53 protein-coding genes, 1 tRNA gene and 2 pseudogenes (2 of these 56 only partly in view) are annotated in these 57,067 nt (G+C 69.5%); 32 read left to right on the forward strand and 24 right to left on the reverse strand.

Annotated elements, in window-relative coordinates; translation table 11 throughout:
* Together FRANCCI3_RS05520 and FRANCCI3_RS26715 are read right to left on the reverse strand one after the other, a co-directional pair.
* Positions 1-659 carry the beginning of an NF041680 family putative transposase gene (locus tag FRANCCI3_RS05520; protein ID WP_011435553.1) on the reverse strand. Its footprint begins 781 nt before the window's first position, so only the first 659 of its 1,440 coding nucleotides appear in the window; it begins with the start codon at positions 657-659; its stop codon lies off the left edge, out of view.
* Between the two features lie 164 nt (positions 660-823).
* Positions 824-1,165, reverse strand: a pseudogene (locus FRANCCI3_RS26715) (transposase); the annotation flags it as partial.
* 303 nt (positions 1,166-1,468) lie between these two features.
* Here FRANCCI3_RS26715 and FRANCCI3_RS05530 point away from each other — a divergent pair.
* Positions 1,469-3,118 (forward strand): ISAzo13-like element ISFsp13 family transposase, encoded by a 1,650-nt coding sequence (locus FRANCCI3_RS05530; RefSeq protein WP_011435555.1) that lies wholly within the window; start codon positions 1,469-1,471, stop codon positions 3,116-3,118.
* A gap of 84 nt (positions 3,119-3,202) precedes the next feature.
* Here the strand turns inward: FRANCCI3_RS05530 and FRANCCI3_RS05535 are convergent, their stop codons facing one another.
* The gene (locus tag FRANCCI3_RS05535; protein WP_011435556.1) at positions 3,203-4,417 is read right to left on the reverse strand and encodes an ISAs1 family transposase; all 1,215 of its coding nucleotides are present in this window, start codon (positions 4,415-4,417) and stop codon (positions 3,203-3,205) included.
* Positions 4,418-4,547: 130 nt separating this feature from the next.
* Between FRANCCI3_RS05535 and FRANCCI3_RS05540 the strand changes: the two genes are divergently transcribed.
* The 12 genes from FRANCCI3_RS05540 to FRANCCI3_RS05590 all read left to right on the forward strand — a co-directional run bounded on the left by FRANCCI3_RS05540 (position 4,548) and on the right by FRANCCI3_RS05590 (position 13,835).
* Positions 4,548-5,384 (forward strand): IS5 family transposase, encoded by an 837-nt coding sequence (locus tag FRANCCI3_RS05540; RefSeq protein ID WP_011435557.1) that lies wholly within the window; start codon positions 4,548-4,550, stop codon positions 5,382-5,384.
* A gap of 18 nt (positions 5,385-5,402) precedes the next feature.
* Positions 5,403-5,846 (forward strand): hypothetical protein, encoded by a 444-nt coding sequence (locus FRANCCI3_RS05545; RefSeq protein WP_011435558.1) that lies wholly within the window; start codon positions 5,403-5,405, stop codon positions 5,844-5,846.
* Positions 5,847-5,932: 86 nt separating this feature from the next.
* Positions 5,933-6,898, forward strand: a complete 966-nt coding sequence (locus tag FRANCCI3_RS05550) for a cytochrome P450 (protein ID WP_201783450.1) — start codon at positions 5,933-5,935, stop codon at positions 6,896-6,898.
* A gap of 5 nt (positions 6,899-6,903) precedes the next feature.
* Entirely contained in the window at positions 6,904-7,368 is a 465-nt protein-coding gene (panD, locus tag FRANCCI3_RS05555) for an aspartate 1-decarboxylase (protein ID WP_011435560.1), read from the forward strand.
* Positions 7,365-8,324, forward strand: a complete 960-nt coding sequence (locus FRANCCI3_RS05560) for a class I SAM-dependent methyltransferase (protein WP_011435561.1) — start codon at positions 7,365-7,367, stop codon at positions 8,322-8,324. Before panD ends, FRANCCI3_RS05560 begins: the two co-directional genes overlap by 4 nt.
* Before the next feature lie 54 nt (positions 8,325-8,378).
* Positions 8,379-9,029: an acyltransferase domain-containing protein gene (locus tag FRANCCI3_RS28525; RefSeq protein WP_049760847.1), complete on the forward strand. Its 651-nt coding sequence runs from the start codon at positions 8,379-8,381 to the stop codon at positions 9,027-9,029.
* Positions 8,983-9,729: an acyltransferase domain-containing protein gene (locus tag FRANCCI3_RS23215; protein WP_011435563.1), complete on the forward strand. Its 747-nt coding sequence runs from the start codon at positions 8,983-8,985 to the stop codon at positions 9,727-9,729. The genes FRANCCI3_RS28525 and FRANCCI3_RS23215 overlap by 47 nt, the downstream gene beginning before the upstream one ends.
* A gap of 62 nt (positions 9,730-9,791) precedes the next feature.
* Positions 9,792-10,421 (forward strand): TetR/AcrR family transcriptional regulator, encoded by a 630-nt coding sequence (locus FRANCCI3_RS05570; RefSeq protein ID WP_011435564.1) that lies wholly within the window; start codon positions 9,792-9,794, stop codon positions 10,419-10,421.
* Complete coding sequence (locus FRANCCI3_RS05575; RefSeq protein ID WP_011435565.1) at positions 10,421-10,765, forward strand: DUF6204 family protein; 345 nt, start codon at positions 10,421-10,423, stop codon at positions 10,763-10,765. Before FRANCCI3_RS05570 ends, FRANCCI3_RS05575 begins: the two co-directional genes overlap by 1 nt.
* A gap of 27 nt (positions 10,766-10,792) precedes the next feature.
* Positions 10,793-12,208 (forward strand): MFS transporter, encoded by a 1,416-nt coding sequence (locus FRANCCI3_RS05580; protein ID WP_011435566.1) that lies wholly within the window; start codon positions 10,793-10,795, stop codon positions 12,206-12,208.
* A gap of 85 nt (positions 12,209-12,293) precedes the next feature.
* Complete coding sequence (locus FRANCCI3_RS05585; protein ID WP_011434857.1) at positions 12,294-13,466, forward strand: ISAs1 family transposase; 1,173 nt, start codon at positions 12,294-12,296, stop codon at positions 13,464-13,466.
* 9 nt (positions 13,467-13,475) lie between these two features.
* Positions 13,476-13,835, forward strand: a complete 360-nt coding sequence (locus FRANCCI3_RS05590; protein WP_011435567.1) for a hypothetical protein — start codon at positions 13,476-13,478, stop codon at positions 13,833-13,835.
* 166 nt (positions 13,836-14,001) lie between these two features.
* On the opposite strand, the gene FRANCCI3_RS05595 is transcribed toward FRANCCI3_RS05590, so the two are convergent.
* On the reverse strand, positions 14,002-14,379 hold the full coding sequence (locus FRANCCI3_RS05595; RefSeq protein ID WP_011435568.1) for a DUF3037 domain-containing protein: 378 nt from the start codon (positions 14,377-14,379) through the stop codon (positions 14,002-14,004).
* A gap of 127 nt (positions 14,380-14,506) precedes the next feature.
* On the opposite strand from FRANCCI3_RS05595, the gene FRANCCI3_RS05600 reads away from it, so the two are divergent.
* A complete protein-coding gene (locus FRANCCI3_RS05600; protein ID WP_011435569.1) occupies positions 14,507-15,340 on the forward strand; it encodes an IS5-like element ISFsp7 family transposase in 834 nt (277 codons plus the stop codon).
* Between the two features lie 342 nt (positions 15,341-15,682).
* On the opposite strand, the gene FRANCCI3_RS05605 is transcribed toward FRANCCI3_RS05600, so the two are convergent.
* The 10 genes from FRANCCI3_RS05605 to FRANCCI3_RS05640 form a co-directional block, all read right to left on the reverse strand.
* Positions 15,683-16,960 carry a hypothetical protein gene (locus FRANCCI3_RS05605; RefSeq protein ID WP_011435570.1) on the reverse strand — a complete coding sequence of 426 codons (1,278 nt, stop codon included), beginning with the start codon at positions 16,958-16,960 and terminating at the stop codon, positions 15,683-15,685.
* An 832-nt stretch (positions 16,961-17,792) separates the two neighbouring features.
* Complete coding sequence (locus FRANCCI3_RS05610) at positions 17,793-18,656, reverse strand: hypothetical protein (protein ID WP_236701472.1); 864 nt, start codon at positions 18,654-18,656, stop codon at positions 17,793-17,795.
* A 38-nt stretch (positions 18,657-18,694) separates the two neighbouring features.
* Entirely contained in the window at positions 18,695-19,735 is a 1,041-nt protein-coding gene (locus FRANCCI3_RS05615) for a thiopeptide-type bacteriocin biosynthesis protein (protein WP_011435572.1), read from the reverse strand.
* A complete protein-coding gene (locus tag FRANCCI3_RS05620) occupies positions 19,717-20,934 on the reverse strand; it encodes a lanthionine synthetase C family protein (RefSeq protein WP_011435573.1) in 1,218 nt (405 codons plus the stop codon). The genes FRANCCI3_RS05615 and FRANCCI3_RS05620 overlap by 19 nt, the downstream gene beginning before the upstream one ends.
* A complete protein-coding gene (locus FRANCCI3_RS05625) occupies positions 20,931-24,020 on the reverse strand; it encodes a lantibiotic dehydratase (RefSeq protein ID WP_011435574.1) in 3,090 nt (1,029 codons plus the stop codon). Before FRANCCI3_RS05625 ends, FRANCCI3_RS05620 begins: the two co-directional genes overlap by 4 nt.
* A 24-nt stretch (positions 24,021-24,044) precedes the next feature.
* On the reverse strand, positions 24,045-24,215 hold the full coding sequence (locus FRANCCI3_RS24210) for an FxLD family lanthipeptide (RefSeq protein ID WP_023840439.1): 171 nt from the start codon (positions 24,213-24,215) through the stop codon (positions 24,045-24,047).
* A 48-nt stretch (positions 24,216-24,263) separates the two neighbouring features.
* Positions 24,264-25,487: a methyltransferase, FxLD system gene (gene fxlM / locus FRANCCI3_RS05630; protein WP_373420615.1), complete on the reverse strand. Its 1,224-nt coding sequence runs from the start codon at positions 25,485-25,487 to the stop codon at positions 24,264-24,266.
* A 59-nt stretch (positions 25,488-25,546) separates the two neighbouring features.
* Positions 25,547-25,897, reverse strand: coding sequence for a hypothetical protein (locus tag FRANCCI3_RS27830; RefSeq protein ID WP_023840441.1), 351 nt, complete (start codon positions 25,895-25,897; stop codon positions 25,547-25,549).
* Between the two features lie 31 nt (positions 25,898-25,928).
* Positions 25,929-26,417 (reverse strand): hypothetical protein, encoded by a 489-nt coding sequence (locus tag FRANCCI3_RS27835; RefSeq protein WP_023840442.1) that lies wholly within the window; start codon positions 26,415-26,417, stop codon positions 25,929-25,931.
* The gene (locus tag FRANCCI3_RS05640) at positions 26,417-26,647 is read right to left on the reverse strand and encodes a DUF397 domain-containing protein (protein ID WP_023840443.1); all 231 of its coding nucleotides are present in this window, start codon (positions 26,645-26,647) and stop codon (positions 26,417-26,419) included. Before FRANCCI3_RS05640 ends, FRANCCI3_RS27835 begins: the two co-directional genes overlap by 1 nt.
* Before the next feature lie 34 nt (positions 26,648-26,681).
* Between FRANCCI3_RS05640 and FRANCCI3_RS05645 the strand changes: the two genes are divergently transcribed.
* From FRANCCI3_RS05645 to FRANCCI3_RS05655, 3 genes are all read left to right on the forward strand, one after another.
* The gene (locus tag FRANCCI3_RS05645; RefSeq protein WP_236701471.1) at positions 26,682-28,223 is read left to right on the forward strand and encodes a hypothetical protein; all 1,542 of its coding nucleotides are present in this window, start codon (positions 26,682-26,684) and stop codon (positions 28,221-28,223) included.
* 2 nt (positions 28,224-28,225) lie between these two features.
* A complete protein-coding gene (locus FRANCCI3_RS05650; RefSeq protein ID WP_011435577.1) occupies positions 28,226-28,798 on the forward strand; it encodes a GNAT family N-acetyltransferase in 573 nt (190 codons plus the stop codon).
* Between the two features lie 903 nt (positions 28,799-29,701).
* Positions 29,702-30,598, forward strand: a complete 897-nt coding sequence (locus tag FRANCCI3_RS05655; protein ID WP_023840445.1) for a restriction endonuclease — start codon at positions 29,702-29,704, stop codon at positions 30,596-30,598.
* Positions 30,599-30,935: 337 nt separating this feature from the next.
* On the opposite strand, the gene FRANCCI3_RS05660 is transcribed toward FRANCCI3_RS05655, so the two are convergent.
* A complete protein-coding gene (locus tag FRANCCI3_RS05660) occupies positions 30,936-31,265 on the reverse strand; it encodes a hypothetical protein (RefSeq protein WP_035730000.1) in 330 nt (109 codons plus the stop codon).
* A 507-nt stretch (positions 31,266-31,772) separates the two neighbouring features.
* Here FRANCCI3_RS05660 and FRANCCI3_RS05665 point away from each other — a divergent pair.
* Positions 31,773-32,321 (forward strand): HD domain-containing protein, encoded by a 549-nt coding sequence (locus FRANCCI3_RS05665; RefSeq protein ID WP_011435580.1) that lies wholly within the window; start codon positions 31,773-31,775, stop codon positions 32,319-32,321.
* On the opposite strand, the gene FRANCCI3_RS05670 is transcribed toward FRANCCI3_RS05665, so the two are convergent.
* Positions 32,309-32,779: an NUDIX hydrolase gene (locus tag FRANCCI3_RS05670; protein WP_011435581.1), complete on the reverse strand. Its 471-nt coding sequence runs from the start codon at positions 32,777-32,779 to the stop codon at positions 32,309-32,311. The genes FRANCCI3_RS05665 and FRANCCI3_RS05670 overlap by 13 nt on opposite strands.
* A 5-nt stretch (positions 32,780-32,784) precedes the next feature.
* Positions 32,785-33,573, reverse strand: coding sequence for a helix-turn-helix domain-containing protein (locus FRANCCI3_RS05675; protein ID WP_232234883.1), 789 nt, complete (start codon positions 33,571-33,573; stop codon positions 32,785-32,787).
* Between the two features lie 291 nt (positions 33,574-33,864).
* Between FRANCCI3_RS05675 and FRANCCI3_RS25545 the strand changes: the two genes are divergently transcribed.
* Positions 33,865-34,140 carry a hypothetical protein gene (locus FRANCCI3_RS25545; RefSeq protein WP_011435583.1) on the forward strand — a complete coding sequence of 92 codons (276 nt, stop codon included), beginning with the start codon at positions 33,865-33,867 and terminating at the stop codon, positions 34,138-34,140.
* Positions 34,131-34,628, forward strand: a complete 498-nt coding sequence (locus FRANCCI3_RS25550) for a hypothetical protein (protein WP_011435584.1) — start codon at positions 34,131-34,133, stop codon at positions 34,626-34,628. The genes FRANCCI3_RS25545 and FRANCCI3_RS25550 overlap by 10 nt, the downstream gene beginning before the upstream one ends.
* A 47-nt stretch (positions 34,629-34,675) precedes the next feature.
* Here the strand turns inward: FRANCCI3_RS25550 and FRANCCI3_RS05690 are convergent, their stop codons facing one another.
* A complete protein-coding gene (locus FRANCCI3_RS05690) occupies positions 34,676-35,164 on the reverse strand; it encodes a helix-turn-helix domain-containing protein (RefSeq protein WP_011435585.1) in 489 nt (162 codons plus the stop codon).
* Between the two features lie 184 nt (positions 35,165-35,348).
* Here FRANCCI3_RS05690 and FRANCCI3_RS05695 point away from each other — a divergent pair, with 184 nt between their 5' ends.
* From FRANCCI3_RS05695 to FRANCCI3_RS05715, 5 genes and pseudogenes are all read left to right on the forward strand, one after another.
* Entirely contained in the window at positions 35,349-35,753 is a 405-nt protein-coding gene (locus FRANCCI3_RS05695) for a hypothetical protein (RefSeq protein WP_011435586.1), read from the forward strand.
* A complete protein-coding gene (locus FRANCCI3_RS05700; RefSeq protein WP_011435587.1) occupies positions 35,750-36,076 on the forward strand; it encodes a hypothetical protein in 327 nt (108 codons plus the stop codon). The genes FRANCCI3_RS05695 and FRANCCI3_RS05700 overlap by 4 nt, the downstream gene beginning before the upstream one ends.
* Before the next feature lie 117 nt (positions 36,077-36,193).
* Positions 36,194-37,476, forward strand: a pseudogene (locus FRANCCI3_RS05705) (FtsK/SpoIIIE domain-containing protein); the annotation flags it as partial.
* 14 nt (positions 37,477-37,490) lie between these two features.
* Positions 37,491-37,790 carry a hypothetical protein gene (locus tag FRANCCI3_RS05710; RefSeq protein ID WP_011435589.1) on the forward strand — a complete coding sequence of 100 codons (300 nt, stop codon included), beginning with the start codon at positions 37,491-37,493 and terminating at the stop codon, positions 37,788-37,790.
* A 248-nt stretch (positions 37,791-38,038) separates the two neighbouring features.
* Complete coding sequence (locus FRANCCI3_RS05715) at positions 38,039-39,307, forward strand: tyrosine-type recombinase/integrase (RefSeq protein ID WP_011435590.1); 1,269 nt, start codon at positions 38,039-38,041, stop codon at positions 39,305-39,307.
* Between the two features lie 107 nt (positions 39,308-39,414).
* Here FRANCCI3_RS05715 and FRANCCI3_RS05720 read toward each other — a convergent pair.
* Positions 39,415-39,487 (reverse strand) — tRNA-Arg (locus tag FRANCCI3_RS05720).
* Positions 39,488-39,839: 352 nt separating this feature from the next.
* Here FRANCCI3_RS05720 and FRANCCI3_RS24225 point away from each other — a divergent pair.
* Both FRANCCI3_RS24225 and FRANCCI3_RS05730 read left to right on the forward strand, forming a co-directional pair.
* Positions 39,840-40,517, forward strand: a complete 678-nt coding sequence (locus FRANCCI3_RS24225; RefSeq protein ID WP_011435591.1) for a single-stranded DNA-binding protein — start codon at positions 39,840-39,842, stop codon at positions 40,515-40,517.
* A gap of 11 nt (positions 40,518-40,528) precedes the next feature.
* Positions 40,529-43,024 carry a glycosyltransferase family 39 protein gene (locus FRANCCI3_RS05730; protein ID WP_035958528.1) on the forward strand — a complete coding sequence of 832 codons (2,496 nt, stop codon included), beginning with the start codon at positions 40,529-40,531 and terminating at the stop codon, positions 43,022-43,024.
* On the opposite strand, the gene FRANCCI3_RS05735 is transcribed toward FRANCCI3_RS05730, so the two are convergent.
* Complete coding sequence (locus FRANCCI3_RS05735; protein ID WP_011435593.1) at positions 43,002-44,441, reverse strand: DUF1254 domain-containing protein; 1,440 nt, start codon at positions 44,439-44,441, stop codon at positions 43,002-43,004. The two genes, FRANCCI3_RS05730 and FRANCCI3_RS05735, sit on opposite strands and share 23 nt — an antisense overlap.
* Positions 44,442-44,699: 258 nt before the next feature.
* Between FRANCCI3_RS05735 and ettA the strand changes: the two genes are divergently transcribed.
* Complete coding sequence (gene ettA / locus FRANCCI3_RS05740; RefSeq protein WP_011435594.1) at positions 44,700-46,382, forward strand: energy-dependent translational throttle protein EttA; 1,683 nt, start codon at positions 44,700-44,702, stop codon at positions 46,380-46,382.
* Between the two features lie 41 nt (positions 46,383-46,423).
* On the opposite strand, the gene FRANCCI3_RS05745 is transcribed toward ettA, so the two are convergent.
* Positions 46,424-46,846, reverse strand: a complete 423-nt coding sequence (locus FRANCCI3_RS05745) for a globin (RefSeq protein ID WP_011435595.1) — start codon at positions 46,844-46,846, stop codon at positions 46,424-46,426.
* A 33-nt stretch (positions 46,847-46,879) separates the two neighbouring features.
* The gene (locus tag FRANCCI3_RS05750) at positions 46,880-48,784 is read right to left on the reverse strand and encodes a glycoside hydrolase family 13 protein (protein ID WP_011435596.1); all 1,905 of its coding nucleotides are present in this window, start codon (positions 48,782-48,784) and stop codon (positions 46,880-46,882) included.
* 397 nt (positions 48,785-49,181) lie between these two features.
* Here FRANCCI3_RS05750 and FRANCCI3_RS05755 point away from each other — a divergent pair, with 397 nt between their 5' ends.
* Positions 49,182-51,323 carry an ATP-binding SpoIIE family protein phosphatase gene (locus tag FRANCCI3_RS05755; RefSeq protein WP_011435597.1) on the forward strand — a complete coding sequence of 714 codons (2,142 nt, stop codon included), beginning with the start codon at positions 49,182-49,184 and terminating at the stop codon, positions 51,321-51,323.
* 62 nt (positions 51,324-51,385) lie between these two features.
* Here the strand turns inward: FRANCCI3_RS05755 and FRANCCI3_RS05760 are convergent, their stop codons facing one another.
* The gene (locus tag FRANCCI3_RS05760; RefSeq protein ID WP_011435598.1) at positions 51,386-52,918 is read right to left on the reverse strand and encodes an SDR family oxidoreductase; all 1,533 of its coding nucleotides are present in this window, start codon (positions 52,916-52,918) and stop codon (positions 51,386-51,388) included.
* 129 nt (positions 52,919-53,047) lie between these two features.
* Positions 53,048-53,563: an HNH endonuclease gene (locus tag FRANCCI3_RS05765; protein ID WP_011435599.1), complete on the reverse strand. Its 516-nt coding sequence runs from the start codon at positions 53,561-53,563 to the stop codon at positions 53,048-53,050.
* A gap of 418 nt (positions 53,564-53,981) precedes the next feature.
* On the opposite strand from FRANCCI3_RS05765, the gene FRANCCI3_RS05770 reads away from it, so the two are divergent.
* The 3 genes from FRANCCI3_RS05770 to FRANCCI3_RS05780 all read left to right on the forward strand — a co-directional run.
* Positions 53,982-55,310: a mechanosensitive ion channel family protein gene (locus FRANCCI3_RS05770; protein WP_011435600.1), complete on the forward strand. Its 1,329-nt coding sequence runs from the start codon at positions 53,982-53,984 to the stop codon at positions 55,308-55,310.
* A 136-nt stretch (positions 55,311-55,446) separates the two neighbouring features.
* Complete coding sequence (locus FRANCCI3_RS05775) at positions 55,447-56,166, forward strand: response regulator transcription factor (protein ID WP_023840451.1); 720 nt, start codon at positions 55,447-55,449, stop codon at positions 56,164-56,166.
* Positions 56,163-57,067: the 5' portion of a sensor histidine kinase gene (locus tag FRANCCI3_RS05780; protein ID WP_023840452.1), read on the forward strand. 778 nt of this gene lie beyond the right edge of the window; 905 of the gene's 1,683 nt are visible here — the first part of the coding sequence; its start codon is at positions 56,163-56,165; the stop codon falls past the right edge of the window. The genes FRANCCI3_RS05775 and FRANCCI3_RS05780 overlap by 4 nt, the downstream gene beginning before the upstream one ends.

Consider the following 57,067-nt stretch of genomic DNA (forward strand, 5'->3'; position numbering starts at 1 on the left):
ACCTCGACAGGCAGGTCGGCCAGGACGAACGCCAGCCGGGTCACGTCGTACCCGGCGTCCATCACGATCAGGATGTTCGGGTCTCCGTCGTGCCAGTGCCCGGCGGCGATCAGCCGGCCCACGACCGCCCGGAGCTGGTCGGCGGTCACCGCTGTGGCGTCGTCGGTGGGGCCGAGGCGAACTGCGTCCAAGAGCGCGGTCCACGACGTCCGGCCGGACTCGAGGGCCGCGACGAACGAGTACGGCCAGCCAGGAATCAGCTGGGACTGGTTCTTCGCGCGACCATGAACATGGCAGAACAGCCGCTCCGCGCTGGTCGAGGCGTCCGAGCGCAGCCATGGGCTGACATCGACGGCCAGCACGAGTCGTCCGTCAGCGGCCGCGGGCAGCGGAAGGTCCGCGAGCGCACGTCGCAGCCGGGCGATCTCTAATCGGCCGCTGTTCAGCCCGTCGTACAAGGCTCCATGGCCGCGACGGTGCTCCGGGGCCAGTGTCAGGTCGACCAGCGTCCGGACCGGGCCGTCGGTGCACAGCACCGCCTCCGCCGTTTCGAACAGCGCGTCCGCTCGGCGGGTCAGGCAGTCGTAGAACTCCAGCCGGAAGCGACACAGCCGTCCCAGAGCCTCGACGCGTCCTGGTTCGTCCTGCACACTGCCCATCACGACCTTCGGCTTGATCCGGCTTCTTTGGCGAGAGCACGATCTTCCGAAGGTCGTCCCATGTCACGAGGACACGCCGACCCGCCCCACAACACCAGCAGGTATCGCGCAGCGTGACACCCGGCGGTTAAACGACAAGCTCAGAGCCTGTTTGGAATCTTGATCTATTGGGGGTCGGGGGTGGATCCAGGTCGCCAGCGGGGTACGGGTGTCCCTCGTACGATGCGGCGGGCCATCGTGCGGATCAGTGCCCAGCGGAAGAAGGACTCCGAATGCGCGGTGCGGCGTTCGTAGTCGCGCGCGAGTCGACGGTGGGCGGTCGTCCAGGCGAACGTGCGCTCGACGACCCACCGTCGCGGGAGTGCCTCGAAGGTCTTCTGGCCGGGTTTCTTCTTCACGACCTCGACCGTGGTGGCGAGGACGTCTTTCGCCCACCCGACGAGGGTGCCGGAAAAGCCCGCGTCGGTGAACAGGTGCCGGCAGCGGCGGTGATCGAATAGCGGGTCACCCGGCTGTCGCGTCGGCGACAGGACGCAGGCGGCGTTCGGACAGGTGCACCGCCATGCGTCGTCTGGCCTGGTTGCCAGGGCAGGCCAGGCCCGCGTCCCGGCGGCCGGGCCTGTGCCCAGCGGGTGTCGGGGAACCGGTCGGTCGCGTCGGCGAGCTGGCGGGCGTAGGCGAGCGCGTCCGCACTCGACTTTCACGGCCTCCCCCCGACAGCCCTGGCAGGCCACCCCCACCCCCTGGGAGTCGCCGGAAAATAACTCCGGTCTTTGATCTACGCGGGAGATCGTGGGACGCTCCGGCGTGTGGAGCGGATCAACGAGGTGGTGCTCGCGGAGAAGTTCGCGGTGCTGTTGCCGCATCTGGATGAGCGGCAGCGCCGGCTGGTGCTGGGTGCGGACGCGCGGGCGTTCGGGCATGGCGGGATCCGTCTGGTGGCCCGGGCGGCCGGGGTATCGGTGGACACGGTCTCGCGTGGTGTCGCCGAGCTGGGGGCGGGCGCAGCCTCGACGGGCCGGGTGCGCGCGCCGGGTGGGGGTCGTAAGGCGTTGCGGGAGAAGGATCCGGAGCTGGTGGCGGCGCTGCTGGCGCTGGTCGAGCCCGACCAGCGGGGGGCTCCGGAGTCGCCGTTGCGGTGGACGGTGAAGTCCACCCGCCGGCTCGCCGAGCAGCTCACCGCACGTGGGCATCCGGTCGGCGCGGATACGGTCGGTGGGCTGCTGCGGGCGGAGGGGTTCAGCCTGCAGGGCACCTCACGCACGACCGAGGGCGCACGTCACCCTGACCGGGACGACCAGTTTCGCTATATCAACGAACGGGTCAAGGAGTTCACCGCGGGCGGGCAGCCGGTCGTCAGTGTGGACACGAAGAAAAAGGAAGTCCTCGGTGACTACGCCGTCGCCGGACGGGAGTGGCACCGTAAGGGGCAGCCGGTGCGGGTCCGCGCCCATGACTTTCCCGAGAAGGGCGCGCAGAAGGCAGTGCCCTACGGGGTCTACGATCTGGCCGCCGACACCGGCTGGGTGTCGGTCGGCTGCGACGGGGACACCGCCGCGTTCGCGGTCGCGACCCTGCGTCGCTGGTGGGACGGGGAAGGCCGTCACCGCTACCCGACCGCGACCCGGCTGCTGATCACCGCGGACGTCGGCGGGGCCAACGGCTACCGGGTACGTGCCTGGAAGAAGGAACTCGCCGACCTCGCCCGCACGACCGGCCTGCAGATCACCGTGTGCCACTTCCCGCCGGGCACGTCGAAATGGAACAAGATCGAGCACCGGTTGTTCTCCCGGATCAGTACGAACTGGCGTGGCCGGCCGTTGACCAGCCACGAGGTCGTGGTCAACACGATCGGCGCGACGACGACTCGCACCGGGCTGAGCGTCCACGCCGAACTCGACCCCGGCTCCTACCCGACCGGGCTGACCGTGCCCGACGAGGTCATGGACGCCCTACCACTGACCGCCCACGACTGGCACGGCCCGTGGAACTACACCCTCGCCCCGGCGCCACCCCGCGCCGTCTCGACGCCGGCGTCCCGGTACGTCGAGACCGGCCAGCCCGACGACCGGGCCCCGGACTGGCTACACCATCCGACGATCACCGGGATGAACGGCGGCGAGTACGCCACCCTGCTCGCCTCCGTCGAGCAGTACATCCTCGACCACCCGCCCATCAGCCTGCACCCCAAGCGCGCCCGTCACCGGGTCCTGCGACGCGGGCCCCTGTCGCTGTCCGACCGGCTGCTGGTCACCGTGATCCACCACCGGTGGACCACCCAGCAGCAGGCCCTCACCCGTCTGCTGGGCTCACCCCGCGGAGCCGTCGGCGACGCGATCCACGAGATGACCCCAGTCCTGGACGGCCTCGACCGGCGGATCCAACCCGCGCCGATCACCGCGCCCACCGTCCAGGACCTCACCACCCTGATCCACAACATCAAGAACGGACCTTATTAATCGGCAAGTCCCAGGGCTCCGGCACGCTCGCGTTCTGATCGGTTCTGTCGGTAGATCGTCGGTGGCGGTGGTCTGTCCGGGTTGTCAGGGGAAGCCGTGAAGGTCGAGGGCGGCGGTGGCGGTCTTGTGGGCGCGGCGGCAGGCGGGAACGCTGCGATGACCGGCGCGACGCAGGGTATCGGCGACGGTGGCCCGGAACAGCGCGAGGACGGCGGGACCGCGGCCGGTCCGGCTGGTGCTGGAGTCCTCCCCGAAGGTCACGTCGCGGACGTAGTGCTGTTTGACCTCGATGTGCCACTGGCCGCGGGCGAGATCGGCCAGCAGCGCGGGGCTGGCCTGGTCCGCGGTCGCATCAGTGATCGCGTAGATCGTCTCGTGGCTGGCTGGCTGGCCTTTCTGCCGGCGCCAGCGTCTGATCCGGATGGCCTGGGCCGCGTGTGGGAAGTCGAGGTGGGTGACGGTGGCGACCTTCAGGGTGCGGGTCTCCTCCCGGCCATGACCCCGGTCGCGGGTGAGGTCCGCGGTCGGGATCTCCGTCCACGGCAACGCGGCCAGGAACGCCCGTAGCTTCGGCTGGTTGTGTTTCGCGACCGCCAGGTAGTGGGCGTTCTTCCGGACGACGAGCCAGTCGAGGTTGGACCGCACCGTGTGCAGGGCATCGAACGACACGAACGCCCCGGCCAGCTCCAGGGGTGCCAGCAGCGCACGGAACTCGGTGGTCTCGTTGCTTTTCGCGTCGATCTCCCGCTGGCCGAGGAGCGCCCCGGCGCCGTGGGCGGCGACCCCGAGCAGGTGGACCTGGCTCCCGTCCGCGCGTTTCGCGCCTCGGCTGGTCTTCCCGTCCACCGCATACGCCCGCACTGGCACCGCCTGGTCCCCGGCAGGCGGACGAACCGGGGCGGACGGGACCGCATCGGTGAGGTCAGCCGGGGTGTCGGCCAGCGGCGGATCAAGCAACGCGGTGGCGAGCGCCTGGTCATCGACGGTGTTGAGGAACCGGCGGATCGTGGCCTCGTCCGGCAGCAGGTGCCCGTCCCACGGATTCCACGGCAGCCGTAACCGGACTCGTTCCGTCCAGCTCGTCGCCGCCAGCCACTCGGTCACCGCCGCGACCCGGTCATGCCCGGCCGCGGTCACCGCGCACAACCAGACCGCTGCCAGCACCGGAAGCGGATAGACCAGCCCTCGGGCGGACCGATGATCCGGTATCGCCGCCAACCGTTCCCAGATCCCCGCACGCGACACGGCCCCGGCTCCCACCACCACGGCCGCGGCACGGGACAATGCGCCCACAGACACGCCGCACTCCAGACCACGCAGACGTCAGTGGGCGTTCTGCACGCTTTCGCCGGGTCTCAGCTTGAGTTGATCTCTGGGGTGCGGAGTTGATCGTCTTGCGTTCGCCGGCTGGCGCGTTCTGCTGGAAGACATGGCAGAACGCAAGCCGTACCCCAGTGACCTGTCCGATGAGGCGTGGGACCTGATCCGCCCGGTCCTCACCGCGTGGAAGGCCCGGCACCCCTCGGCCAGCGGGCACGAGGGCGGCTACGACATGCGGGAGATCGTGAACGCGGTCCTCTACCAGGCCCGGACCGGCTGCCAGTGGCGCTACCTGCCCCACGACCTGCCCCCGACGTCCGCGGTGTACTACTACTTCGGCCAGTGGCGCGACGACGGCACCACCGAGACGATCCACGACCTGCTGCGCTGGCTGGTCCGTGAGCACCACCGCAGGAAAGCCGACCCGAGCGCGGTCGTGCTGGACTCCCAGACCGTCCGGTCCTCCACCAACGCCCCGAAGGGCACGACCGGCCTGGACCCGGGAAAGAAAAGCCCGGGCCGTAAACGCGGGATCGCCGTCGACACGTTGGGACTGCTCATCGCCGTGGTCGTGGTCGCAGCCAGCGTGCACGACAACACCATCGGCACCGCCCTGCTGGACCGGGTCGCCGCCGCCGCCCCGCCGGTGCGCAAGGCGTGGGTGGACGCCGGGTTCAAGACCACCGTCGTCGAGCACGGCGCCGGTCTGGGCATCGATGTCGAGGTCGTCGGACGCGAGCCGGGAGCGCGGGGGTTCACCCCGCTCCCGAAACGGTGGCGGGTCGAGCAGACCCTGGGCACGTTGATGCTGCACCGGCGGCTGGCCCGGGACTACGAGGCGAAACCGGCCAGCGCGGTAGCGATGATCCACTGGTCGATGGTGGAGGTGATGGCCCGCCGGCTGACCGGGGCGGCCACCCCGACCTGGCGTGACCCGCCGGTCTGACCGGCGGGAGTGTCGGGAATGACGAGCGGAGTGCCGGTGCGGGAGGTGCTGGAACAGATCGAGGCTCGGCGGGCCCGCGCCGGGCGGGCCGTCGAGGAGCTGCGGGAGGAGATCGCCCGGCTCACCGGGCAGCTCGCCGCCGCTGAACGTGCCCTGGAACGGTTGGAGATCACCCGGGAGACGGTGCTGGACCTGGCCGCCGAGAACGACGCCGCACCGGCCGAGCCGCTGCCGCCGGGGTATCGGGAGGTGCTGGCCGTGTTCACCCGGGGCGGGAACGGGCTGCACGCCAAGGACGTGTGCCGGGCGCTGGGTGGCGGCACCGAGCCCCGGCATGTCGAGAGCATGCGGGCCCGGCTGAAACGGCTGGTAGAGCGGGGTGTTCTCACCGAGCCCGATCCCGGCCTGTTCGTCCTGCCCCAGCCCGACCCACCGGCCACCCCAGAGATCAACTCAAGCTGAGGCCCGACGAAAGCGTGCAGAACGCCCACTCAGACCTCCGCATGAGCTCGCGTGGCGACCTTCTGCGATCGCCCATCCCGCTGCCGATGGCAGGCGAACGCACCGAGCCGGCGCCGGGCATGTTCACCGCGATGGATCCTCCGGAGCACACCCGCTACCGGCGGCATATCGTCGAGTGGTTCTCGACGCGTCGGACCAGGTCCCTGGAGCCGCGGGTGATCGAGATCGTCGACCAGCACCTGGACGCGATGATCGCCGGTGGCGGTCCGGCCGACCTGGTGTCGGCGTTCGCCGAACCGGTGTCCGCGCTGGTGATTTGCGAACTGCTGGGAGTGCCCGTCGAGCAGCGTGAGGTGTTCGGCGCGGCTATCGCAGCGTTGTTCACCGTTCACTCCAGCGCGGAGGAGGCCATCAGCGGCTGGCAGAACATCGGTGGACTGCTGATGGGTCTCATCCAGGCCAAGCGGGTCGCATCGGCGGACGACCTGCTGGGCACGCTGGTGGCCCGGGGTGAGCTCAGCGACGAGGAGCTGATGACGATCGGCAGTGTGCTGCTGGTCGCCGGGCACGACACCAGCACCAACATGATCGCGATGGGAACGTTCGCGCTGCTGGAACATCCCGAGCAGTATGCGGCGCTGGCCGCGGACCCGGGCCTGGCGCCCGGTGCTGTCGAGGAACTGCTTCGCTACCTGACGATCGTGCACGCCGGCTCGATCCGTGCGGTCTCCGCCGATCTGGAGTTCGACGGCCACCAGCTGACCGCGGGTGACGCGGTGTCGCTCTCCCTCGCCGCGGCCAATCGGGACCCCGCACTGTGCGACGCTCCCGACCGCCTCGACATCACGCGCGAGCCCGTGCCGCACCTGGCCTTCGGGCACGGCATCCACCAGTGCGTCGGACAGCAGCTATCCCGATTGGAGCTGCGCATCGCGTTCGAATCGTTGGCGCGCCGCCTGCCGAACCTTCACGTGGCGGTGCCGACCAGCGAGATCCGTACCCGCTCCGAAATGATCATCTACGGTGTGCGAGAGCTGCCGGTGACCTGGTGAGTGTAATGATCTACCGCGAGATGCTCAAATCCAAAATCCATCGTGCCGTCGTGCGACAGGCCGATCTTCACTATGTTGGTTCGATCACCATCGACGCCACCCTGATGGCGGCCGCCGGCCTGTGGCCGGGAGAAAAGGTCGACGTGCTGGACATCACCAACGGTGCGCGGCTCAGCACGTACGTCATCGAAGGTGAGGCGGACAGCGGGACCATCGGCATCAACGGCGCCGCCGCTCACCTGATCAGTCCAGGCGATCTGGTGATCATCGTCGGCTATGCGTTGATGGCCGAGGAGGACGCCCGCTCTTACCAGCCCAACGTCGTGTTCGTGAACGGCGACAACCAACTGGTGCGCATGGGCACCGACCCGGCCGAGGCGTACGACGGCGTCGGTCTGGTGCGCGGTGACACCAACAGCCCCCAGCCCTCCCTTTCCGAGCAGGCCGGAGACCCGCGGAGAGCGCAGTGAACACTGCCGAGATCATGACCGCCTTCACCAGCGGCCTGGCCGACATCAATCTTGCTGAGCCTGACACGGCTCGCGGTGGTGAGAAGGCTGCGGAAAGAATGAAAACGGCCAGCTCGACAATCTATGACATGGCCGCCACCCTCTCGGCGAAGGGGGACCTGTGGAACTGGGGGATGTATGACCCTGAGATCGTCGACGAGATCCGGGCTCGGTTGCCAGGGTTCGGTGAGTTCGGCACGGACGGCTTCAGCGAGCAATTGTACTTCCTGGCTCTGCGGGACCTGCCGATCGGTCTGGACGACTACGACGGTCGCACGGTGCTGGAAGTCGGCTGCGGCACCGGGGAAGGCCTGAACTTCCTTTCCCGTATCGCCCGTGGCGCACGGATGACCGGCCTGGACCTGTCGCCGCGAGCCATCGCCAGGGCTTCGGCGACCCTCGCGCGTGCGGACGTACTGGAGTTCGTGCACGGCGACGCCGAGAAACTGCCTTTCGTTGACGGCTCCGTGAACATACTCGTCAACATAGAGAGCTCGCACAACTATCCTGATCTCGGCAGATTCCTCCGGGAGGTGGAACGTGTGCTCAGCCCCGGCGGCATCCTCACCCACATTGACGTCTTCACGCGTCAGCGTTACGCGGCGATGCGCCGGATGACCGCGGAGATCGACGGCCTGACCTGGGTCACCGACCACGACATCTCCGACCGGGTTCGCGCGGCGATCGGCCGCCGGATGGCGTCCGACAGCCATTTCCACGCCACGCTCGCGCGGCAGCGGATGAACCCGATGGCGCGCAGGATCGCGGCACACAGCCAGATCCTGATGTTCGGCGGCATGTTCGCGGGATATCAGCCGCCCGCCGTGATCAGGCTGCTGAGCAGGATCGGGATCGTGCCCTGGGTGAGCGGCCTGCCGATGGAGAGCTACCGTCACCAGGTAGCCGTCCGCCGGTGACCTCGATCGGTGCCCGGACCAGGAGCGGGCGACGTGCGGCCTGATGGGGGAGACGTGGACACACGATTGTTCGCTGTCGCGGCAGACACCGAGGACGGACTGGCGGAACTCCTGCGCACGCACCTTGACCGAGTGCGTGCGCGGGCGGGCCTGCCGGCGCTGGCCTGGTACTGGCATGACGCCGTGGTGCGTACCGCCGGAGCGGGGCACCGCCTGACCTTCGTTGTCGATTCGTACGCTGATCTCGCTGAACAACTGGCCGCCGCCCTCGCGGGAGAAACCGACCGCATTCCTCCCGATGTGACGGCACGCCGGCCCGGCCTGGTGTTCGTCTTCGCCGGGCAGGGCGCCCAGTGGTACGGAATGGGCCGCGAGCTGCTGGCCGCTGAGCCGGCGTTCCGGGAGGCGCTCCTTCGCTGTGATCAGGAGGTTCGGCGTTTCGCCGAATTCTCGGTGGTCGAGCAGCTCGGTTTGGACCCGCCAGCGTCCCGGATGGACGAGATCGACGTGCTGCAGCCGACCATGGTGTCGTTGCAGATCGCCCTGACGGCTTTGTGGCGCAGTTGGGGGATCGTGCCGGATGCCGTGGTCGGCCACAGCATGGGGGGAGATCGCGGCCGCGCATACCGCAGGCGCGCTGGGCCTCCGAGATGCGATAATGATCGCCTGCCGGCGCAGTGCGCTGCTGCGCCGGATCTCCGGTAGGGGGGCGTTGGCCACCACGGAGCTGTCCCCCGCCCAGGCGCATGCCGTCGCGGATGCCAGCGCCGGGCGCATCAGCGTCGCCGGCGAGAACAGCCCCCGGTCGACGGTGCTGGCCGGCGACGCGGCGTCACTCGCCAGGCTCGTCGATGATCTCACCCGGCGCGACGTCTACTGCCGCGTGATTACGGGAACCGTCGCCTCGCACAGCCACTACGTCGATGACCTGCGTGCGGATCTTGATCTGGCGTTACGGTCGCTGGCACCGGGACCTACGAGGATCGTGATGTACTCGACCGTGACCGGCGAGCCCGTGCCAGGAACGAGCCTCGCCTCACAGTACTGGATGCGTAACCTGCGCGAGCCGGTCCGTTTCGCCGCCGCGGTCGAGCGGCTCGGTGACACCGGCCATGAGGTGTTTGTGGAGGTGAGCGCGCATCCTGTCCTGTTGAGCCCGGTGCGGCAGACGCTGGCGCACGCCGGACGGCCGGCGCATCTGCTGGCATCCGGTCGGCGGCAGGCGGAACGGCGCTCGGTCCTGGCGTCGCTCGGCATGTTGTACGGCTGCGGGCGGGAGCCGCGGTGGGCGGCGTTCGCCCTGTCGGAACCCGGAGCCACGCTCACCCCTTACCAGGCGGCCGTGCTCGGCGCGGTCCGCCTGACCCGGCCCGCCTCCCAGCTGGAGACGAGCCCGGCACTCTGATAGGCTCTTGTATCTGGATGCACCTCTGTATCTAGAAGGAGCCTGTCATCGCGACCAGACGGTTGTCCCGAGAGGAGAGTCGGGAGCTGACCCGCGAGAAGCTGCTGCGCTCGGCGGCGGAGCTGTTCGCCGAGCGTGGCCTTGCCGGCACATCGGTCGAACAGATTGTCGAGCGTGCCGGTTTCACGCGAGGCGCCTTCTACGGCAACTTCGACGGCAAGCACGAGCTCGTGCTCGCCCTGCTGGAGAAGCGCACAGAGCGTGAGCTGGAGGAGCTGCGGGCGCTGGGCCGTGACGCCGGCTCGTTCGAGGGCATGGTCGAGCAGTTCCGGGCCTGGCATCGTGAGCGTGACCGTCACCTCGCGAGCTGGCTTGTGCTGCGCACCGAGCTGTGGCTCTACGGCCTGCGCAACCCGGGCGTCCTGCCGACGCTGACCGACCGGGAGGCGCGGACGCGGACGATCATCGCGGAGGCGCTCGCCCGCGACTTCACGTCTCGTGACGCGTCCCCACCTGCTCCGGTCGAGGTGCTCGCGTTGATAGTGCACGCGCTTGACGACGGCCTGGCGATCCAACGGGTCCTGTCGCCCGAGAGCAGCCCGGACGACGCGGCAGTCGACGCGGTGGACTTGTTACTGCGGTCGTGGGTCGCGTTGGGTCGCGAAATAGCTGCGGAGAAAGGGAACGACTGATGCCCGAGCACGTCTACCGGGTGCTGGTACGCGGACGGTTTGACAAACTTGACCCCCCGGCGCGGGAGAAGCTTCGCCGGAACGCCGACCAGCAGGATGTGCTCAACGCGTCGTTCACCGAAGAAGGAACGCTCGTCTACAACGAGTCCATCGTCGCCTTCACATTCCGCCTGGTCGTTCGAGTCGAGTTCGACGACAAGGCGGAGCAGCGGGCGCAGGATGCCGCCGAAGAACGGCTGATGGCAAGGTTCGACGAGATCGGCTGCGGCTATCGCGACCTCCGATTCGGAGTGACGGACATGGACAGTATGAAGATCAACCGGCCAGCGCGGGAGCGGCGCTGAGGCGGAATTCCGCAGAACAGGTAGATCATGGTCGATACTGAGCGGACCACCTGGCCGTCCGAGCCGGTACTGCAGGTGGCCCAGCCCGCACCCGACCCGAGGCGTTGGTGGGCTCTCGCGGTCCTGCTCGTCGCCACGTTCATGGACCTGCTTGACAACAACATCGTCACGGTGGCTATTCCGAACATCCAGCAGCATCTCGGGGCGTCGCCAACGTCCATCCAGTGGATGAACGCGGGCTATACTCTCGCCTTCGCTGTGATGCTGATAACCGGAGGTCGACTGGGAGATATTTTCGGTCGCAAGCGAATGTTCTTGACCGGTGTCGCCGGGTTTATGGCGGCGTCCGGAATGTGCGCGATTGCGCAGAGTCCGGAATTCCTCGTCGGCGCCCGGGTGGTCCAGGGGGGCGCTGCGGCCGTCATGGTGCCGCAGGTACTGGCGATCATCCACGTCAGCTTTGCTCGGGAAGAAGTCGGCAAGGTCGTCAGCCTATACGCGGGCATCGTGGGCCTGGCGATCGTCGCGGGACCGCTCGTCGGTGGTCTTCTGCTCCAGTGGAACCCGTTCGGCCTCGAATGGCGCAGCATTTTTGCGGTCAACCTCCCCGTCGGCGCGGTAGCGTTGGTGGCAGTGTCGGCGTGGATGCGGGAATCCAGGTCCCCGAATGCTCGCCGGCCCGACGGGATAGGGATGATCCTCGTCGCCGTAGGGCTGCTGCTCGTGCTTTTTCCGCTTGTGCAGGGGCGCGAGCTGGGCTGGCCGATGTGGAGCATTGTCGCCATGGTAATCGCTGTCCCAGTGTTCGCGCTGTTCCTACGGTATGAACGGGAAAAGGTGCGCCGTGACGATTCGCCACTGTTGGCGCTGAACCTCTTCAAAACTGGCAGCTTTTCTGTCGGTGTCGGCACGCAACTGTTGTTCAGCTGCGTGCCGGCTGGATTCTTCATCACCTGGACGGTTTATCTGCAGGGTGGTCTAGGCTGGTCGGCACTGCATACCGGTCTGACCACGATTCCATTCTCCGTCGCTGTTCCCGTGGCTGGCGGACTCGCGGTACGCTACATTTTTCCGAAGTATGGCCGTCGCTGCCTCATGGTGGGAGTGGCGGTGATGACGTCGGGTGTTCTTTCCTACGTGTGGACGGCGCATCACTTCGCCACCACCGTGACAGCATGGCATGCTGCCCCGTCTCTGCTGCTGATCGGTTCGGGCATGGGCCTGCTGGTCGCGCCACTGACCGGGATGATCCTGATCGATGTGCCGCCGCACGAAGCCGGCGCGGCCTCCGGAATCATCAACGCGACCGGCCAGCTTGGCGCGGCAGTGGGCGTCGCGCTGATCGGTGGGCTGTTCTTCTCCCAGGGCCTCGGCAAGTTTGCTGGTAAGCAGACTTTCGGCGTTGTGTGGGGCTTCCAGTGGGGTTGCGTAGCGCGCTTCTGACGCGAGGCCGGGGGCGTCATGGGTGCGGGCACGGCTCCTGGAGATCATGGAGGTTCCTACACCGTCATGATCGTCTCGAGGTGCCATGCCCGCCGCACCAGTATTACCGCCTGCCCCTGTTCTCGATCGGCTGGCTGCCGTCGGCGCCGGCAACCAGCCTCCGTCGCCGGCGGGTCTGCTGGCGGTCTTCAACCAGCTACCGGACCCCCGGAAGCCCCGCGGCAGGCGGCACAGCCTGGCCGCTGTGCTGACGCTGGCGACCTGCGCGGTGCTCGCCGGGGCGCGGTCGTTCACCGCGATCGGTGAATGGTCCGCCGACGCCGGCCAGGCGGTCGCGGGCCTGCTCGGCGTCTCTCGAGTGCCCGAGGAGTCGACGTTTCGCCGGGTACTCGCCGCACTCGACGCCGACGCCCTGGATACGGCGCTGGGAGCATGGGCCGCCGCGGCGACCACCCCGCCGGCCGGGACGCGGCGGCGGCTCGCGGTCGACGGCAAGACGCTGCGCGGCTCCCGCACGCCTGACAGTCCGGGCCGCCACCTGCTCGCCGCGCTCGACCACACCAGCGGTGTCGTGCTCGGCCAGGTCGCCGTCGACGCGAAGTCGAACGAGATCCCGGCGCTGCCCGTCCTGCTCGCCGACCTGGACCTGACCGATGTGATCGTGACCGCGGATGCTCTACACACCCAGCGACAGACCGCATCCTGGCTGGTCAGCCGGCATGCGCACTACATCCTGACGGTGAAGGCCAACCAGCCGGCGCTATACGCCCAGCTCGCCGCCCTGCCCTGGCGCCGGGTGAAGACCGCCGCGCGCACCGTCGAACGCGGCCACGGCCGCCGCGAGCGGCGCACCGTGAAGACCACCGAGGTCCGCGCGGGACTACTCTTCCCGCACGCCGTGCAGGCAGTGCAGGTCACCCGCCGCCGCCAGCCGCTCGCCGACGGGCCGGCCACGACCGAGATCGTCTACCTTGTCACCAGCCTGCCGACCCACCAGGCCAGCCCCACGCTGCTGGCCACCTACGCCCGCGAGCACTGGCTCGTGGAGAACCGGCTGCACTGGGTCCGCGACGTCACCTTCGGGGAGGACCTCAGCCAGGTCCGGACCGGCCACGCTCCCCAGGTCATGGCCAGCCTGCGCAACCTGGCGATCGCGATCCTTCGCCTGACCGGCGCCACGAACATCGCCCAGGCAATCCGACACCACGCGCGGCGCCCCGAACGACCACTAGAGACGATCAAGAGCCTTGCTTGCTAACCGACAACTTTGCCGGGGCCCTGGTTCTTCTCCGCCCTCGCCACCGGCGAGCCGGCCCGGACCGACCGGGTGACGTCGCAGGTCCAGCAGGCCCTGGTCAGCCAGGGGCACTCTTCCGGCGAGGTGACTCGGCTGATGGCCGAGCTGCGTCGGTGCGATATCCACCAGCCTGACCTCAGTCTTGTCCCCGCTGACTGCGGCGGGCGGGTGAGCGTCACCGATCGTGGGAGTCTGACGAACGCCTTGGCCAAGGTGCGCGCGGAGGAATTCGTCTCCGGATTCGTCAAGACCCTGTGGTGGATCGTGGGTGCGCTCGCCGTCGTGCTCTGTCTGCTCTTCCTGCTACCCGCCCGGCGCGGCGGGCCCTGAGAGCGGACGATCGGGCGTGTTGGCCAGGCGGGCCGCGGATTCGCCGACCCGGCGAATCCGCGGCCCGCCCGAGAGCCCCCGGGCACAGACCAGTTCCATCGGCCTCCGAACCAGAGCACCGCCGGCTGTCCGTGGCAGGTGCGGTCGATCCGCGGTCAGAGCCCGTTCACCGGACCACGCGGTCCATCAGCCGGTCCAGCTCTACCTCCGGTTTGGCAGTGATACCGCCATGCACGGCGCCGGGCTGAACGACTGTGCTGCGCGGCGCGGTGAGCCAGCCGAAGCGTGCCCGCGCCGATCTCGTGGCGGCCGGGCCGGCGGCGGGATCACCGGCACACACCATCTGGATAAAATTCAGCGCTGCCTGGATCAGCTCCACGTCGGCATTGGAGTCCAGCGCTCTGAGTCGTTCGGTATCAACGTTGATCGCCGCGGCCAAAAATTCCGCGGCAGGACTGTAGAGCAGTACACCGACGTTTATCCGCTCGCCCCGGTCGACCCTTGGGACAGCGAACAGAAGAGCATAGTGAGCCTTTCCCTGCAACGTTTGGTGACGCTCCGTGAGCGTCGCTGGGTGTGAGCGTCCCTGGGGGTGGAGACGATGAAGGCGCGGGGCTCCGGTAGGAAGTTGTTCCGACCAAAGAGCAACTCCGAAGGAACCCCACGCCTCGATGAGTTTCACATACACCGCCGAGCTGCCGTTCGGCGATCACACCGTTTTCCGTCTGGCGGGTCTTCTCGTGGCGGAGCGTCAACGTCGTGGTACCCGCAAGGGCACCCGGACGCTGTCCGCGTTGGAACAGGCCGTGATGGTCCTGCGCTGGTTCTGTGACGGCACCAGGGCCAGGCGGCTCTTCTCCGATCATGGGGTGTCCCGGTCGGTGGGCTACCGCTACCTGCACGAGGGAGTCGCCGTGCTCGCCTGGCAGGCCCCGGACCTGCGTGAAGCGCTGATGCGGGCCAGGGTCGCCGGCTACGAGCATCTCATCGTTGACGGCACGGTCATCGAGACCGACCGGCTACGCATGCCCGGCCCGACCGAAGGCGTGGACCTGTGGTGGTCCGGCACGATCTCCAACCACGGTGGCAACATCCAGGTGCTCTCCGCCCCGGACGACGGCTGGCCACTGTGGGTCTCCGACGTGCGGCCCGGCCGCGAGCACGACTCGACCGCCCTGAAAGCCTCCGGGGCGCTGCCGGTTCTCGCCGAGTGGACCGCCGACCTGCACGAGGTGCTGTTCGACCTCGGCTACGAAGGGCTGGGCAACCCGGCCGGGCCGCTCGCGACCGCGTACAAGAAGCCCAAGGGCGGCACCCTCACCGACGAACAGAAAGCGCACAACCGGATCCACAACGCGCTACGCGCCGTCGGTGAACGCGCGAACGCCCTGCTCAAAGGCACCTTCCGACTCCTCCACAACATCACGATCGACCCCTGGAAGATCGGACTTGTCGTGAAAGCCGCCCTCGTCATCCTCCACACCGAGCACCGCAGAACCGCCTGACACCCAACACACCAACACACCATTGCGATCACGTCACGTGACGAATCGTTACCGGGAAAGGCTCAGTGATGCGAGCCATCAGCGCGGCGCTGTCGACCGGCATCTCGCTGGTCTCGGATCCGGATGACATGGATGCGCCTTCGAGCGAGAACTCCTGGACTCCGGGTTCCGATCGGATGAGAAGGTCGTCGCCGGTCCCGAGCGACGTGACGGTGGGCCCCGGAAGCCAGAGCTGCCATCCGTGGGGCGGCCTGGGCCAAGATGGGTCTGGAACCCAACCTGGTGGGGGAGTCCAGCCTTCGGGGGGTGTGGGCCAGCCTGGCGGTGGGTTGAACCGCATGGTCACTGCCCACGCTGCCTGATGCCGCGGGAGGCGTCGGCGGGCTTGAGAGTGAACGGCGAAGGGGACAGCGCCGCGCCGAGGTACTCGAGGGTCTTCTGAGGGACGATCTCGTCCTGGTCGAGCCGGAACTTGCGGAACGTTGCGCGGTCTGCAGCGACGATCGCGAGCGGGATGGTCTCCGGAAGCCCGGTCGCAGGCGAGATCCGGTCGACCCCGACCGTCAGGGCAATCGAGTGGATCTTTCCTTGGCGGTCGGCGCCGAAGACGTCGTGCAGCGTGCGTACGGCGGTCTGGAAGACGGCGCTCGCGTAGCGGTCCTTCTGGACCGTCGCCGGCAGCTTGGTCGACGAGATCTCGTCCTTCCTCGGGGCGTACTTGTACTCCTTGACCGAGGGGACTGCGGATGGTTCAGGGACAGCGGCTGCCAGACGCAGCTCCCTGCTGGAGAGATCGAACTCGTAGTCGTGAGTGACTGGAAATGCATCCGGGTAGGCGGAGTTCGACAGGACGATCCCGACGTACTCGCGGATCGCCGCCTCGACGTCGAAGGCGAGATCATTGATCAGTCTGGTGAGTCCCCGGTTCCGCTCGTCGGCGTCGGCGTCTCTCCGACGACACGCTTCGACGTGGACCGCCCGCGCCGCGGCGAGCTTCGCCAGGCGAGCGTCCTCGGCACGCTGCCGCTGCTCCAGAGCGGAGACATGCGCCGTCCGTATCGCTGACACCTGTTCCCGCCACCGCCGCAGCGCCTGCTCGTGCGTGGTCTGAGCTTGAGCGATCGCCTGGGCATGTTTTTTCTTCGCCCCGAATAGGACTCCCGGTACTTGCGGCTCCTGGTAGACGGGTTCCGCCGGGTACACAGGAGCAGCAACGGGCGGTGTCGGGACTGCGAGAGCACCGGGCTCGAACGGTGGATGCACGACGGTCGTGACTTTCAAGGCCTCGAGATCAACATAGCTGTCGACCAGGAGCGCCGTGGCCAGAATGCCGTCGATCTCTTCGAATGTGCTCGCGAGATCGGCATTCAGCGACCCGACCTCGCTCAATCGCGCCGCGACGTACAGCAGGCCCGCTTCCTTCAGCAAGCGGGCCTGTTCTTTCGTGGACGCCTTGGCCGCCGCGGCGGCTGCGCGCTCAGCGGCCCGAGCCTTCTGCGCGGCTTCCTTTTCAGCGGCAAGGAGTGCACGGTGGGCCGCAGCCCTCTGCTGCCGCTGCCGCTTCTCGGCCTGCGCTGCCTGGTACTGCAACTCGGCGAATAGCCCCCGCCGCGTGGCCACCGGCACCCCCTCCGAACCAGGAACAACCTTGCGCTCAGCTACCGTATCCTCACGTCCCGACGATTTCTCGCGGTCACGACAGATCGAGACTGGTTATCCCGCGAGGCTCCGGTGGACGCCGCCGCCCCTTCCGGCCCCGGACCGCCGCGTCTCCAGCACGCGTTGGAATCCGGACAGTTCAGCGGGTCAACCGTCTTCGTAGCGGCCGGCATCTGGACAGTGCTGGCGCGCTGACCCTTGAGCACGGCGGGCCCGTCAGTGTCCTTGAAGACGGGAGGGCATCGACGGGTGCTGACAAGGAAGCCTGCCCAGATGGTCGTTGATCAGGCAGCATGCGAACCATCGACGGCGGACCGGCCCTCCGGGTGACGCCCCTACTCGGTGATCTTCCTGGCCTCCGAGTGGAACATTCGAACTTCGCGGGCTCGGCGGACAGGTTGAGCTCGCCGGACCGGGCAAGCTTGGGACGACGAGCCATCGTGGGTTGCGGAGGCTGTCCGGAGCGCAGCCACGGGGCAGATAGACCAGGGCCGTAGAGATCTGACGGTGATCTGACAGATGTTGCATACACAACAACAGTCAGATCGCCGTCAGGTCATTTTCGGCCCTGTGAGACCCTCCGTTGAATTGGCTTGCAGTCTCCGCCGGGTGTGGGGCAGCTGCACGTCCGGGCGCAGCGGCGATGAGAGCGTTCGTGGGCCTGTTCTGGCCAGTCCCGGGGTCCAGCGCCGTCTACCACCGCGCACAGGCGTAGGGGCAGGTGCCTTTGCCCCAACGCATGCCCGGAGCGCTGCCCAGCGGAGCTGTTTCCGAGCGTGGCCGTCTGCGCGGGTCATGTCTGTCCTGGCCTCGTGGCTGCGCCTTCTTGCTGGCGGGGTATGCCGCGGCGAAGAAGATGTGTGGCGCGTATGCGCAATAACCCCGCATGATCGATATCGAGGCCGGTCCCGGAGTGGACGGTGTCGAGTAGCTCGGCGATGACGGCCAGTTCGGCGTACCGGCCGCTCTCTGTGGAGAGTGCGTCTGCGAAACGCGCCTGAACCTGTGCGGCGAGCGTTGGCATGAACAGGCTGTGGCAGTAGAGGGTGGCGGCGTCATAGCCGGCGGGTGCCAGGCCCCAGCCTTCCCAGTCGAGCATGCAGAGGGTGGGGCCGCAGAGGTTGGCCCAGTGCAGGTCTCCGTGCGCGGTTACCCACGGTGCGGGCGAGGTGGTGGTGATCGGTTCGCCGAGAATCCTTGGCATGACGTCGTCGAGGTAGGACTGCTCGATGGTGCGCCGGTCGGTGGAGACCGTGGCGAGGATGCGGAAGGAACGGCGCAGTGCCTGGAACCATTGCCCTTTCGGTGAGTCGGTGAGCCGCCGCGGCACGGTCGTGACGGCGAGAGGTCGGACGTGGACGCGGTCGTATAGCTCGGCGCGGTAGTCCCAGCCGTCGTGGTGATGGTCGTGGATCGCGCGTAGCGCTGGGCGTGGGATGGATGCTGGCAGCGCCTGCTGTGCGGTGCGTCCGCCGTCCCAGAACGTGGTGATCTGCTGTCCGGCTTCGGTGGCGGCGATCCGTAGCCAGCCTGGGCTGTCGGGGGTCATTACCGGTCGGCCGAGGGTTCGTCCGGCGAAGCCCCACGCTTCCTCAGCCTGGGTCCGGTCGACCGTGACCCGGAGGGCGGCGCTGGCGCGCTCGTGCGCTGCGCGCATGCGGGTGACGGTGTCTGCGTCGTTCGGCGGCGGCCACATCAGCGTGCCTGCGGCGTTAGCGCTTCGGGGAGTGCGGGAGCGCGGAGGATTGTCTCGCGCGCTGTGGCGGCGAGTACGCCCTGGGTCTCGGCATTCAGGCCGAGGCGGTTCCAGTGGAAGATCACATGGTGGCCGAGGACGTCGCGTAGCCCGCGGCGCAGGGTCCCGGCGTATGCGGCCTGGCCAAGGGCCCGACCGGCATTGTGAAAGGCGCTGGCCCAGATTCCCAGGTTGGCCAGCGGTCGGTCCGCGCCGAACAGGTCGCCTGCCGGGTCGGTGTCGGTGGTCAGCAGCCTGCGTAGAGCGGTGGCCAGCCGTTGAATTTCAGCAGCGGTGGGTGATGTTGCTGGTGGAGGGCGTAGGCGGCTGACACGGTTGAAGACGTCGCCGCGTTCGTACCAGTCCAGGCCCGCGGTGCGCAGCAGCGTGCCGATCAACAGCATCGACAGTTCGCGGCGGCCGAGAGTCGGCGGGGTCCTGCTGGTGATCTCGCTGTGGATGCGGTCGAGGACGTGCCCGCTGTCAGCGGTGAACAGCCGGTGCGCGACGTCGGTGCCGACCTCGCCGCCGAGGGCGTACTCCTCCGGCTCGTAGATCCCTTCCGCCCAGGTGGGGATCGTTCCGGCCGCGGTCAGGTCGTCGAAGGCGGAGCGGAGGGTGGCACGAAGATCCGCCACAGATTGGCCACTGGCTGGAGAGAGCCGTAGCCGCCAGTCGGGCGACTTGCGCACGAACCACCAGGAGGCGACAGCGCCGGCGGCTTGGGCGTGGCGTAGGACAGGTGCCAGGTGGGTGGCTGCGACGGTCTCTGCGTCCGCTGGCTCGGGAAACGTGACACGCACCTGGAACCAGGCAGCACCTTGGACTGCGAGCGCGGCGCGACCTGCCGCCTGGTAGGTGGCGACAGCTGCGGCGAGCTGGTCGGGAGGCAAGGCGGCATGGGCTGCCGCAGTGGGTAGCGGGATGCCGGCCAGCACCGCGAGTACGGCCTGTTCGGTGCCGATGTCTCGGCTGGGGACGGTCAGTGGATCAGCAGGCATCTGTCCCATCCGGTGGCCGGTGCGCCGGTGGCGACGCTGTGGAGGACGAGGGCGATGCCGGCGTCTCCTTCGAGGAGCCCATCAGCCCGCCCGCTGCTCGAAAGGGCGCAGAGCAGGAGGGAAGCGGCGAGTGTCGGCAGGTGGCGGCTGAGGGTCTCGGTGGTGGCGTCGGCGGCGGCGCGGGCGACGGTTTGGTAGAGGCCTGCCCATCCGTGGCACAGTCCGGCTTCGGTGAGGTGGGCGAGTTGGGTGGAGTCGGTGAGGCAGGCTGCGAGTGCCTGTTCGGCGGCGTTCTGGCGGGTGGTGTCACCGGTGGCGATGCCGGCGAGTTGGAGGGCGCGGGCGATTCCGGGGGTGCCATAGCACCAGCTCGGACGGGCGGGGCCGGGCTGGGCCGGTCTCGCGGCCTGCTGATCGGCACGGGTGATCCACTGTGGCCAGGACGGACCGCTGGGGGAGTCGTGGCGCCATTGGTCATAGAAGGCGCACAGCGCGTTGATGGCGTTGGTCTGGCCGTGGACGCGTATCCCGGCGCGTGTGGCGAGCGAGAGCAGGGCCAGTGGGCCGGCGGCGCCGTGGGCCATGCCGAGGTTGGCGTGTCCACCGGCGAATTCGGCAGTGTTGCCCTGGGACGGGTCGTGGCTGCACCACCAGCCGGGGAGTTCCTCTCCGTCGAGGTTGAGAGGTGTGGTGAGGCGGACGAGGTAGGTGAGGATGCGGCCGAGGGCGTCGTCGCCGGGGGTGTGGGCGAGGAGGTGGGCGCCAATGCCGGTGAGCCCGCTGATGACGTCGTACTCGGTGAACCGTCCCGGTTCCCCCTGGTCGATGCGGGCGTTGGCGGCGTCGACGAGGCGGTGGGCGATGGTGGCGACGGCCTGATCGAGCGCGGTGCGGGCGGCGGTGTAGCGGCGGGTCTGCCCGGCTGCGATGTGAACGGCGAAGGCGACCGCCGGGGCGCCGGCGTAGAGCGAGCTGTTCATCGCCACGCTGAGGTGGCCGGAGATGGCTGCGGTCAGCCACGCCTGGACGGGCTCCCAGCGCTCGGCGCTGGCGTGCGCTCGCTCGGCGTGCAGGAGGGCGATGCCGGCCGCTCCGTCGGCGAGCGACTGCGCAGTCTGCCCGAGTTCTCTGGGGGATGGGACGGTGAGGCGGGTGGCAAGGCTTGCTGCGGTGGCGGCGGCCTGATCGCAGGCGATCATGAGACGGTCGCTTCCGTGGTCGCGAGGGCGCGTGCGGCTGTGGCTCGGGCGAGGGCGATGCAGGTCTGTTCGGCGGCGGGGTTCAGGCCGAGGGTTCGGACGACGTGCAGGTGCAGCAGCGAGGCCAAGGCCTGGTCAGGCGGGCGCTGCGCGGCGAGGGCGTCGCGGTAGGCGGCCAGTGCTGTGGCCCGCGGCTGCCAGGCGGACAGCACGGCGTCCGCCCCGGGAACGGCCCGCAGATGAGCGAAGCTATCTGCGGGGTTGGCCAGGTGCAACGTGGTGGTGCGTTCCGCCCGTGGGACGCGGGCAGGCTCGTGGGGCAGCACGTCACGAAGCCACCGCATGCCGGTGGACAACGCGCCGGTGAAGGCGATGGCCATATCGACCAGGCCGGCGACGGTGAGCGCTCCGACGGACAGGCGGGCGCTGGCGGCGAGACGGCGGGCGGCGAGGGCAGCGGCGGAGTCGGCGGAGAAGACGCCTTCGGCGGCGGTCATCGCCGGGCCATAGCCGTAGCGGCCGGTCTCCGGTTGGTAGGTGTCGAGGTGAAGGTGCGACAGCAGTCCGGCCTCGCGCTGTACCGCAGCCCAGGTTCCCAGCCGCGTGGCCGCCAGCCCGTAGCCGCCAGGTTCGTTGACGGCGAGGCGTAGCCGCAGGTGGGGCTCGGTGTCCCGGTACGGCAGGAACCACCACGCGGGCGGGTCGGGCCACGCGTCCAAGAGGTCGTGGAGGCGGGCGAGGAGATCGGTGGCCCGGTCGGGGTGGCCGTAGAGCCGGGCCGACAGCCACGGCGACACACCGGGTAGCTGGGCATCCGACCGAGCAGCGGGCACGGTTGCCGCGAGGCGCTCCGGTGCCGGCCCCGGCAGGGGTGCGGCGGTGGTGGCCAGCGGGATGACCAGTTCGTGGGCGTGGCCGGCGAGCCAGCCGAAGGCTTCTGGAGCGGCGTCCTCGTCGAGCCGGGCGGAGCCGTGCCGGTGCAGGTGATCGCGTAGCAGGGCGAGATGGGCGTCGACGTGCAGATCGAGGCGCAATCGGTTGTCGGTCTCGACGAGCTGGACCCGCGTGGGCACTGGGATCGTGCCGCCCCAGCGGGCCAGCGCCTCGCGCCATTCCTGCGCCGACTCGGCGCGGCTGGGCAGGTCGGCAGCTGTGAGATTCCAGTGGGCCGGGGCGAGCACGGTGCGCCGATGGACGAGTCGGGGAAGGAACGGCAGCCCACCGGCAGCGCCCCAGGAGAAGGGGATGGAGACGGCGACGCGGGCGGTGGGTAGCTCGCACAGGAACCGTGTCAGCGGGTGGGTGTGGTACTGGAACTCCACTGCGTGCGCGGCGGACGGCTCGACGAGACGCCGGTCGGGCAGCGACACCAGATACAGCCCCTCAGCGTCGGCACCGACAGCCAGATCGGCTGGACGCAGCACGCACGGACCGGCGTCGTGATGCTCGGCAAGCGTGATCACCGTGTCGGTGAGCCGCGGTGATCGGGCCACGCCGACGGTGGCTGCGGGAAGCGGCGGACAGGACACCTGCGCGGCTGTCGCGCCGGCCCGCATGGTGGGTAGGGCGGCGTAGATGTCGCGGAACCGGTCGAAGGACGCGGGGTCGAGCAGGTGCAGGAAGCGGCCAGTGGTGGTTGCGGCGGCGCGTCCGCCTCCGGTCACACGCAGGGTGAACAGGCCGCGGGACAAGGCCGGCAGGTCGTTGGCGTGGACCTCGGCGATGAGTTCGGCGTGCGGTGGAACCCGGTCCGGTGCGGTGTCGCCGGCCAGAGCCGCGATGGCGGCGTCGCCGAGGCGTGCCTCGAGCGCGCCGTCCAGGGCCGCCCGCTGCGTGAGGGCGGCCAGGCGCTGATCGCGGGCCGCGTTCCCGCGGGGGCGGTGGGAGCGTGTGGAGCCGCGGAAGGTGGCGGGCAGACCGAGGCCGGTGTCAGGGTTGACGGCTTCCAGCAGTGGGACGAGGGCGGCGGGACCGTAGCGTTCCAGGAAGGCTTCGTGCCAGTCCGCCCACTCCGGGGGAACGGCGGTCGGCCCTGTGAGCCGGGCGAGCGCCCGAGCGGCGGCCCCAGCCTCCTCGGCGACAGCCGCCGGCAGGACCACGTCCGCGTTCAACACGAGGCCTACGTCGAGGTCCGGGTCAGCGCTGGGAACAACGCGCCGTTGAAGCGTCTCTGCCTGCGTGCGCAGCGTGCGACGGTGCGAGGCGGAGCGCGTGTTGTCGTGGTGGGCGAGCAGGTCTTGTAGGTCGCGGATCACGTTGAGACGGCCGGCGAGTGGGGGCAGGTCGTCAATCCGGGCTGCGGCCAGCTGGTCGGCGACTTCACTGAGTGGATCGGTGATGGTTGTCGCCGGGCGTAGGGGCGTGTGCAGGAACCGGCGGCGGACCAACTCGATCACCATAGTCTCGATCTGGCCGGCGGCGGGAGCGGGTTTGTCGGCGGCGAGGCGAGCGACCAGCTCGGGGACGGGCAGCGAGCTGACCGCGTGGAGCAACGCCGCCTCCACAGCCCGGGTGCGGCGCACCGACACCTCGACCACCGACTCCGGCCCGGCGTCGTCGCCGGACCGGGCGACAGGGCCGATGAACAGTCGGTCGCCTCGGGCGACTGGTATTCCGTCGGCGGTGACCGGCAGCCGTCGCAGCAGCGTGTCGAACGCTTCCAGGTCGTCGGCGAGCGCGGCGAGCCAGGCGCCGCCCGGCCGGGCGTGAACCCGATGGTCGTCGCCGAGCCGGACGCGGGCCCGCGGGCCGAAATCCGCGGGCCCGACACCGGCGAACAGGCCGAATGGAGTGGCGCGCCCGGTCATCCGCAGTACGTAGCGGGCTGTCGCAGTGACAGCCCGCCGGGCGGTCCGCCGATCGTGGCACTGCCCGTCGAAGACCGACGCGACCCGCGCGGCCAGCGACGGGCTGGCGAGCCTCATCGCGTCGGCGAACACGGGCCGTGCCCAGATGTCCCGCAGCCAATCCGTCCAGCCGGCTACGGCGCCGTCGGTGGTGTCGTCGAGGTCTGGCCATGGGGGCAGGTCGACATCGGTGGGGACCACGGCCATCCGTAGCAGCGGAACGTCAAGGCTGCGGTACATCACGCACCTCTCAGCGGCGGAGGTTCAGTTCTGCTTGCAGCTGGTGCAGGCCGACGAGCAGGTCTTGCCGCAGTTGTCGCTGGTGGAGCGCAGCAGCTCGGGGATGACGGGTCCGCCGTCGACGATCTCGACGTCTAGGTCGTAGTCGCCGGCGAGGGGGAGCGGGGCCGGGGCGGTTGTGTGGGCAGGAGTCATGGCGATGCCTTTCCTTCGGAAGGGGTGGTGAACGCGTCGCTGTGTTGGTCAGGACCAGCTCAGGACGACGATGCGGTGGCGCTTGGCGATCACCCGGCCGGGCGGAAGTGCCTCTGCCGGAGTTGTGGCCGGCCAGACGCTGATCGTGGCCGGCGACGCGTCGCGGTGGGTTCGGTTCCAGGCCTGGACCTGCGTGACGACCAGGCCGGCGAGGCGGGCGGCGTCGGGCCCGTGGGCGTAGGCGCCGAACTCGTAGGTGTCGTCGCCGTCCTCGACCTTTCGCAGGGTGAGGTAGGCGAAGCTGTCCGCTTCCACGGCGGTGGGCGTGCCGATCGGGGAGACGGGGTCGACGAGCTCTCGAGCGGTCGGGGAACGGGCGCGGGAGAGCAAGCCGTAGTCGTCGAGGCTGCTGGCAAGCCACAGCAGCAGCCCGTCGAACGGTTCCATCCCGCCGAACCGCACTCCCGACCACGCCTCGACCCGCGGGGCGAGTAGCGCGGCCCGCAGTGCGGCGGCGTCGAGTTCGGGAGCCTGCTCGTCGAACCGCAGGCCCACGTCGGCATCGTGAAGCTGGACGAGGCGTTCGGGATGGGCGCCGTCGCCGCGCACGGGCACGAAGCCGGCCATCTGATGGTCGAGACTGACCAGAACGCCGTCGCGGGGGGTGAGCGCGACCGTCCGGCTCAGCCCCCGCATCCGCAGGGGAACGACGATCCGGCCGTCTGGGGCGAGCTGATCGGTCCAGGCGGGTGGGATGTCCCAGGCGCCCGCGGTGACGATGATCCGGTCGTAGGGCGCGTGCTCGGGGACGCCGTGCTCGGCGTCGGCCAGCACGACGTGGACCTGGTCGTAGCCTGCCGCTGCGAGGCAGTGGTGGGCTCGTTCGGTGACGTCGGCGTCGATGTCCATGGTCGTCACCGCACCGGTCGGGCCGACGAGTTCCGCGATCAGGGCGGCGTTGTAGCCCCCGGAGCCGACTTCGAGGACCCGCATGCCGGGGCTGATCCCGGCCTGTTCGAGCATCGTGGCCTGCAGCCAGGGAGCGGAGACCGAGCTGACGGTGATGCCGTGCTGGTCCTGCTTGGTCCGCACGATGTCGTCGGCGTAGGCGTCCTGGAGCGACACCTCGGGAGCGAACAGGTGCCGCGGCACCGCGCGGAACGCGGCCTCGACCTCCTTCGTTTTGATCGAACCCGCCGCGACGAGGTCATCCACGAGGCGGGCCCGCAGATCCTCAGGCGCGTGCTTCCCCGTCGGCTCCGGGCGGTCGATGATGCCCGTGCGCGTCGCTCAACACCGTTCTCCTCTCGCGATCGTCGGATGGTGGGGTCTCAGCCCCAGGTGATCAGGAGCTGGGCTGATGGTTTCGTGAGGAGCCGTCCGGCCGGCGCCGAGGCGCGGCCGGCATCGGTGGGGTAGACGCGGATGGTGGGGTCCGGGCCACCGCGCCGCTCGGCGTCCCACACGCGGACGTCGTGGGTGAGCAGGTCCGCGAGCCGGTACCGGTCGGGGCCGTACGCGACAACCCCGATCTCCACGCCGGTCCCGCCCGTCGGGGTGAAGGCCAGGAAGGCGAGGCTGTCGTCCGACCAGCAGGCAGACACCCCGGCCGACGCATCCGCAGGCAGTTCGGCTCCTGCGGATGCGTCGGTGCCGTGGAGCCGGCCGTAGGTGGGCTGCACGGTGGCCAGCCACAGGTCCAGGCTCGGCAGGTCATCTGCGGAGCCGGTCGTAGGGGGCGCGGAGCGGGAACCCGAAGTACCCGTCGTTGATCAGTGCCGTGACGTCGGTGTAGCCGGCTTTGTCCAGGCAGGCGTGGGTGCGGTGGACTACGGACTGGTCGATGTCGATGGTGGTGACGTGGCCGGTTGGCCCAGTCAGCTCAGCCAGCAGCGCCGCGGTGTAGCCACCGGAACCGATCTCCAGGATCCGCTGGCCGGGTTCGACCCGGAGCTGCTCGAGCGTCGCCGCGACGGTGGAGGGCCGCGACACCGCGCTGAGCGGTGCCCCGTAGACATCCCATTTCGTGACGACGGCGTCGTCCTTGTAGGCCTCCTCGGTGCCGGCGTCGGGCAGGAACAGGTCCCGGGGCACGGCCCTCAACGCGGCTACGACCGGGGCGGAGACGGGCTCCTTCGCCAGGACAAGGTCGACCATGGCCGTGTGCAGCAGCGCGATCGACGCCTGCGTGGAAGCAGGCATCACGCCACCTCGCCGAGCAGGTCGTCGTACTCGCCCCGCTTGACCGCACGGACGAAGTCCCCGAACGCGCCGGGGGTGGTCCGCACCGACGGGCCCAGACTCGACCTGATCAACACACGGTGCCCGTCGAGGGCGACTTCGACGGCATCGGGCACCGTCGGGTCGAGCGTGGACGGGCGCCGCCATCGTGGGACGGCCGGGACAGGCATGCCGGTGGGCGCAACAGACACGGGTTCCTCGAAACGATGCGATCGGTGTGGACGGGTGGAGCCCGCCGAACCCGGGCCGCACGACTCGGCCCAGGCCCGGCGGGAGCAGAAGCGGCGACACGACACGACCCGGGGTTCATCCGCCCTGAGCTGGTGGAACGGACGGGACCGGATCGGCGTGTTCACCGCGCGCAGCACCCATGACACACTGCGCCCAAACGGAGCAACAGAACGCAACGGCTCGTTGCGTGCATGCAACAGCTCGTTGCACCCACCTGCGAAGGCGTCGACGGGGAGGCCGAAGGTGCAAGCTGGTCAGCGAAACGACGCACTCGCCAACCTGGCCGATCTGCTGCGGACACTGCGTGATCAGCATCGGACCAACAACAGCCGGCTCGAAGCCCGCACCGGCTTCAAACGCCAGCAGATCTCTCGGGCCGTCAACGGCCAGGAGATCCCGTCCGCGGACCTCGCGGACGCGCTGGACACGGCGTTGGCCGCAGCGGGAGCCATCCGGCGATTGCGGGACGAAGCTGTCAGGGAGAAGCGGGCCCGGGACCTGGGGCTCGACCCGAGCAGGCAGGAGGAACCCGTGGACGCCAACCGTCGGCAGGCGTTCGAACTCGCCGCCGCGAGCCTCGTCGCCGCCCAGATGTACCGGGAGTGGACCTCGTCCGCCCCCGATGTGCTGACCCTCGACGAGATCGACGACGCGATCAACGCGCACACCGTCGCGTTCACCGTCGAACCGCACCAGCGGCTCGCGCCGAAGGTGTGGAAGACGTGGAAGTCGGCGCACCACCACCTGATGAACGGCAGTGGCCGGGCCCGCCCGCAGACCAGGCTCACCGTCGCCGCCGGCTACGCCTCCTACATGCTGTCGCGGCTGTCGTTCAACCTCGGAGACACCCTGGCTTCGCGCCGGTTCATCCGCCTCGCCGAAGACCACGCGAGCCAGACCGACGACGTGGTGCTGACCGCGTCGGTCGGGGAGATGGTGACGACGCTGGCGTTCTACGGCCGCCGCTACCAGGAAGCCGCCGTCTCGGCTCGGAAGACCGCGGTCGTGGCGGACAACCCGTACACCCGGGCCCGGATCGCCAGCTACGAGGCGCGGGCCCTTGGCGCGCTCGGCGACGTCGAGGGCACCCGGGCGGCGTTGAACCGGATGCGCACGTCGGTCACGGACCTGCCGCTGCAGCCCGGGATCAGCCCGTTCGGCCCGGCCGCCGCCGAGATGATGTACGCCGGGGTCCTGACCCGGATCGGCGGTGGCGTCGAGGCCGAGCCGATAGCCCGAGCCGCGCTCGCCGCCTACGAAGGAGGCCAGGCGGGCGGGTTCGAGGACTACGGCCACGCGCTGCTCGCGCTCGCGGCCAGCCTCACCGCCCGCGAACAGCCCGAGATCGACGAAGCCGCGACCATGGCCGGGAAGGTCGTCGACATGCTCGACACCCGGCCCACCGCCTCGGTCTCCGACCGGGTCGCAGAGATCGCCATAGCGTTCACCGGCCACCCCACCGTCGAACCCGTCCGTGACTTCTGGGACCGCTGGCAGGCACGCCCCCGCCTCGAACTGACCACGGGCCAGGCGTGACCATGACCCTCCACTACGGAACCCCGACCGTCGTCACCATCCCCACCGTGCTCACCGAACGGCTGGTGCTGCGCGGCTGGAAGGTCGTCGACCTCGACCCGTACGCGGCGATGAACGCGGACCCGGAGACGATGCGCTACCTGGACGGCACGTTCGACCGGGCCGGCACCGAGCGGCTGGTCACCCATCTGATCGGCATGTGGGCGATCCGCGGGCACGGCATGTGGGCGGTCGAGGACCGGGCCAGCGGGGAGTTCCTCGGCCGCGCCGGCACCTACTTCGCCCAGGGCTGGCCAGGCGTGGAGGTCGCGGTGTCGATCCGCCGCGACCGCTGGGGCCAAGGCCTGGGCACCGAAGCGATCACGGCGGCGCTCGACTTCGGGTTCGCCCACCTCGACGTCGACGAGCTGATCACCGCAACGCATCAGGAGAACGCGGGCATGAACATGATTGCCCGCAAGCTCGGGATGACCTTCCGTGAGATCGCCGACGTCGGCCCGTGGAAGGCGAACAACGTCCACGCGATCAGCCGTGCCTCCTGGGCCGCCAACCGACCCGAGGAGAGCAAAGGCTGACTTGCCCGCGGAACAGCTTCGTTGATCTCTGCGTCAGAGCGTCGCTGCTGTCATGGCGGTCGCGCCTGGCAGGGACAGCGCAGCGGTCCCGGCCGATGCGGTGCGCGGTGATGTTCATTTCCGTGAGCGAAACTACGTCTTCATCCTGATAAGTCGCAAAGGCCGGATAGGTCGGTTATGCCCGCCGGAGGGGGTTGCGGGCCCGCGACCTGCGAGAACAGCGTCGCCGAACGTCTCGTCCCTGGCTTTGAAGGCCTGTTCCGGGACGAATTGCGGGGGCGTGGGCGGGCTTGTCCCGGACGGCGGCATGGAGCTACGGTCGTATCCGCCCCCTTGACCGCCGGACACCGACCCGCTAGCGGGCGGCCGGTTCGGTGGGAGACGGGGTGGTGGTAGCAGCGAGGCGCTGGGACGCGTTTCCGGTCCACAGGACTGGTGACGGAGCGAGAGGGTGTCGCTGTGAGTCGGGTGGCTTGCGAGCCGCGCCCGGGAGATGGTGTCAACGTCCGCGGTCGTTGCTACAGCGGTAGCTACACCTGGCGGGACTCCCGACCGTCCGATTACAAGATCGGTACCATCCGTCCGTGCGCGTTCGCGAAAGCCTATACAGGCTGCTTGACGACCTGGCCACCTCGGCCTCCATCCGCTGACGTCCGTCGTTGTTCGCTGGCCCGGCTGTGTAGATGCCCATACCGCCGCCACTTCTCAGGAGTGGGCTGCGCTCCGCTGTCTCCACGAGTGCAGTGGCGTTCACGTTCGCTTGTGCCCGCAACGTCAGTCCCCAACTCCCGGCCTGGGAACGGACGCGGGCCATGCCGAGACGGTCGCCACCCCGCGCGTACAGGGGAAGTCGCGCGACGTTCTAAGATCGTGTTATGCGAGTATCGGGGAGGGGTGCGCCGGGTGACGAGCCCTGACGTCGGTGTGCCGACATACGATCAGCTGCTCTGGCCGACGATCAACGCACTGCGCGATCTTGGAGGGTCCGGCGCGATCTCGGAGATTAATGAACGAGTCATCGAGCTGGAGAAGTTTAGCCCAGAGCAGCAAGATCAGCTACATGGAGACGGGCCGCGGACGGAGATCGAGTATCGGTTGGCCTGGGCTCGTACCTATCTGAAGATGATGGGCTTGACCGACAATAGCAGTCGTGGCGTTTGGACGTTGTCGGAACCAGGGCGCTCCGTTGACAGGGCAGATATTCCCAAGATCCATGCTGAAGCCAAGCGTGCTTGGGCCGCTGAACGTGCCGAGAAGGCGCGCAAGCCGGCCGATTCAGAACCCAAGGCCACCTACGAACAGGCGACGTCGGACGACGGAGAAAAAGACCAGGAAATCGCCTGGAAAGAGGAATTGCTCGAAGCGGTGATGGCGATGCCGCCCGACGCATTCGAGCGCCTTGCTCGCCGGCTCCTCCGGGAGGCCGGGTTTATCAGCGTCAATGTCACCGGCGGCACCGGCGATGGTGGCATCGATGGGCTGGGAATCTACCGTCTCTCGCTCGTCAGCTTCCCGGTATTCTTCCAATGTAAGCGGTACAAGGGAAGTGTTTCTCCGAGCGCTGTCCGAGATTTCCGGGGGGCGATGGCGGGCAGGGGAGATAAAGGGCTTCTGATCACGACGGGATCGTTCACCTCTGCCGCTCAAAAGGAGGCAACCCGCGACGGCGCTCCTCCGGTTGATCTGATCGACGGGGATAGACTCTGTGACCTCCTTCGTGAATACAACCTTGGAGTCAAGGTGGAGATCGTCCAGCACGAAAAGGCCATAGTTAACCGAAGATTCTTTGACGACATTTGAATTGAACTCGCAGAAAGCCGGCAGTCTGCGCTAACATCCGGCTCGTCCGTCGGCTCTGGATGGCGAAGTGAGTAACCCGCGGATAAGAGATCTTCGGTGGTTCGTCTGCCGGTGTCCGTGGTCGTCCGCCGGTGCCGGTCACAGGCTCGGTCTCGTCCGCCGAGTCCGTGACCGTCCGCCGGTGCCGGTCACAGGCTCGGTCTCGTCCGCCGAGTCCGTGACCGTCCGCTGGTGTTCGCGGGCTTGGCTGCCACTCTGGCTGCCGTCCACTGCGGCCTGCTCCCTGACGGATGGAGGAAGTGCGCCCAAAAGAGCGCGGCCATCTCGGCAGCATCGACTACGGCAGCAGCATCTCCTCCTGGGGGTCGTAGCAGACCAGACGCATTGATGCCGCGAGTTCGGCTGTGTAGGCGGACACCTCCTCGGCCATGCTCCACACGACGCAGAGGTAGAGGAATGGCCCGGACGGCTGGGGTGTGACCGACCACGGGGCGGTGTCGTCATCCGGCCACCGGTGCGTCAAAGCCTCACAGTAGGCGGCGATGAGGTCCGTGGCGGGCGTCTCCGGGTCGTCGTCGTAGCGCTGGAACATCTCGTTGAACGCGGACCCTGCGGCCAGATTGTCTGCTGGTCGCTCGCCTTCCCAGCTCACAAGATCGAAACTCACGGGAGCAGTCTGCCATCTGGGTACGACATGTCAGGCCAAGGGCGGTGCCGCCCTCTGTAGGCGTCTAACGGCGTGGTGCGATCGGAAGCAACCTGGTCGAAGCCAAAACGATCTCGAATGGTGACCGCAGACAGGCTCGTCGCTGGCAGGCCGGGCGGGTCGGGCTGTCGGAGGAGCGAAGCGCCCTGGCACTGGTGATGGGGCTGTCGGCTGGCGTGCCCTCTGCTCGTTTTTTGCGGCTGCCCACCGGCGTGCGCGACGAACGTCCGCAGAACCGCGTTCCGTGCCCCGGCTGGTTCACCCCACGCTGACGACCGGCGCCCTTCGTCGAACGCCTCGGATGGTCTACGCGGTGCGGGGTGCGACGGGCCCGGCGAGCACGGCCGCCAGGCCGCGCGCAGGCGGTCGCGCGGCGCGGCCCGCACCGCGACTTGATCCTAACTCGGGTAATTCGGCAGTCTCGGGCTCTCGCTGACGGGCTGGTGGTGCTCGCCGTACCGTGATCGGGTGGAGGTAGCGGTTGCTGAGCGGTTGGCGAGCGAGCTGCTGACCCCGTTGGGGGATCGGTGGCGGCATGTGCAGGCCGTGGCGGCGGCTGCTTGGGAGGTGTCCGCGGCCGTCGATCCGGAGGAGCGTGACCTGCTCGTCGCGGCGGCCTGGCTGCATGACATCGGGTACGCCCCGCCGATCGGTCACCTACGGTTCCACCCCGTGGACGGCGCCCGGTTCCTCGAATCCCACGATGCGCCGAAGCGGCTGTGCGCGCTGGTCGCGCATCACTCGTGTGCCCGGTATGAAGCCGAGGAGCGGGGGCTGACGGCGGAGCTCTCCGCGTGGGAGCTGGAGGTGTCGCCGGTGATGGACGCGCTGTGCGCCGCGGATATGACGACGGGGCCACAGGGCCAGCGGTTCACCTTCGACGAACGGATCGCGGAGATCCTGTCCCGCTACGGCGACGGCTCGATCGTCCACCGGTCGGTCACCCGGGCTCGGGCGGACCTGCAAGCCACCGTGGAACGCACGACCGCACGGCTCGTGGCGGTTCAGCCGAGGTAGGGCGTGGCCCGGTTCTCCAGGTAGTGATCGATGCGGAGGCGCATCGATGGGTGGATGTTCAGCCCGTCCAGGTCCTCGGGCGCGACGAACTTGACCTCCTTCGTCTCGCTCGAGGTGCGTAGCTCTCCGCCAAGATTGCGGGTGGTGAAGCAGAGCGAGAACTGCTGGCGGACCTCGCCGTCGTCGTAGGCCAGGACATGCCGGGGGTTGGTGTAGACCCCGATGAGTCCGGTCACCTCGATGTCGATGCCGGTCTCTTCCTTGGTCTCGCGGACGGCGGCGTCGGTGATGGACTCGCCGAGGTCCATGCCGCCGCCGGGCAGGGCCCACAGGTTGTTGTCGGTCTTGTGGACCATGAGGATCCGCCCGGCCTCGTCGGTGACCACGGCGGTGACGGACGGGACGACGCTGTTCGCCTTGGGGGCGTTCGGGTCGTTGAAGTAGTCGATCCGTGCCAAGAGGGTCAGGCTCCTTCGGTGGTGGCCCAGATGCGTTCGAAGCTGGCGGCGTAGTGGTCGAAGAGTCCGCCGGGCTGGGCGCGTAGGTGCATGACGGGGGAGTGCGCGGCGGGGGCGCCGTAGACGTGGGTGTTCACCAGCATGTCGCCGTCGAAACGGTAGATGGAGTTGTAGAGCGTGGTGGCGTGTAGCCGCAGCTCGATTCCGGGCGCGTCGCGCAACGATGCCAGGTAGGTGAGGGTGATCCGGGTTCGGGCGGCGAGTCCGTCACCGATGCCCTCCTCGTCGCCTCGCAGGGCGACGGCGGGGGAGTCCGGGTCCCCCAGGGCGTAGCGGATGTTCACGCCTTCGGCGCCTTTGCGGCGGAGAACGGCGGTGAAGTCGGCGTGCCCGTCGGGGAGGAACAGGCCAGCGATGACGAGGACGTCGACCTGGTGACGCGCACCGGCGAACAGCGTCCGCCACAGCTCGGCGGGAACGGCGGCGCGGCTGGGGTAGACGCGCACGACATCGCTCGGCACGTCCGCGGCCGGCGACCCGGGCTCGGTCCGGGGCTCGGGGACGGCGCCCGGTCTTTCGGCAAGCCCGATGCGTCCGCGGGGGATGCCGATGCCGTCGGCGATGCGCTCGAAGATCTCCAGGCTCGTGACCTGGCGGCGGCCGTTCATGATGTCGCTGACGTGGGACTGCGGCAGGCCGCACACGGCGGCTATCTGCGTCTGGGTGGCGCCGGTCCACTGGCGGTAGATCTTGAAGACGGTGCCGATGTCGCGGCGGGCGAGTGCGTCGGCCATCTCGGGTCGCTCCCAGAGTCCCGGCGGGGTCTGGGGTAACGGACGACGGACGGACACCATGGCGGCCTCCGGACGGTAGGTGCTCCGACCGTCTGTCCTCGATCGGGCGCGCAGAGCATATCCGGTCTCCGTATAGATCGGAAGTCTCGGTGTATACGGCCGGCGGCCTTCCGTGACCGGCTGTCCGGTTGGACGGTGGGCGGGCGTCGGTTCCGCTGCGCGACGGACACCTGTTGCGGGCCGGTTCCGGCGCTTTGTCGCACGCCACCGACCAGTGGAGGACGGATCGTGATGTTCGACAGGGGGAGTGGAGGTGACCCGGGTCCGCCGCTGTTCGGCATCGTCCGCTTCGAGCCGGGCGGGGACCGCCGGGTACGGGACACGGTCATCACCTTCCCCGGGGCGACAGCGGCGGATCTGTTCGCGATCGAACAGGGCTGGCACGACTACCAGGTCACCTCGCTCCGCTTCTTCGTCCACGACGTGCGGCCGGCGGCCGTCGACTGGACGAGGTATAGGTCCGATGATCTGGCGGCGCGCTTCGCGGACCGTCGGCGGTGGCCGTGAGTGCGGCGGCCCGGTCGGGTCCGTTCCTTCCGCCGGTGCCCGCGGCCGGTGACGGCGCCGGTGGTGCGGGGGAGATGCTGTCGGCGGTCGTGATGATGCCGTGGGGGCCGGACGAGTGGGCGCTCGTCGTCCAGCCGGGCTCGGACTCGGCGGATCTCATGCGGGCCGTGTCCCGGATGCCGGGCGGGTTGAAGTACTCCGAATCGTTCGGCGATGTCGACGTGGTGCTCGTCTACCGGCTGCCGGATGGCGACAGTGCGGCGGCGGGAGTCGGGGGCGAGGATCCGGGCCCGTCCCGGCGGGGATGCGGAGGTGCGGCCGTGCGGACGGCGCTCGCCCTGGGCCTGACCCGGCCCGACTCGCGGTGGATGACCCGTGGGGAGCGGGCGGCCTTCCGGGCGGGGCAGGCCGAAGCCTTCGAAGCGGTCCGCCGGACCGTGCTCGACGCGATCGGAGTACCGGTGGCCAGCACCACAGCGCCGGGCTGATTGACTCGGCGACGTTCCGGACCTCGACGGGCCGGCTCGGGCGGGAACTACTCCGCCGGGGTCGGCCCGTCGTCGTTGCCTCGGGCGCGGCCGGGCTGGGTCGCTCCGGCTGCTCCGGCGGGCGCGATGCGCTCCGAGAGGTCGGCGAGACGCTGTTCGATCCGGAGCAGGACGGCGAGAATCTGCCGGTCGGTGCCGGTTCCTGCCCCTCCTCGGCCCGCGCGGCGGCCTGATGTCGCTGCTGCCGGCTGCTCCGGCTGCTTGCCGGGAACGAGCACGCGGACCAGGTGGTCGTCCGGCCAGTCCAGGGCGCGGGCGATGGCGGCCAGCGTGGCGTCCTGGACCCGGCGGCCGTGGGCTCCGCGCTGGAGTTGGCGAAGCGTCGCGACGGACACGCCGGATGCGGTGGCGAGTGCTTGCTGTCCCATCCGCTTCTGGTTCATCCTGGCGTTGAGGGCGTCGGCGACAGCCTGCCAGTTCTCACCCTCGACCTTGCCTCGCGCCGTGTACGGCGGAACCCCCCGTTCGCTTGTCACTCGTCAAAGATAACGTTGTCGTGGAAACGCATTCTAGACGGTCACCGGATAATTTCCATCCGCACTCCGTATACATAGATACGAAAGCGCTTGGCGATCGGTTCGTGAGCGGTTCAGAGTAGGTGCTGCCCGACAGAAACCGGACTTCCGGTGGCGGGGCTGACCCTACGGAGGTAGACGGACTATGGCGATACCGCGACGCATTCCGGTGCGTTTCGAGGACGTGTTCCCGGCGGGGGCGTTCGTCCTCGGCGTGGAGGCGGCGAACGACTACGACAAGGTAAAGGCGAACGCTCCCGATCCACAGGAGCGCGACCCGAACACCGGCGAGCGGGTCTGGGCGGTCCGCGTGCTGGACCCCGACCCGGCGGCCCGGCAGGCGGAGCTGAAGGTGAAGGTCGCCGCCGCGGTGCAGCCGGTCCTGCCGGAGGCGATGCCGGGCACGCCGTTCCGGCCGGTGCAGTTCGAGGGGCTGACGATCACACCGTGGGTGGACATCAACGGGAAGTTCCCCAAGCAGGGGTACGCCCTGCGCGCGGTGGGCCTGCGGCAGGTCGGCCCGCTGCGGCGGACGGGGGCGGCGGCGTGAGCGGCGAGCCGAAGCAGTCGTACGCGACGCTCGGCCTGTCCGTCGGCGCGGACTGGTTGGTGACCTGCCACACCTACCCCGACCGCGCGCCGATCCTGGTCGTGGACGCGGGGCGGGTGAGCCTGAGCGTGTCGGCGCTGGGGCGGGAACCGGACGCCCGGCATGTCGACTTCGCGTACAAGCTGCTCGCGGCGGTCAACGACTACCTGATCGCCTACGAGAAGTTCCAGTTCGAATCCCAGGAAGCCACGGAATCCGCCGAAGCGGCGGCGGTGGCGGTAGCGGCTCCGGCTGACGACATGGCCGGGCCGCGCGCCGCGTAGTTTTCCCGCCGGTCGTCGGCATCACGAGGAAACGAATTCCCGTTTCTCGCCTTTCCCTCTTCGTTCGTCAATCCCGTCGGTCTGTGTTTCGTGCGCTCGAAAACAGGTGGTATTGCCATGTCCAGAATCAACGGTGACCAGCGATTCCCGCGGGTTCCCTCGCGGGTCGACAAGGTGCGCGTGCCGGTGTGGATGCTGCTGGTGGCGGTGGCCGGCAAGCTGCTGTGGCTGGCGCGCGGGGCTGCTGGCGTCACCGCGTCGCCGTGGCGTTCGTGGTCGGCCTGCTTCTGGTGGTGAACCGGGTGGGGCTCGTCGGCCTGGCCGTGCTCGTCGCGGCCTTGGTCCTGGTGGCGGTCGCGTGGTGGCGGGTGCATCCGCGGTCCTTCGGGCCAGTGGCCTGGTGGGTGTGGGGACGGGCGCGGCTGACGTTCGTCTACCGGTGGCGCTGGAAGCCGGCGATGGTGCACACCGACCTGGCGATCCGCATGCCGACGTCGACCGGTGATCAGGTGACGTTCGACGAGTACTTCCCGCGGATTCGGAAGATCCGTTCGTCGCGGTCGGTGGACGTGCTGCGGGTGGAGCTGCTGCCGGGGCAGACCCCTGCGGAGTGGGCGGAGCAGGCCGAAGCCTTGCGGCACGTGTTCCGGGCTCGGCGCTGCCAGGTGCGGGCGGAGACGTTTCGGTTCGTCCGGGTCTCCTTCCACCATCGGGATCCGCTGACCCGGCCGGTCACTCCGCCGGACCTGGACGACACCACCGATCCGGACGACTCCGCCGACGATGCCGGCTCTGACCCTGCCGGCTCTGACCCTTCCGGAGCTGTTCCCTCCGCTCTCGTCCGCCGTGGCGGGCGTGCGTCGCGGCTGCTCGCCGGGCTGTCGGCGGTGCCCGTCGGACGGTGCGAGGACGGCCGTCCCTGGACGTTGCCGGTCCGGGGAACTCACGTGCTCGTCGCGGGGGCGACCGGGGCGGGTAAAGGCTCGGTGCTGTGGTCGCTCGTCCGCGGTCTCGGTCCGGCGGTGCGGGCGGGGCTGGTGGAGCTGTGGGTGTGCGACCCGAAGGGCGGGATGGAACTGGCGTTCGGGGAGCCGCTGTTCGCCCGGTTCGCGACCGACACCGACGCGATCGCGGATCTCCTCGACGACGCGGTGAGCGTCATGCGGGACCGGACCTTCCGGCTCGCGGGAACCACCCGGCTGCACGTCCCGACGGTCGGTGAGCCGCTGATCGTCGTGGTGGTCGATGAGATCGCTTCCCTGACGGCGTATGTGACCGACCGGGAGGTGAAGAAGCGGATCGGGGCGGCGTTGCCGCTGCTGCTTTCCCAGGGTCGGGCGCCCGGGGTTGTGGTGGTGGCGGTGCAGGACCCGCGTAAGGAGGTGTTGCCGCTCCGGGAAAGGAGAGAAGTCCTGTGAACATCTTCTCGTCTGGCAACTTCGGCGCGTGGCGCACCCCCGGCGGAGACTCCCCGCTCGTCGCGACCCACAAGACCAACACCGGTGACCACGAGCTGACGATCCGGCCCGGCGCGGACGTCGGCGACCTGGCGGCGATCCTCGCGAACCTTCCCGCGGATGCCTTCTTCACCGAGCACTACGGCGACGTGAACGCGGTGCTCGTGTTCCGCCAGGTGCCTGGACTTCCGGCAATGGTCCCGGCGAACGGAAATCCATCGACGGATCCGGCGGCGGCGAACATCAGCCGTCCGTAACGGCAGTCCTGCCTGCTCTAACCACATTTTTCTTCCGTTCTCTGGTGGCGTTTCAAGCTGTCAGGGTGTCGGACGGGTCCAGGGTCGGCCGAAGGCCGATCGCGTAGCGACGCCGTAGGCGCCCTGGACGCGGCCGGCGCCCCGGCAGACCATTCCAACGCCAGAGAACGGAACGCCACCGGAACCGGGCAACGTCGCCCGCGGCCGGCGTGAACCTGTCCCGTTCTTCCGGCAAGGAGAAGTCACCCATGCCCAGTACCACCCCCGGCTCGTCGAACGGCCGGCGCAAGGAGCGCAGGAAGCGCGCCAACGGCCAGGGCTCCATCTACCAGCGCGGAGACGGCCTGTGGGTCGGCGCGGCCTACGTCCTGATGCCTGACGGGACGACCAAGCGGCGGCCGGTCTACGGCAAGTCGGAAGAGATCGTCCGCGGCAAGCTCACGGAGCTTCAGGCCAACTCGGATCAGGGCATTCCGGCGGACGCCACCGGATGGACCGTCGAACGCTTCCTGACGGTCTGGCTCGCGCAGACGGTGAAGCCGAACCGTCAGCCGAACACCTATGTCACCTATGAGAAGGCGGTTCGGCTGTACCTCATCCCGGGGCTCGGGAAGAAGCGGCTGAACAGGCTGAGCGGTGCGGACGTCCGGCAGTTCATCCGGCGGACGGAAACCACCTGCCGGTGCTGCGAAATGGGCAGGGACAAGGCGCGGCCGGAACAGGAACGGCGCTGCTGCGCGGTCGGCCAGTGCTGCAACCGCCGTCCATCGAAGCGTCAGGTTCAGGTCGTGCATGCCGTGCTCCGCAACGCGCTCCAGGCGGCGGTGCGCGAGGAACTGATCCGACGGAACGTGGCGAAGCTCGTCCAGGTCTCGACCCCTCGTTACAACGTCGACCGGGGTCTGACCGTCGAGCAGGCACACCGGCTTCTCGATGAAGCTGCCGGCAATCGGCTGTATGCGCTGCTGGTCCTGGCGCTGTTCCTCGGGATGCGCCGCGGGGAGCTGCTCGGGCTCCAGTGGTCGGACATCGACACCGACCGGGAGACGCTGACGATTCGGCACACGCTCCAGCGGGTCGGCGGGGAGCTGCGGCTGCTGCCGCCGAAGACGGAGGACTCGGAGCGCACGCTGTCGCTCCTGGGCCTGGTGGCCGACGCACTCACCGAGCATCGCAAGCTCCAGCAGGCGGAACGGGACGCGGCCGGCGACCGCTGGGTGACGACGGACCACGTCTTCACCACGAAGATCGGAACGGCGATCGAACCGGACAACCTGCGCCGCTTCTGGATGCCGCTGCGTCAGGCGGCCGGGCTCGACGGGGTCGTGTTCCACGGGCTGCGGCACACCTGCGTGACGCTGCTCCTGGACCTCGGCGTGCCGCCGCACATCGTCCGTGACATCGCGGGCCACTCGGCGATCGAGGTGACGATGACGATCTACGCGCACGCCTCGATGGGGGAGAAGCGGCGGGCTCTGGGCCGGCTCGACGGCCACCTGACCGGGCCCCGACCCTGACTCGTTGCTACACCGGTTGCTGCACGTGGGGGTGTCGGGGGGCTCGGCCCCCCGGCAGGCCTGACGAGGGGATCGAAAAGGCGCAGCATGCGAGCCTGATCCCCGAGTGCGCCCGGCAGGGATCGAACCTGCGACCTGGTGCTTAGAAGGCACTCGCTCTATCCACTGAGCTACGGGCGCGCTTGCAGGGGATGGGCCCACCGGGGAGCTACAACAGGGTAGCAAGGTTCGACCAGGCATCGAACACGCGGGGACGCGCCGTCTCCTGGGAAGGTCAAGCTCCTGGGAAGGCCGAGGTACGACGCTGAGGCGTCCGTGGCAGGTGGGCAGACGGGATGCGTCGCGGACCGGCGTGGGGTCCGAGCGTCGGCGTGCCGGTGCGCGTGGGTCCGTGGATGCGTGGCCTGTGGGCGAACCCTCGTTATCCACAGGCGACCAACCGAGGGTTTCCGAAGTCGCCGTGACGGCTCACTGTGGGAGAGGCCGTTCGCGGCCAGCCCGGCGGATCCGTCCCTGACCCGAGGAGCACGCCATGCTCGAGACGACCATCACGCTTGTCGGCAACCTGGTCGACGATCCGGATCATCGGATGACGGCCAACGGTGCGTCGATATGCACCTTCCGCCTCGCATCGACGCCCCGCCGGTTCGATCGTTCCGAGAGCCGCTGGGTCGACGGAACCACGCTGTTCCTGCGGGTCTCCTGCTGGCGCCAGCTCGCGGACAACGTCGCTGCCAGCCTCGTCCGGGGTGATCGCGCGCTCGTCTACGGCAGGCTGCGGCAGCGGTCGTTCGAGACGGGCGAAGGGGAACGGCGGGTTACCTACGAGATCGACGCGGATGCGGTCGGAACCGAGCTCACCTGGCATGCGGCTCGCTCGGAGCGACTTGCCCGTCGCCCGGGCTCCGCGGTGGTGGCGGCGGCCGCGACGGATGTTCCCAGTGATCCGTCCGCTCTGGTGGGATCCGCTCTGGTGGGATCCGAGCACGGCGCTCTGGCCGGCTTCCCGGTCGCCGGTGCGGATGCGGATGCGGATGCGGCCGGAGCGGCATCCGCCGCGACGGCCATGGCGTCGATGGCCGAGGGACCGCCGGAGGGTTCCGGGCGGCTCCAGGGCGCGGGTGCGGCGCCCGGCGAACCGCGCCCGTCCGCGGTGACGGTCGGCGATTCCCCCTGGCAGTCGTTTCCCTCCTCCCATGACCTGTCCTGACCGTCCAGCCGATGGTGGGGACCTGGAGGGCGAGTCGGACCGACCTGCGTCCGCTGCGGCCGAGGGCGCTGGGTACCGTGCCGTGGATGAGCAGCCGGCACGAGATGGGGCAGACGGGGCCTGTCTCCGTCGAACCCGGGACAGAGCCGCAGGCGCCCTTCGACGTCATCGATGCGCAGGTTGTCGTGAGTCCCGGCTTGGAGAGCGGCCTTGCGCACGGGACACCCGGATCGGTGGTCGTCGCCGCGCCCAGGGGTGACGCCGTGCCCAGGGGTAACACTGGGCTCGGGGGTAACACTGGGCTCGGGGGTGACGCCGAGCCCCGGAACGACACGCCGCGGTCCCGGCCGGACGGAGAACAACCGCCGGCCGGGCCGCCGGCCTCCGACGCCGCTCGCGGTCGGCGGACTCCCGTCCAGCGGCTGCGCGTTCGTCTCGCGAGCATCTCGGGGCCCGCTCGGTACGTGATGGTGCTCGCCGTTCTGAGCGCGGCGGTCGCCGTCGTCCTCCGGCACACCGTGTTCCCGTTCCTGTCGGTCAACAACGACGAGGGCATCTACCTCCTGCATGCCAGGACCCTCGCCGAGGGCCGCCTGTTCCCGCCCGCCCCGGACCCGGCACGGTCCTACCTGCCGTGGCTGGGAACCGTTGTCGGCGATCACTACGTGTTGAAGTACACGCCCTTCGTACCCGCGATCTTCGCAATCGGCATCGTGCTGACGGGAAGCATCGATCCGGCGCTTGCAATGATCGTCATGGCGGCGGTCGTCGTCACCTACCTGCTGGGCGTCGAGCTGTTCGGTAGCCGGCGGACCGCGGCGTTGGCGGCGACCCTGCTCGCCCTCTCCCCGCTGGTGATCCTGCAGAGCGCGATGGTGCTGAGCTACTTGCCGACCCTGGTGCTGCTGCAGGTGACCGTTCTGGGGGTGTTGCGGGGACGGCGCCGCCGACGGGCGGCACCGGTGGTCGTCGCGGGCCTCGCCCTCGGCGTGGCGGCGGCGGTGCGGCCGTATGACGTCGTCCTGCTCCTGGCTCCGCTCGCGATCTGGCTGCTCCTGACCTCCACGGGCGGGCGCTGCTGGCTGGGCCGGTGGCTGCTTTGCGGGCTCGCCGCGCCCGTGGCGCTTGTCCTGCTCAGCAACGCCGCTGCCACCGGTGACCCGTTGCGGCTGCCGTTCACGCTCCTTGAACCCGACGACAAGCTCGGCTTCGGGGTGCGCAAGCTGTATCCCGGCGACGGCAGGCACGACTTCGGCTTGCTCGAAGGGCTGCGGTCGGTCGGCGACCACCTGTGGCTGTTCGGCGGCTGGGCCTGCGGGGGAGTGGTGCTGGCCGGCTGCGCGATCGTCGTGGCGGCTCGGCGGCAGCTGTCCGCACCCGCCGCGCTCCTGGGTGCGGGTGGGCTGCTCTTCCTGGGCGGATACGTCGGCTTCTGGGGCGCGTGGAACGCGGCCGAGTTGTGGGGCGGCATCCGCTACGTCGGCCCTTTCTACCTGGTCCCGGTGCTCATCCCGCTCGTCCACCTCGGCGCGGAGGGCCTGGTCAGGGCCGGCGAAGCCGTCTTCGCCCGCGGGCGAAGACTCGGGCTCATCGCCGTCGCGGGGACCGGCGCCGCCATCCTGGCGCTCACGGCCGTCGTCCTGGTCGGGGCGGTGCGCGCCAACCTCACGCTCACCGGGCACGACCGTGACCTCAGCGCGATGCTGGACCGGCTGCCGGGCGATCCGCTCGTGTTCGTCGCGGCGAACCCGCCGTTTCTCGGGCATCCCACTCCGGTGACCGCGAACGGGCCGAAGCTCGAAGATCCTGTGCTGTTCGCCGTGTCGCGGGGGGTCGACGATCTCATCGTGGCCGCTGACCACGCGGACCGCCCGGCCTATCTGCTCCGCCTGGCATCGGCCTACGACCGCTCACCCGCCTCGCCCTCCACCGCGCGGGTCGAACGGCTGGCGGTCAGGAGCGGCAGGCGGGTGGCGGTGACCCTGAGAGTGGATGCCGCGCCCGCGGGCGCCCGTTCCGCCCGCGTCGTGCTCACCGAGGGTGTCCGCCGCCTGTCGATTCCGGTCCATCCGCGGATCCCCACCTCGATGATCCTCACCGTCGACGCGGACGGCCTCGATACCACCGATGTCATCAGTATCACCAGTATTGCCAACATCGCTGGCGGCATGGACAGCACCGGAATCGTGACTGACCGCAACGACTCCGGTCGGTCCCGGGTGCATTCCGGATCCCTCGGCCGTCCGTCGGCAAGCACCGTGCGGGACGGTCGGGGCACCTCCATCACCGTGGCCTACTACGCGACGAGCCCTTCCGGACGGGAACATTTCCTCGATCAGCAGGTGTTGCCCGTGCGGCTGGCCGCACGGGACGGTTCCCGGCCGGACGGTTCCCGGCCGGCTGCCGGCCCGCCGGTCACCGTGCTCGGATCCCTCGGGGAGGTCGATGAGGTCGGCGAGGGACGTCGGCCGCCGCTGCGCATCATCATCGATGATCGTCGAGGCTGACCTGCCCGCCCGGGTGACCTGCCTGCCCCGGCGCCCCGACGCCCCGGTGAACGGTCGTCCTGATGATCGGCTGGCCCGGTGATCGGTCGATGCGGCGGATGGGAGGGAGCACGTACGTTCCGTCGAGGACGTCGGCCCCCGGCTCGTAGATCCGTAGGACGGGCCGGAAATCGCCGACCGCCGCGGGCAGCCAGTTGTCAAGCGGCCCGCCGTCCTCCGGGGGATCACTCTGGAGCAGGATGCGCACCGAGCCGTCCGGACCGCGGCGCAGATCGCGGTCGCCGCTCCGCAGGGAATACCGGTGCAGGGGATTCTCGACGAGGTAGTACTCGGGCGCGTCGTACATCGTCAGCGACCAGAACGCGGCCTGCGGCGGCGGCACCAGCTCCAGCAGGTACCGGTGGGCCCCGCTCAGCTGGCGGCCGTCCGTGTCGATGGCACGGCTCGCCTGGATCTCCTCATAGCCGTGTGTCGCACCCCGCGGCAGTCGGGCGGCCATCGCCCGGGCGAGACGGGCCTGTGCCCGATCGCTTATCCGCCAGGCCGGATCGTCGATCGTGCCCGGTCCGAGTCGGTCCAGGTTGAAGTCGAGGGCATGCGGGGTGCTCACCCAGCCGTTCGTCAGCGCCCGGCCGGCGTGCGCCACCCGTTCGAGCTTGTCGCGGCCGGCGCGCAGCCCGGTGCGCAGGGACCAGGCGAGGCCCGGGTTGGGGTCGACGTACGGCGAAGGATCGTCGAGGATCCCGAGTGAGGTGAAGTGGCGGGCGTACTCGGCCTCGGCCCGCGACGGAGGATAGGCGCGCAGCCAGATGCGTAGCTCCTCCCAGAACCGGAGGTCGTCACAGACCCTCTTCGAGTGTTCCGGCGGTCCCTCCGCGCGGCGGGCCTCGGAATCCAGCGGGCTCAGGTCCAGTTCCTCCTGCAGCCGGGACACCGCCGCGATGTCCGCCGGGCCGTCGAAGCCGAACCGGTTGATCAGCGTCAGCAGCCGGGTCGGTGCCTCGATGCGGGCCAGCGACGCGGGCGCGCTGCCCGTCCAGCCCGGCGGGACGAGCAGATAGCGCCCACCTCGTCCGCCGGTGGTTCGCCGTCCCACGTAGGCGAAGTTGTTCCGCCAGGCGTCCATGAAGATCATAACGCTGTAACGATCCGGCGTGTCGGGGATCCGCAGGACCAGCGGACCCGGCGTGAGGTCGACCTCGGCCACCGAGCACAGGGCGTCGTTGTCGACGCTGACGAAGCAGGACAGTGGCGCGGGCGGTTCCGTCTCGTGAGCGAAGGCGTTGTACCCGGCGGGCCGGATTGGCCCGATTCCCTCAGCCGCCGTCCGTACGCTCAGCCGGACGTTGCTGACCAGGGGATATCCGAAGATGAACGCCTCGGCCGCCAGCCCGAGCCGATGGTCACTCGCGAGCATGCCGTCCTCCCCGTGCTCGTCATCTCCGTTTCAGTGGTCGCCTCCACGCCCCCACGTTTCAGTGGTCGCCCCCCACGCAGTGGTCGCCCCCCACAGTGGCCGCCTCCACAGTCCGTGCCCTTCTTTGTGGTGTGGTACCCACCGGATGCCGTCCGGGGGCCGGACGGCATCCGATGATCCGCCGGTCCCCGACGTCGGCCGACGGGCCACCGATCACCGCTGTGAGGAACGCGGGCGCGATGCCCTAGGGTTGATGGCATGGCGCAGTACGTCTTCCAGATGCGCAAAGCGCGCAAGGCCCATGGCGACAAGGTCATCCTCGATGATGTGACCCTGTCGTTCCTCCCCGGAGCCAAGATCGGGGTAGTCGGCCCGAACGGCGCGGGGAAGTCGTCCCTGCTCAAGATCATGGCCGGCCTCGATCAGCCGAGTAACGGCGAGGCGACCCTGAGCCCCGGCTACACGGTCGGCATGCTCGCCCAGGAACCCCCGCTGGACGAGACCAAGGACGTCCGCGGCAACGTCGAGGACGGCGTGCGCGAGATCCGCCGGGTGCTCGCCCGCTACGAGGAGATCAACGAGAAGATGTCCGCGCCCGACGCGGACTTCGACTCCCTCCTCGCCGAGCAGGCCGAGCTTATCGACAAGATCGAGGCCGCGAACGCCTGGGAGCTCGACAGCCAGCTCGACCAGGCCATGGACGCGCTGCGGCTGCCGCCCGGCGATGCCGACGTCACCCTGCTCTCCGGCGGTGAGCGCCGCCGGGTCGCGCTGTGCAAGCTCCTGCTTGAGGCTCCCGACCTACTCCTGCTCGACGAGCCGACCAACCACCTCGACGCCGAGAGCGTCGCCTGGCTGGAGCAGCACCTCGCCCGCTATGCGGGCGCCGTGCTGGCCGTCACCCACGACCGGTACTTCCTGGACAACGTCGCCGGCTGGATCCTCGAGCTCGACCGGGGCCGTGCCTTGCCCTACGAGGGCAACTACACCACCTACCTGGAGAACAAGGCGGCCCGGCTGAAGGTCGAAGGCCAGAAGGACGCCAAGCGGCGCCGGGTGCTCGCCCAGGAACTCGAGTGGGTCCGGTCCAACCCGAAGGCCCGCCAGACCAAGAGCAAGTCGCGTCTCGCCCGCTACGAGGAGCTGGCCGCCGAGGCGGACCGGGCGCGCCCGCGCGACTTCGAGGACATCCAGATCCCGCCCGGCCCCCGGCTCGGCAACCAGGTCATCGAGGCCAAGGGGCTCACCAAGGGCTTCGATGACCGGCTTCTCATCGACAACCTGTCGTTCACCCTGCCGCGCGGCGGCATCATCGGCGTGATCGGCCCCAACGGCATCGGTAAGACGACCCTGTTCAAGATGTTGACCGGCCAGGAGGCGCCGGACGCCGGAGAGCTCGTCATCGGCGACACCGTCGACATCGCCTATGTCGACCAGACCCGCTCGGGCCTGGACCCGAAGAAGAACGTCTGGCAGGTCGTCTCCGACGGCCTCGACCACATCGTCGTCGGCAAGGTCGACTTCCCGAGCCGGGCGTACGTGTCGTCATTCGGGTTCAAGGGGCCGGACCAGCAGAAGCCCGTCGGTGTGCTGTCCGGTGGGGAGCGTAACCGGCTGAACCTCGCGCTCACCCTCAAGCGTGGCGGCAACGTCCTGCTTCTCGACGAGCCCACCAACGACCTCGACGTGGAGACGCTGCGCTCCCTGGAGGACGCGCTGCTGGAGTTCGCCGGCTGCGCCGTGGTCATCTCCCACGACCGCTGGTTCCTCGACCGGGTCGCCACCCACATCCTGGCCTGGGAAGGAACCGACGAGGACCCGGCGCGCTGGTTCTGGTTCGAGGGGAACTTCGCCGACTACGAGACCAACAAGATCGACCGTCTCGGGCAGGAGGCGGCCCGCCCGCACCGCGTCACCCACCGCAAGCTCACCCGGGACTGAGGGCGCACCCGGGCCGGCCGGTGCCCGCGGGCACCGAGCGGTCAGTCGGGTCGGTTCTGCAGCGAATTCGCCGCCATCGACAGATAGTCCCAGAGCTGCCTGTCGAGATCGGGCGGCAGGTCCAGGGAGTCGACCGCGGCCCGCATGATCTTCAGCCAGGCGTCCCGCTGCGTCGGGCCGATCGCGAACGGGGCGTGCCGCCTCCGCAGCCGAGGATGCCCGCGCTGCTCCTGGTAGTCGGTCGGGCCACCCCAGTACTGGATGAGGAACATGCGCAGGCGCTCCTCAGCGCCGGTCAGATCCTCTTCCGGGTAGAGCGGGCGCAGTACCGGATCGTTCGCCACACCCTGGTAGAACCGGGCGACCAGCTTCCGGAACGTCGGTTCGCCGCCGGCGGCGTCGTAGAAGGAGCTGATCGGGAGAGTGCGCGGAGGAGACTGGTTCACCCGTCCATTCTGCGGCACGACGGTGCGGTCCGATCCGGGCGACGGGTGTTCTCAGCCGTCGCGGGGTGCGATCCACGCCGTCGTGTCGGGGGGCAGCGTCAGGGTCGCGCCGTCGTACCCCACCGGTCCGCTGGCGAGCACCAGCCGTCCGGGCAGCGGAATCGTCGCCTCCCCCTCGGTCGTCGTCACGCATGTCATACTGGCCGACCCCACCGAGGTGGGCGGGGTCGGGGGCACCGACGAGCCTGCCGGCGCGGGGCGGTCGAAGGCCAGGCATCCGGCCGGGGAGTCGTTCCGCCAGCGCAGGTCGTCGCCACGCAGGTGGGGGAGGGCGCGGCGCAGGGCGAGCGCGCTGCGCACAAGCAGCCAGGTCGACATCGGGTCGGCCGCCTGCGCGAGGACCGCGAGGTCCGCCCAGTCGGCGGGTTGCGGCAACCACGGGTCGGCGCCGGCCGAGGTGAATCCGTAGGGGGGCGCGTCCCCCGACCACGGCAGGGGGATCCGGGCGCCGTCCCGGCCCGGCGACGTCCCCCCGGACCGCGTCCAGATCGGGTCGCGACGGGCGGCAGGCGGCACCTCGGCCTGCGGCAGCGCCAGCTCGTCGCCCTGGTACAGCACCGCGGTGCCGGGCAGCGCGAGCAGCGTGAGCAGAGCGGCGCGCGCGCGGCGGGTCCCCGTGGGACCGCCGCCGTAACGGGTCGCCGGCCGCACCACGTCGTGGTTGGCGAGCACCCAGGTGCCCGGCGCGCCGACCGCCGTCAGCGCGGCGCGTTCGGCGTCGATGGCGGCCCGCCAGGCCGCCGCCGACCAGGGGATGCTCAGCAGGGAGAACGAGAACGTCAGGTGCAGCTCGTCCGGTCGCACGTAGCGGGCGAGCCGGGCCGGGTCGCGCACCCAGGTCTCCCCGATCAGGACCCTGGGACGCCCGTCGCGGGCGGTGTACTCGTCGGTGATCGCGCGCCACTCGCGGTAGATCTCGTGCACCCCGTCCTGGTCCCAGACCCGGGGCTCGTGCTCCTCGCGGAACCCGCTGTCCGGAGCCAACCGGGCGCCGGGCGGGTTGTCCCGTAGCTCGGTGTCCTTCACCAGCCCGTGGGTCACGTCGATCCGGAACCCGTCGACCCCTCGATCGAGCCAGAACCGCAGCGTCGCGGCATGGTCCGCGCGGACGGCGGGATGATCCCAGTTCCAGTCGGGCTGCTCGGCGTCGAACAGGTGCAGGTACCACTGGCCGTCCGCCACCCGCGTCCAGGCCGATCCACCGAACACCGATTCCCAGTTGTTCGGAGGCTGCTCGCCGCCGGGGCCTCGGCCGTCGCGGAAGATGTAGAGCCCCCGCTCGGGACTGCCCGGCGCGGACGCGAGCGCCGCCTGGAACGCCGGATGCGCCGAGCTCGAGTGGTTCGGCACGAGATCGATCAGCACGGCGAGCCCGGTCTCGGCGGCGTCGGCGAGCACGGCGTCGAGGTCCGCGAGGTCACCGAAGAGCGGATCCACGCCGCGATGGTCGGCGACGTCGTACCCGTGATCGGCCATGGGGGACGAGTAGAAGGGCGTGATCCAGATCGCGTCGACGCCGAGTTCCGCCAGCACGGGCAGATGCCGCCGTAGCCCCTCCAGATCGCCGATCCCGTCGCCATCGGAATCGGCGAAACTGCGAAGGTACACCTCGTACAGGACGGCCCGGCGCCACCACGTCCCGTCCTGGCCGGGCGACCGCCCCCGGCCGTCGGCGCCATTCGGGCGATCCAGTTCCCCGGCGTCGCCGGCTCCCGCGCTGTTGTCCTTGCTGGCCTCGGCGCCCTCGTTCCCCTCGGTGTTCTCATTGCCCTCGCCCGCGTCGCTTCGGTGGCCGCGCTGGACACTAGATCGAGGGCAGAAATAAGATATTTTATCTCTCTTGGTAGATGAGGGTGCCTTTGTGGAGTGGCCCTCAACAGAATGATGTGTCCTCATCTGGCTCCTTCTGGCTTTTCTGGTCCTTTTAGGACAGATGCTCCCTGTTGTGCGCCTATCCAGGGACCGCTCCGCCGCGTCGGGACGGCGCGGCGGAGCGCGTGTTCCTCGGTCGGGCGATGCCTGTCCAGCATCAAACTCGGTCGGTGGGGGCGAAGGTAGGGCGATGGGGTGCTGGTTGCGGCTCGGGTCGACGTTCCCCCGATGCGTGATATCCGATATCCGAACTAGACTTCCGCAGATGGACCGGGTGACTGGCTGTTACGGAGCGGTACCGGGAATCGGATTCGGTCGGGGATGTGATGGTGTGCCCGTGACGTCGGAACCATCCACCGGGAGTTCGCCCCAAGCGCCCGGTATATCAGGGTTCGTCAGTGAGTCGCGGAGGTCCGATCAGGTGCGGCGGTCGGCGTCCGCAGGTCTGCGGGCCGCGCGGGAGGCCGTCCGCGCGCTGTGTCACGGTGCTCGGGGGGACCATGACGACGGATCGGGCGGCTCCGATCCGTCCTTCCTGGCCGATGCCGGTCTCGTCCTCGGCACCTCCCTCGACCCCGATCGGGTCGTCGATCTGATCGCCGGACTCGCCGTGCCCCGCCTCGGCACGGGCGCCCTGGTGTGGCTGCGCGAGGGTGACCAGGTCAGGCTCGGTGCCTCGGTCTTCCACGACCCGAAAGTCGGCAAGATTATGCGGGCGATTGTCGCCACGCGGCCGCCCCAGCTCGCGGACGAATTCCCGCCGGGCGTCGTCATGCGTGAGGGCCAGACGTACTGTCTGCCGGACTTCGACGAGCTGCGCCCGGTGCCGCTGTTCCCGTACGAGCTCGCCTACCAGCAGTTCCGCCGGATCCAGAGCGGTCCAACCGTCACCGTCCCGTTGCCGGCGCACGGCCGGATCCTCGGCGCGATCACCGTCGGGCGCAGCACCGGCTTCTACTCCGGAGCGGAGGTGAACCTGCTGGAGGACTTCGCCCGGCGGGGGGCCGTCGCGCTGGAGAACGCACAACGCTTCCGCGAGGCACAGGAGTCCGCGCTGACCCTGCAACGGTCGCTCCTGCCGGCGCATCCCCCCGCACTCGACGGGGTCGAGATCGCGATGGAGTACCGGCCGGGGACGGCAGGCACGGAGGTGGGAGGCGATCTCTACGATGTCATACCGCTCGCCGGGGGACGGGTCGGGGTGGCCATCGGTGACGTGATGGGCCGCGGCCTGCATGCCGCGGCGGTGATGGGCCAGCTGCGGGCGGCGCTGCGCGCCTACGCCCTGGAGGATTGGAGCCCCGTCGAGGTGCTGACCCGGCTCGACCGGGTCGTCGGCCTGCTGCCCGGTCTCCAGCTCGCGACCTGTATGTACGCCGTCTATGACCGGAACACCGGCCGGGCGACGATCGCGAGTGCCGGCCATCTCGCGCCGTTGGTGATCCTTCCCGACGAGGACCCCGACTATCTGGTGCTCGACCCCGGGCTCCCGCTGGGAGTCTGCGAGGGGGCGATGTTCAGCGAGACGACCGTCGCGCTTCCACCCGGATCGGCGTTGGTGATGTTCACCGACGGCCTGGTGGAGTCGCGACGCCGACCGCTCGTGGACGGCCTGGACAATCTTCGACGCGGTCTTACCACACAGCGGGCCCGGGCTGCCGCGGTAGGCCTCGAGGCGGTCGAAGTCGCAGCGGGTGCCGACGTGGCGGCCGGAGGCGAGGGCGAGGGCATGAGCGCGGAACGGACCGAGAAGGCGGAACGGACCGAGAAGGCGGAACGGACCGGGAAGGCGGGGACGGATCGGCGGGCCCCCGGCCCGTCGCTCGGCCCACCCCCCGGGGTGCCGGAACGCCGCTCCTGGGCGGACCGGCGGCGCCGGGCGCGCAGGGTGAACTTCGCGGCGCGTAGCTGGTTCGGTCCGGACACCGTCAACGGCCCCGGCGAGGGCCCCGTCGAGGAGACCGCCCGCACGCTGCTCGAACGGTGCCTGATCGCCGCCGATCTCCCGGCCCGGACCGACGACGACACCGCCATGGTGGTGCTCACCACGCAGGCCGTGAACCCGCCATTGCTCGAACTCGCGTTGCCCGCGGTGGCCGCGTCGGCAGGCGAGGCCCGGACAGCGATGCGTTCGGTCCTCGCCGAATGCGGGATCACCTCCGTCGAGGACGCGACGCTGCTGGTCAGCGAGGTGGTGACGAACGCGGTGCTGCACGCCCGCAGTGATCTGGTACTGCGGGCGTCGATGGAACCCGGTCGGCTGCGGATCAGTGTCGAGGACCGGGAAGGCGCGCGTCTGCCCCGGCCCGGCGCGGCCGCGGAGAACAAACCCGAGCCCGAGTCGGGGTGGGGCCTGCTGCTGGTCGAGGCGCTGGCGCTGGCCTGGGGCGTGGAGATGACCCCCGGGGGCAAGCGTGTCTGGTTCGACATCGAGATACCCGACCAGGAGCCGGGTGCTGCCGGCCCGACGAGACCGATCGTTGGACCCGATCCGTCTCCCTCGGCGGGCCCGTCCCGGAAGCCTCCTCTCGACCCGCCGATCCAGGGCCGGTGCTGGGGATAGCATCCGGGGCCGGGCCACCTGACGGGCCGGGCCACCTGACGAGCCGGGCCAAGGCCGCGTGATCAGGCGGTGGCGACGGCGCGGGCGGCCCATTCGTCCTCGGCCTTGCGCACGATGTTGCGCAGCATTCCACCGAAGACGGCCGCGTGGAACGGGCTGACCGACCACCAGTAGAGCTGCCCGGGAAGTCCGCGGGGCAGGAAACTCGCGCGCTGCGAGTAGGTCGTGGTGCCCTCGGAGTCCACCATCGAGCGTAGTTCCAGCCATGCCTCGCCAGGCAGCTTCATCTCGGCACGCAGCCGGAGCAGGTGGCCCGGTTCGATCTCCTCGACCCGCCAGAAGTCCAGCGCCTCCCCGACGTGCACCCGCTGCGGATCACGCCGACCCCGGCGCAGACCGACGCCACCGAGGGCGGTGTCCAGCCAGCCGCGGGCGGACCAGGCCAGGGGCCACGAGTACCAGCCGTTGTCGCCCCCGATGCCCTCGATGACGTGCCACAGACAGGCCGGCGGCGCCGCCACGGCCATGCTGCGCTCGTCGACGTAGAGGGATCCCCCGGCCCACTGCGGGTCGGTCGGCAGGGGCTCGTTCGGGGGGTGCGTGGCACCGGCGCCGTCCCCGTCGTCCGATGCGCCTCCCGAACCCGGCCACACCGCCGTCGACCATCGGGTCTTCACCGAACGCGCCCGCACCCGGGCCAGCGCGAGGGCCACCGCGGCGTCGAAGGGCAGCAGTCCCTCGGCAGGATCGGGGATCCAGCGGGCGACCTGGTGGTCGTGGACCACCACCTCGTTGCGCAAGGAACGGATGAGCGGCCTCGCGATGCCGCCCGGCACCGGGGTGACGAGCCCGACCCACAGCGAGGACAGTTCGGGGGACAGGATCGGAACCGGGACGATGATCCGGCGCCGCAGCCCCTCGATGGCGGCGAAGCGCTGCATCATCTCCGCATAGGTCAGGATGTCCGGGCCGCCCACGTCGAAGGTGCCCTCGACGTCGTCGGGGACGTCCAGAGCGCCGATCAGATAGTGCAGCACGTCCCGGACGGCGATTGGCTGGATCCTGGTCCGCACCCAGCGCGGCGTCAGCATCACCGGCAGGCGCTCCGTCAGGTAGCGCAGCATCTCGAACGAGGCGCTGCCGCTGCCGATGACGACCGCCGCACGCAGCACGATCGTCGGAACCCCCGAGCCGAGCAGGATCCTCCCGACCTCCTGGCGGGAGCTCAGATGGGCGGACGTGCCACCCGTCGTCGCCGGGCCCAGCCCGCCGAGGTAGACGATCCTGCGGACATCGGCCGCCCGGGCCGCGGCGGCGAAGGCGTTCGCCGCCCGCCGGTCGACCGCGGAGAAGTCACCACCACTGTCGATCGAGTGGATGAGGTAGTAGGCGACCTCGATCCCGTCGAGTGCGGACCGCAACGACTCCGGATCCCGGGCGTCGGCGCGGACGACCTCCGCCCGGACGGCCCACGGGATGTCCCGCAGCCGGACGGGATCCCGGGTCATGACCCGGACGTGGTGGCCACGGTCGAGCAGGCGGGGAGCCAGCCGGCCGCCGATGTACCCGGTCGCCCCGGTGACGAGGATGCGCACGCTGGTTACCTGCCCCGGTAGGCCCCGCCGTACCCTGGCACCCGGCCGATCCGCCGTCGCCGTGCCGGGGAACGCCTCGAACAGGCGGGGAACGCCCCGGGCGGGCAGGGACGCCCCGGGCGGGCGCCGTCAGGCCGAGGCGGCCTCGGTCACGTCGGTACTCAGGTAGGCCGACCAGCGTGGATCCATCCGACGGGAGCCCAGAATGCGCCAAGCGGCTCCGCTCGGCGCCCGTGGCGCCGTGCGGAGCCGCCAGCCGAGATCAGCGACGGCCCGGTCGGCTTTCAGATGGTTGCAGCGGCCACAGGCCGCCACGACGTTCTCCCACGCATGCGGGCCCCCACGGGAGCGTGGAATGACATGATCCAGTGATGTTGCCGGAGCATTGCAGTACACGCAGCGATGATGGTCGCGGGCCAGCACACCCTTACGGGTTAGCGGGACCTGCGAGCGGTACGGCACCCGGACGAAACGCGCTAACCGGACCACGATCGGGACATCGATGGATGCCGTCGCGGACCGAAGAACCTGCCCGGCCGATTCGACCATGACGGCCTTGTCGGTCAGGACCAGCACCAGCGCGCGCCTTTGCGACACCACGCACAGAGGCTCGTACGTGGCATTGAGAACCAGCGCCTCTGCCACGCGCCGACCTCCTGCCCACCGAGGGCCCTTTGCGGGCCGTTCTGCCCAGCGTCTCCGGTGACAATGGATAGTCAACCTTCTTCCGCGGCAGAACGCGAGCCTGTTTGCATGGTCATCGCCTTTCGTGCCGTGGCGCTGCACATATCTCGTGGCCTTTGTCACATGTGGGCGACCATTCTGTGACCATATCAATACGGAAAGTGCTTTTTTGAGTGTAGTGGGAGACCTGGCCGGGTTGGGTTGGAGAGTGGTTGGGCCGGAGCGTGGCCGTCCGTCGACCGGATCGGGGCCCCCACCGCCGGGCCACCGGCATGGGTGAGACTGACCTGCGGCCGCCGCCCCGGCCGCCGCGAGCGCGGGAGGGCCGGTGACCTCGGCCGGCTCGGGGAACTCCGAATGATCGCAATCTACCGGAAGGATGATCGACGCCGTGACGCCCGCCCCGTCCCTGCTGGCTCAGCCTCTCATCCCGTCGCTGGGAATGCTGCTGTCCGCCTCGCCGTCACCCACCGGATCGCCGGGCCCGACGTCCGGGCTGACGACGCCCACCCCGCTGCCCTCGCCGAGCCCGTCGGTGACCTCCGACCCGCTGGTGTCCCTGGAGGGCGTCGCGACCGCGCTGCGGGACGCCTGCGGGACCGATCCGGGGCTGCTGTGTCGCACCGTCTACAACACGACCCACAGTAACTATCTCGCCTCCGGGGCTGAGGTGTTCCTCGGTACCCCGATCCGCATCGCGCTCATTTTAGTGATCGCGTTCGTGGTGCGGGCGCTGCTGCACCGCTTCATCCGGCGCACCACCGACATCGGACACGCCACCGAACGGACTGGTTCCGGCAGTTGGGGCGGGTTGTTCCGGAGTTCCCGGGCCGGCTCTCTGCTGGGCGCGTTCGGCGACCCGGCAGTGCTGATGGAAAGGCGCCGTCAGCGTGCGGCGACGGTCGGTTCGCTGCTGCGCAGCGTGACGTCCATCTTCATCTTCGGCCTGGCATTCCTCAGCATCCTGGGTGAGCTGGGCATCAATCTCGCCCCCATCGTCGCCAGCGCCGGTGTGCTGGGAGTCGCGGTCGGTTTCGGTGCGCAGAACCTCGTCCGGGACTTCCTGTCGGGGATGTTCATGCTGCTGGAGGACCAGTACGGGGTGGGAGACGTGATCGATCTCGGTCCGGTCTCCGGCGCCGTGGAGGCGGTCAGTCTCCGGACGACCAGACTGCGCGACGTCGAGGGCACCGTCTGGTACGTCCGGAACGGCGAGATCACCAGGGTCGGTAACAAGAGCCAGCAATGGGCACGGACCGTGCTCGACGTTCCGCTCGACTACGACACCGAGGTCGCCACCGCCAAACGGGTGCTGGCCCGGACGGCGAACGAGCTCTGGGCGGACGCGAAGTGGAGCAGCCTCATCCTCGCCGAGCCCGAGGTCTGGGGCATGGAGACCATGACCTCGGACGGTTACACCCTGCGTGTCGCCATCAAGACCCAGCCGCTCAAGCAGTGGGAGGTCGCGCGTGAGCTGCGTGAGCGGGTCCGGACCTCGCTTGGCGCGGCTGGCATCGAGCTCGGTTCCGTGCAACGCAGTGAGGTGACCATGGTCGACGACGACGAGGAGACCGCCGGGAGCCGTGAGGAGGACGACGCGGATCCGGATGCCGGGGTCGGCGGGGGTGACGCGGACGCTCAGGGGACGGATCTGCCGCGGGCACGGATCGACCCGCCCGCCCCCGGCCCGTCGCACCTGAGGGGTTGATCTGGTCGGCCTGGGCGTGCCGGTCGGTCTGTCCGGGCTTGCGGTGGCTGAAACCGTCCTGAGGATCGCGGTACGTCTTCCTGAGACCGGCCCCGCGCAGCACCATCACCGCGTCGGGTGAAGGCAGACTGGGGGCGTGCGGGTACTGGTGGTGGACGACGACGCGGCTGTCCGGGAGTCCCTGGAACGCTCACTGCGGTTCGAGGGGTACGAGGTGGCCACGGCGGTGGACGGGGCGGACGCGCTCGATGTCATCGGCCGCGAGCGGCCGGACATCGTCGTGCTGGACGTGATGATGCCCCGGGTGGACGGGCTGGAGACCTGCCGTCGGCTGCGGGCCCAGGGCGACGACGTCCCGGTGCTCATGCTGACCGCTCGGGACGGCTTGGCCGACCGGGTCAGCGGCTTGGACGTCGGTGCCGACGACTACCTGGTCAAACCGTTCGCCCTGGAGGAGCTGTTCGCCCGGTTGCGGGCACTGATCCGCCGGGCGGCGTTGGCCGCGCGGGTGCGGGCGGCCGGGTCCAGAGGGATCCCCGACTCGACGCTTCGCTACGGCGGGGTCTGTCTGGATCAGGTCAGCCGCCAGGTGACCCGCGGTGATCGGGAGCTGATTCTGACCAAGACCGAGTTCGAGCTGCTGGAGTTGTTTCTCGCTCATCCGCGTCAGGTGCTCTCCCGCTCCATGATCATGGAGCGGGTTTGGGGGTATGACTTCGGCCCGACGTCGAACTCGCTGGAGGTCTTCGTGAGCTACCTGCGCCGCAAGCTCGAGGCGAACGGCGAGCCCAGGCTGTTGCACACCGTGCGCGGAGTTGGCTACGTGCTGCGTGAGCCGTCGGGGGACCGGGCGTGAGCAGTGCCCCCGACCAGGGGGCCGCGCCCTCGCCGTGGTGGCCGCAGCCGGCAGCGGGGCATGCGGCGGTGGGGCAGCCGGTAGCGGGTCGTCCGGCGGTGGGGCAGCCGGTAGCGGGGCATGCGGCGGTGAACGGGCGCGCCGGCCGGTTGGACGGGTTCGCGCGGCGGGTCCACCCGGGACGTCACCCCAGGATCCGGTTTTCCTCCCCGCTCGGTCAGCTGACGTTGCGGGCCCGGCTCGCCCTGCTCGTCGGGATGGCGGTGGCTGCCGCCGTGACGGTCGTCGCCGGGGTGTCGCTGGGGGCGACCAGCATCGTGCTGAACCAGGCCATCGACGACCAGCTCGTAGAGCAGGCTGAGGCGTCGGCGCGCACCATCCAGACCAGCCCGCTGGGGCTGGAACTGCAGGCGTTCAGCTTCGGGCTGGAGGGCCAGTTCCTCGACGCCGCCGGCAATCCGCTGGAGAACGCCGTCTCGTCCTGGAACAGCGTGCGGATCCCGGTCGACTCCGCCGACGCCGAGGTGGCCCGGCGGGAGCGGGCCCAGAACCTGCGCACGATCGCCGTTGACGGGCAGTCCTACCGGCTTGTCACGGTTCCGCTGCAACGTCCCGCGTCCGGCGGTGCATTGCAGCTCGCCCGGCCGACCACCGACGTCGACCGGACCCTGCGCGACCTCGCGCTGGTGCTGCTTGTCGTCGGGATCGTCGGGGTGGTCGGCTCGGTGCTCGCCGGACAGATCGTGGCACGTGCCGCGCTCAAACCCGTTGACGCCGCGGCCGCGGCCGCCGAGGAGGTCGCTCGTACCCAGAATTTGTCGGCGCTCATCCCGGTGACCGGATCCGACGAGATCACCCGGCTGGCGGAGAGCCTCAACAGCATGCTGCGCGCGCTGGAGGC

The sequence above is a fragment of the Frankia casuarinae genome, assembly GCF_000013345.1.
Taxonomy (GTDB): Bacteria; Actinomycetota; Actinomycetes; order Frankiales; family Frankiaceae; genus Frankia; species Frankia casuarinae.

Bases quoted from the DNA above. Each gene is read 5' to 3' on its own strand.
- FRANCCI3_RS05540 (WP_011435557.1), top strand. From the start codon at position 4,548: ATGGCAGAACGCAAGCCGTACCCCAGTGACCTGTCCGATGAGGCGTGG.
- FRANCCI3_RS05545 (WP_011435558.1), top strand. From the start codon at position 5,403: ATGACGAGCGGAGTGCCGGTGCGGGAGGTGCTGGAACAGATCGAGGCT.
- FRANCCI3_RS05550 (WP_201783450.1), top strand. From the start codon at position 5,933: ATGGCAGGCGAACGCACCGAGCCGGCGCCGGGCATGTTCACCGCGATG.
- panD (WP_011435560.1), top strand. From the start codon at position 6,904: ATGATCTACCGCGAGATGCTCAAATCCAAAATCCATCGTGCCGTCGTG.
- FRANCCI3_RS23215 (WP_011435563.1), top strand. From the start codon at position 8,983: ATGATCGCCTGCCGGCGCAGTGCGCTGCTGCGCCGGATCTCCGGTAGG.
- FRANCCI3_RS05575 (WP_011435565.1), top strand. From the start codon at position 10,421: ATGCCCGAGCACGTCTACCGGGTGCTGGTACGCGGACGGTTTGACAAA.
- FRANCCI3_RS05580 (WP_011435566.1), top strand. From the start codon at position 10,793: ATGGTCGATACTGAGCGGACCACCTGGCCGTCCGAGCCGGTACTGCAG.
- FRANCCI3_RS05585 (WP_011434857.1), top strand. From the start codon at position 12,294: ATGCCCGCCGCACCAGTATTACCGCCTGCCCCTGTTCTCGATCGGCTG.
- FRANCCI3_RS05600 (WP_011435569.1), top strand. From the start codon at position 14,507: ATGAGTTTCACATACACCGCCGAGCTGCCGTTCGGCGATCACACCGTT.
- FRANCCI3_RS05610 (WP_236701472.1), bottom strand. From the start codon at position 18,656: ATGCGCGCAGCGCACGAGCGCGCCAGCGCCGCCCTCCGGGTCACGGTC.
- FRANCCI3_RS05615 (WP_011435572.1), bottom strand. From the start codon at position 19,735: ATGCCTGCTGATCCACTGACCGTCCCCAGCCGAGACATCGGCACCGAA.
- FRANCCI3_RS05620 (WP_011435573.1), bottom strand. From the start codon at position 20,934: ATGATCGCCTGCGATCAGGCCGCCGCCACCGCAGCAAGCCTTGCCACC.
- FRANCCI3_RS05625 (WP_011435574.1), bottom strand. From the start codon at position 24,020: ATGTACCGCAGCCTTGACGTTCCGCTGCTACGGATGGCCGTGGTCCCC.
- FRANCCI3_RS24210 (WP_023840439.1), bottom strand. From the start codon at position 24,215: ATGACTCCTGCCCACACAACCGCCCCGGCCCCGCTCCCCCTCGCCGGC.
- FRANCCI3_RS27835 (WP_023840442.1), bottom strand. From the start codon at position 26,417: ATGCCTGCTTCCACGCAGGCGTCGATCGCGCTGCTGCACACGGCCATG.
- FRANCCI3_RS05650 (WP_011435577.1), top strand. From the start codon at position 28,226: ATGACCCTCCACTACGGAACCCCGACCGTCGTCACCATCCCCACCGTG.
- FRANCCI3_RS05675 (WP_232234883.1), bottom strand. From the start codon at position 33,573: ATGGCCGACGCACTCGCCCGCCGCGACATCGGCACCGTCTTCAAGATC.
- FRANCCI3_RS25545 (WP_011435583.1), top strand. From the start codon at position 33,865: ATGTTCGACAGGGGGAGTGGAGGTGACCCGGGTCCGCCGCTGTTCGGC.
- FRANCCI3_RS05695 (WP_011435586.1), top strand. From the start codon at position 35,349: ATGGCGATACCGCGACGCATTCCGGTGCGTTTCGAGGACGTGTTCCCG.
- FRANCCI3_RS05715 (WP_011435590.1), top strand. From the start codon at position 38,039: ATGCCCAGTACCACCCCCGGCTCGTCGAACGGCCGGCGCAAGGAGCGC.
- FRANCCI3_RS24225 (WP_011435591.1), top strand. From the start codon at position 39,840: ATGCTCGAGACGACCATCACGCTTGTCGGCAACCTGGTCGACGATCCG.
- FRANCCI3_RS05730 (WP_035958528.1), top strand. From the start codon at position 40,529: ATGGTGGGGACCTGGAGGGCGAGTCGGACCGACCTGCGTCCGCTGCGG.
- FRANCCI3_RS05735 (WP_011435593.1), bottom strand. From the start codon at position 44,441: ATGCTCGCGAGTGACCATCGGCTCGGGCTGGCGGCCGAGGCGTTCATC.
- ettA (WP_011435594.1), top strand. From the start codon at position 44,700: ATGGCGCAGTACGTCTTCCAGATGCGCAAAGCGCGCAAGGCCCATGGC.
- FRANCCI3_RS05750 (WP_011435596.1), bottom strand. From the start codon at position 48,784: ATGAGGACACATCATTCTGTTGAGGGCCACTCCACAAAGGCACCCTCA.
- FRANCCI3_RS05770 (WP_011435600.1), top strand. From the start codon at position 53,982: ATGATCGACGCCGTGACGCCCGCCCCGTCCCTGCTGGCTCAGCCTCTC.